Here is a 56,571-nt window from a genome sequence, read left to right on the forward strand (position 1 = left end):
CATGAAGCCCCCCTCGAGATGAGATTTCCCATAGCGTCAAGCTAGTAAGATCCCTGAAAGATGATCAGGTTGATAGGTCAGAGGTGGAAGCGTGGCGACATGTGGAGCTGACTGATACTAATCGATCGAGGACTTAACCAAGTCATTGGTGATACTCGGCAGCACTTCTTCATGCATTATCTAGTTTTGAAGGAATGAATTTTCTTCAAACCAAATAGTCTGGTGGCGATAGCGAGAAGGTCACACCCGTTCCCATACCGAACACGGAAGTTAAGCTTCTCAGCGCCGATGGTAGTTGGGGGCTGTCCCCCTGTGAGAGTAGGACGCTGCCGGGCAAATGAAGAGTACCTGAATAGGTGCTCTTTTTTTATTGGTTTCAAGATCCTTTTTGGTATAAATATCAATATACCTTAAGATACTTCTCTTTTAAGGTGATTCTAAATGATCTTACCTTTATTTTTCAAAGATATCGGTCACTTTCATGGATATATCGGCCAGAATTTTATTTTATCGGTCACTTTTTCGATTTATCGGTCAGATTTCATTTTTATCGGTCACTTTTTCCATATATCGGTCAGTTGGCTCTATGGCGCCACTTTTAAAGCTATATCCAGCTAAGCAGATTAGAAATCCATGTTTACAATACCCCGGTAGATCACTCTAACTTGTGTCAGATGATAGGTGAATTTTAAATGTTGCTAGAAAACTTTAAAAAATAGGATCTCATATACCGTGCCAGAGCCCTTTACAAACAAATCTCCTTATTTACTGCCTCCCTTCTTCAGAGTTACATATGATTCCAAAATTCATCACTATATTCCCGTCCTAAACTATTATTTTTAAAATGCATACAAATTTCCTCTGCACCCAAGCACAAACATGCCAATTCTAAAATATATTGTTATCGACATTAACTCCCATTTTCAGGTTTGAGAAGTCAAAAAATAGGGGAAAATTATTAACACCCGCCAATTGCAAGAAATTACATAAATCATGTATAATTAAAGTCAAATATAGTCAAAGTCAGATAGGGGGAGGCTTGGTGAGAAATATATCCGACATAATTGAGAATTATCTAAAACAGGTTTTAGAAAAGAGCGAGAGGGAAATCGTGGAAATAAAAAGAAGTGAAATTGCTGATAAATTTCAATGTGTGCCCTCTCAGATCAATTATGTTATCAACACCCGCTTTACGATTGAAAAAGGCTATGTCGTGGAGAGTAAGCGGGGCGGCGGAGGCTATATCCGGATTATGAAAGTCCAGTCTTATGACCACGCTGATTTAATCGACCAGTTGATTTCATTAGTGCAGGGCCGAATCGCCCAAAGCAGTGCTGAAAATGTAATCTATCGCCTGGTTGAAGAAGAAATCATTACACATAGGGAAGCTAAAATAATGCTCAGTGTAATTGACCGTTCTGTACTATATATCGATCTGCCTTACCGGGATGAGCTTCGGGCACGGATGTTGAAGGCGATGTTAACTACTTTGAAATATAAATAAGTTTTAGCGAGCTGGAGAGGTGAAGTAATGATTTGTCAGGAGTGTAATCAAAGACCGGCCACGCTGCATTTTACAAAGGTGGTAAATGGTGAGAAAGCAGAGTTTCATCTTTGCGAGAAGTGTGCGCAGGAAAAAGGTGAAATGTTCATGCTTGGCAGCGGTTCCGGTTTTTCAATAAATAATTTGCTGGCAGGCCTGCTGAATATTGAACCTGCGTTTCAGGGATCGAAACAGGATCCTTTCCAGCAGGAAAAGGTTCTGCAGTGTGAACAATGTTCCATGACCTTTCAGCAGTTTATTAAAGTAGGGCGATTTGGATGCGCTCATTGCTATGAGACCTTTATAGACCATCTGAATCCTATTCTTAGAAGGCTGCACAGCGGGAATTCCTCACATAACGGAAAAATTCCTGCAAGAATAGGCGGAACTATTCATTTGCGAAGGAATATCGACGAACTGAAACATAAGTTAAAAGAAATGATTGCCCAAGAAGAGTTTGAAAAAGCGGCAGAATTGAGAGACGAAGTAAGGAAGCTGGAAAAACAGCTGAATGCCAATCATGAGGGAGGGGAATAAGCTTGTCGCTGGAACGTTTTATGAATCAAGCTATTAGCTCCTGGATGAGTGCAGAAGGCCCTGATTCCGATATTGTCTTAAGTTCACGAATCAGGCTCGCGCGCAATATTAAACAATATAAATTCCCTACTTTATTTTCAAACGAAGAAGCAAAAGCGGTTATCCAAAAAGTGAAGAATAGGGTGGAGCATTCTTCTATTTCAAAACTTGGAGATCTGGAGCTCCTATTAATGGATGAACTTCAGCCTCTTCAAAAAAGAGTGCTAATGGAAAAACACTTAATCAGTCCCCATCTTGCTGAGAATTCAACTCATGGTGCCTGCCTTCTTTCAGCAAATGAAGAGGTAAGCATTATGATTAATGAAGAAGACCATATACGGATTCAATGTTTGTTTCCGGGGTTTCAGCTTTTGGAAGCCTTAAGTATGGCAAATGAAATAGATGATTGGCTGGAGGAAGAGGCCGATTATGCTTTTGATGAAAATGTTGGCTTTTTAACAAGCTGCCCGACAAATGTGGGGACTGGACTGAGAGCATCCGTAATGATGCACTTGCCAGGACTTGTGCTTACCCAGCAAATGAACCGGATTATTCCGGCGATTAATCAGCTTGGCCTAGTTGTTAGAGGAATTTACGGTGAAGGCAGCGAAGCATTAGGAAACATATTTCAAGTTTCAAATCAGATCACACTCGGAAAATCAGAAGAGGATATCGTAGAGGATCTGAAAAGTGTTGTCAGCCAGCTAATTTCACAGGAAAGATCAGCAAGGGAAGCATTAGCAAAGACTTCTAACATACAATTAGAAGACAGAGTCTTCCGCTCTTATGGCGTTTTATCCAATTGCAGAATTATTGAATCGAAGGAAGCCGCTCAATGCTTATCCGATGTTCGCCTGGGAATAGATATGCAGTATATAAAAGACATATCAAAAAATATTTTAAATGAGCTGATGATCCTGACACAGCCCGGCTTTTTGCAGCAATATGCAGGCGGGCCGCTTAGGCCTCATGAACGCGATATCCGCAGGGCTTCATTAATCAGGGAAAGACTAAAAATGGAAGATCAAGAGTTGGGAGGATGAAATTATGATGTTCGGACGTTTTACGGAAAGAGCTCAGAAGGTATTAGCTTTAGCACAGGAGGAAGCAATCCGTTTAGGCCACAATAACATCGGGACAGAGCATATCCTGCTTGGACTGGTACGCGAAGGAGAAGGAATAGCCGCAAAAGCCCTCTATGCATTGGGCCTCGGTTCTGAGAAAATCCAAAAAGAGGTTGAAAATCTAATAGGCAGAGGACAGGATGCTTCCCAGACTATCCATTATACACCGCGTGCTAAAAAGGTAATTGAACTTTCCATGGATGAAGCTAGAAAGCTTGGACACTCCTATGTTGGAACCGAGCATATCCTGCTGGGGCTTATCCGGGAAGGAGAAGGTGTTGCAGCAAGGGTCCTCAATAACCTTGGAGTCAGCCTCAATAAGGCACGCCAGCAAGTGCTGCAGCTTTTGGGCAGCAATGAGTCTGGAAACCATCAAGGTGGTTCTGCGGCTAATGCCAATACGCCAACTCTTGATGGATTAGCCCGAGATTTAACGGCTATTGCAAGGGAAGGAAGCTTGGATCCGGTAATCGGGCGCAGCAAAGAAATCCAGCGTGTCATTGAAGTATTAAGCCGCCGTACGAAAAACAACCCGGTTCTTATTGGTGAGCCAGGGGTTGGTAAAACAGCAATTGCAGAGGGATTGGCACAGCAAATCATTAACAATGAAGTGCCGGAAACTCTTCGTGATAAAAGGGTTATGACGCTTGATATGGGTACAGTTGTAGCAGGTACTAAATATCGCGGTGAATTTGAGGACCGCCTGAAAAAGGTGATGGATGAAATCAGGCAGGCGGGTAATATTATTTTATTCATTGATGAGCTTCATACTTTAATAGGTGCCGGCGGAGCTGAAGGTGCCATTGATGCGTCAAATATCTTAAAACCGTCTCTAGCTCGCGGTGAGCTTCAGTGTATTGGAGCAACTACACTTGATGAGTATAGAAAATACATCGAAAAGGATGCGGCGCTTGAAAGGCGTTTCCAGCCGATAACGGTTGATGAACCTACTGCAGAAGAATCCGTACAGATTTTGCAGGGACTGCGTGATCGCTATGAAGCCCACCATCGAGTAACCATTACAGATGAAGCAATTGCGGCAGCTGTAAAGCTTTCAGACCGCTATATCTCAGACCGATTCCTTCCGGATAAAGCGATTGATTTAATAGATGAAGCGGGTTCAAAGGTAAGGCTTCGCTCCTATACAACTCCGCCTAACTTAAAAGAGCTTGAAGTTAAGCTGGAGGACGTCAGAAAAGAAAAAGATGCTGCAGTTCAAAGCCAGGAGTTTGAAAAAGCCGCTTCTTTAAGGGATACAGAGCAGCGCCTGCGTGAGCAGCTTGAAGAAACAAAGAAAACGTGGAAAGAAAAACAAGGCAAGGAGAACAGTGAAGTAACGGTTGAGGATATTGCCAATGTAGTATCGAGCTGGACTGGAATTCCTGTTTCCAAATTGGCACAAACAGAAACAGAAAAGCTTCTAAACCTGGAAGAAATCCTTCATTCCCGTGTAATTGGGCAGGAGGAGGCTGTAAAAGCTATTTCTAAGGCAGTCCGCCGTGCGCGTGCAGGACTTAAAGATCCTAAGCGCCCAATCGGTTCCTTTGTATTCCTAGGTCCAACAGGGGTTGGTAAAACGGAGCTAGCCCGTGCATTGGCAGAAGCGATGTTCGGTGATGAGGATGCCATGATTCGCATCGACATGTCCGAGTACATGGAGAAGCACTCAACATCCCGGTTGGTAGGATCGCCTCCAGGATATGTAGGCTATGAAGAAGGCGGACAGTTAACGGAAAAGGTTCGGAGAAAGCCATACTCAGTTGTTCTTCTGGATGAAATCGAAAAAGCGCATCCTGATGTGTTCAATATCCTATTGCAGGTATTGGAAGACGGAAGATTAACAGATTCAAAAGGAAGAACAGTTGACTTCCGCAATACTGTTCTCATTATGACTTCCAATGTTGGTGCTGAGGCGCTTAAGCGCAACAAATATGTAGGCTTCAATATCCAGGATGGAGAACAGGATTATAAAGATATGAAAGGTAAAGTAATGGAAGAGATGAAGAAATCCTTCCGTCCGGAATTCCTTAACCGTATCGATGAAATTATTGTTTTCCATGCATTGGAGAAAAAGCATCTTCAGGAAATTGTTTCGCTTATGTCTGACACATTAACAAAGCGACTAAAAGAACAGGATATCACGCTGGAATTAACAGATGCGGCCAAAGAGAAAATTTCGGTTGAAGGCTATGATCCGGAGTATGGAGCACGTCCTCTCCGCAGAGCTATTCAAAAGCATATAGAGGACCGTTTATCCGAGGAACTGTTAAAGGGAACAGTCCTAACTGGTCAAAGCGTCGTAATAGATGTAAAGGATGGAGAATTTGTTGTTAAAACCGCTGAAGCCAGCGGAACGCCAAACCTTCAAAAATAAATATTTGACATCCAAAGACTGAACACAGCAAAAAGGTACACGTCCCTGTATACGTGTACCTTTTTGTACTCTTTTAGGCAAAATCATTAAAATGTGATATCGCAGTGTTCAAACGGGTTTATTTGGCAGTTTTATGTTAATTTTAAAGGAGATAAAAAGGATTATTTTATAATTTCATCATGAAAGCATTTTAAGACGCATGAAAAAGGGAATAGGAAAGTAAACCGCAATTCTCTCATTACTGGCTTCTCCGCAAAAGTACGGTGATAACGTTTGAGATTTCCTTTATGGCGACTGAAATGGATGTTCAGAGAAGGAGAAGAAGTATGGCTAAAAGAAAAACAAAGTTTATGTGCCAGGAATGCGGCTATGAATCACCAAAATGGATGGGAAAATGTCCGGGCTGCGGCCAGTGGAATACAATGGTTGAAGAGGTGGAAAAGCCGGCATCAACCAGAAGGGGAGCTTTTGCCCATTCAGAGGGATCGGCTATAATGGCGAAAGCAACGCCAATCACATCAATTGAAACAGTCAGCGAACCGCGTATTTATACGGACTTAAATGAATTGAACCGCGTATTGGGCGGCGGAATTGTCCGTGGTTCTTTAGTTTTAATTGGAGGAGACCCTGGTATCGGAAAATCAACGCTGCTTCTACAGGTTTCGTCACAGCTGGCGAACAAGAAGCATTCAGTTTTATATATATCGGGTGAAGAATCGATGCGCCAGACAAAGCTGCGTGCTGATCGCTTAGGGGTTTCTTCAGAAAGTTTGCTGGTTTATTCGGAAACAAGCCTTGATGAAATCAGCAGAACCATTGGTAGTGTTAACCCTGATTTTGTTATTATCGATTCCATTCAAACGATCTTCCATCCGGAAGTCACATCTGCACCAGGGAGTGTTTCCCAGGTACGGGAATGTACAGCCGAGCTGATGAGGATCGGCAAAACAAAAGGAATCGCCATTTTTATCGTTGGACATGTTACAAAGGAAGGATCGATCGCAGGTCCAAGGATTTTGGAACATATGGTTGATACCGTTTTATACTTTGAAGGCGAACGCCATCATACATACCGTATTTTACGTGCTGTAAAAAACAGGTTTGGATCAACAAACGAAATGGGCATTTTTGAAATGAAGGAAGCCGGTCTAGAGGAAGTCGCGAATCCATCGGAAATTTTCCTTGAGGAACGATCTCAGGGGGCTGCTGGTTCTACTGTCGTGGCCTCAATGGAGGGTACAAGGCCTGTACTGGTTGAAATTCAGGCACTGATTTCTCCAACAAGCTTTGGAAATCCAAGGCGTATGGCTACGGGAATTGATCATAATCGTGTCCCGCTCCTTATGGCCGTTTTAGAAAAAAGAGTGGGAATGCTGCTGCAAAATCAGGATGCATACCTGAAAGTAGCAGGAGGAGTAAAGCTTGATGAACCGGCCATCGATTTGGCCATTGCCGTAAGCATTGCTTCAAGTTTTCGTGATAAACCAACAAAAGCGACAGATTGTATAATTGGAGAAGTAGGGCTGACAGGAGAGGTCCGGAGAGTCTCAAGAATTGAACAGAGAGTACAAGAAGCGGCAAAGCTGGGATTTGAGAGAGTCATTTTGCCTGCGAATAATCTTGGAGGCTGGAGTGCGCCAAAAGGGATTGATTTAATCGGAGTAGGTTCTGTCAGTGAAGCACTAAAGGCTGCGTTAGGGGGATAAATATGGAGACAAAAAAATTGGGCGAAAAAACAATGAGCGAAATCCTTCAATTTATGGCTCCGGGTACGCCTATCAGAGAAGGGATTGATAATGTCCTTCGCGCCAATACTGGCGGCTTGATTGTCTTAGGATCAAAAGAAAAAATGAATAGTATTGTGGATGGGGGCTTTTTGATTAATTGTCCATTCACACCAAGCTATTTGTATGAGTTGGCTAAAATGGATGGAGCTATTATTTTAAATGAAGAAGGAAACAAAATCTTAATTGCCAATGCCCAGCTCGCTCCTGATCCAGGTGTTCCATCTACAGAAACAGGAATGCGGCACCGGACTGCTGAAAGGGTTGCCAGGCAGACGGGCGCTTTAGTGATAGCCATTTCGCAAAGACGCAATGTCATTACATTGTATAAAGGGCCTTCACGTTATGCATTAAGGGATATTGGCGTCATTTTAACGAAGGCGAATGTTGCTGTGCAGACACTTGAAAAATATAAAGTGGTTCTTGAACAGAGTATAGGAAACCTGAGCATTCTGGAATTTGAGGAACTTGTTACATATAGTGATATCCTTCATGTTTTTCATAATATTGAAATGGTCCTGCGCATTAAAAATGAGCTTCTAACTTATTTAAGCGAACTAGGAACAGAGGGAAGGCTTATTCGGCTTCAGATGAATGAACTGTTAACAGAGCTTGAGAGAGAAGCAGAGTGGATTATCAGAGATTATGCCCACTCAAAAGGTATTGATTCCAGAGATACGATTATCAAGCTTCAGGAACTTTCCAAAGGGGAAATGCTTGAAGACTCCGTAATCCTTAAGCTTTTAGGCTATAACGGATATATTCACACCGAGGAATTCAAATGTCCCCGAGGCTACCGGGTGCTGAATAAAGTCCCTCGCCTTCCGCCTATTATTATTGAAAATCTAATAAATCGTTTCGAAGAGTTTCCCAATATTATTGCGGCATCAGTAGAGGCGCTGGATGAAGTGGAAGGAATAGGAGAAGTAAGGGCCAGAAAAATTAAAGAAGGGCTTAAGCTTATAAAAGAGCAGGTTTTTGCGGATCGGCAGCTATAAGAGACCATTGAACTATGTAAATGGTTATGCTAAAATGGTAAGTTATTTATTTGACAGTTTATTACCAATGGTGCTACCCTTAGGTTGTATTAAAGTATAAAATATACAACAAATGGACCTTCATTTTCACGTAGGATTAGTATCCTAAAATAACTTTTAATCAGAAAGATAAAAATCTCTGTATTTGAAGGTTTCAATTTTGGGAATTTGTTTATAATGAGTAAAAGGAGGTGAAGGAATGTTAAAACGTATTGTACAGGCATGCTTCCTTATTATTGGAGTAACGCTTGGTATATTTTTGATTCCTGACTTATTGAAATTAATTAATTTAAACGACATTCCTCTTTTAAATAATCCATATGTGTCCGCCATTTTAGGTGCTATTATTTTTTATCTTATAACTTTTTGGGCGGTTGATCATGTCGTCAATTTTGTGAGATGGGCAGAAGAATCACTCGTAAAAGTACCTATAACTGATATTATATTCGGAAGTGTCGGCCTTGTTTTTGGATTAGTCATTGCTTTTTTAATCGGATATGCACTTAATGCAATTGAGGTTCCTATCCTAAATACAGTAGCCCCGATTGTATTGACATTGCTGTTTGGCTATCTTGGTTTTCAGGTTGGTTTTAAAAAGCGTGATGAACTTTTAACTTTGTTTACAAGCAAGAAAAAGAAAACTGGTGAAGAAGAACCAGAACCGGAAACAGCAGCTAAAAACTCACTTAAAATCCTTGATACTAGCGTTATTATCGACGGGCGTATTGCTGATATCTGCCAAACTGGTTTCCTGGAGGGCACGATTGTTATTCCGCAGTTTGTGCTTGAAGAGCTTCAGCATATTGCTGATTCATCCGATGTATTGAAGCGCAATCGCGGGCGAAGAGGACTGGATATTTTAAACAGAATCCAAAAAGAGCTCTCCATTAACGTTGAGATTTATGAAGGTGACTTTGAAGAGATCCAGGAAGTAGACAGCAAGCTTGTAAAACTAGCGAAAATAACAAACGGTGTCGTTGTAACCAATGACTTTAACTTAAACAAAGTTTGTGAATTGCAAAAAGTGGCTGTCCTGAACATTAATGACCTGGCTAACGCCGTGAAGCCTGTTGTGCTTCCTGGTGAAGAAATGAAGGTACAGGTAATTAAAGATGGCAAGGAACAGAACCAGGGAATTGCTTACCTCGATGATGGCACTATGATCGTCGTTGAAGAGGGCAGGAACTATATTGGAAAACATATCGATGTTCTTGTTACAAGTGTTCTCCAAACATCAGCGGGAAGAATGATCTTTGCAAAACCCAAGCTTTTAGAGAAAGCTTTATAATGTACGCTCAAAAAAGTAGGACAGATTGTGCCGGGGAATGGTTTTCCCCCGCCTTTTTGCCCTACCTTTTTTAGGAGATTGGAGTAAAATTTATGGATTACCAAGTTATCCTTCCAGCAGCCGGCCAGGGGAAAAGAATGGGAGCAGGAAAGAATAAGCTCCTGCTGGTGATCGGTGAGATACCTGTTTTTATACATACTTTAAAAGTCTTTGAGAATGATTCGAAGTGCACCGGCATTTATTTGGCAATAAATCCGCAGGATGAGGAAGAAATGCGGGTTCTCTTAAAAGAGCACAATATTACAAAAGTAATTGCAATGCTTCATGGCGGAGAGGAAAGGCAGCATAGTGTTTATAATGCTGTAAAAGCAGTGGCAGGTGAAGGAATTGTACTGGTCCATGACGCCGCACGACCTTTTATTAGCCAGAATTTGCTGAGGCCACTTGTAAAAATGGCGGAAGAAAAAGGGGCTGCTGTTCTGGCTGTTCCGCTTAAAGACACGGTTAAAAAAGCAGATGGAAATTTGATCACAGAAACGCTTGAACGTTCCTGCCTGTGGGCTGTTCAAACTCCACAGGCTTTTCGTATTTCTGTCTTGCATGAAGCTCATCAGAAAGCGGAAGAGGAGCAATTTTTAGGCACCGATGATGCCAGCCTTGTAGAGCGGATAGGCAAAGAAGTGGTGATTGTCGAGGGAAGTTACGATAATATTAAGCTGACAACACCTGAAGATATATATTTTGCTGAAGCGATTATTAAAAAAAGGAAAAATCAGCAATAGCCTTTTTGCGATATTGCTCTTATTACTACATAGAAAAAGGGGATTAGATTATGTTTCGGATTGGACAAGGTTTTGATGTTCATCAATTTGCTGAAGGGCGACCTTTAATCCTTGGCGGAATAGAGATACCATATGAAAAAGGGCTTCTCGGCCACTCGGATGCGGATGTATTGCTGCATACAGTTGCCGACGCTTGTCTTGGTGCCATTGGTGAAGGTGATATTGGGCGGCATTTCCCTGATACAGATCCTGAATTTAAGGATGCGGATTCAGCAAAATTGCTTGAACATGTATGGGGGATTGTTAAAGAAAAAGGGTATGAGCTAGTGAATGCAGATTGCACGATTATTGCCCAAAAGCCAAAGATGGCTCCCCATATTGGTAAAATACAGGAGCGGATAGCTCAGCTTCTGGAAACCGAAAAAGAAAATATCAATGTGAAAGCAACAACCACCGAGAAGCTTGGTTTTACGGGAAGAGAAGAAGGGATGGCTTCACAGGCTGTTGTTTTACTGAAAAAGAAAGACAACTAGTAAAATTACCTTTCAGAAGAAAATCCAGAGTGTTAAAATATAGCTTATCGCAGACTAACGGGCAGTAAGACCTTGAGGATAAGCGGGGGGAAACTGCCCGTAAAGGCCCGATTGGTTCAACTAGCAATCAGTGGGGGAAGAAAGCAGACTAAAAGCGCGACGTCATGCAACGTCTCGATTAGCACGTCCTGTGCGTCGAAAACCCCCACTAATTGAGTTTCACTTTATTGAGATTTTGAGGAGGCTGTAATTATGTCAAATGAAATCCGCGTCCGCTACGCTCCGAGCCCAACTGGGCACTTACATATCGGAAATGCGAGAACCGCGCTATTCAACTATTTATTTGCAAGAAGCAAAGGCGGGAAATTCATTATCCGCATTGAAGATACAGATAAAAAACGTAATATTGAAGGAGGAGAGGAAAGCCAGCTTCATTATTTAAAATGGCTCGGCATTGATTGGGACGAGAGCATTGACAAAGAAGGAGAATACGGCCCTTACCGCCAGTCTGAACGGAATCACATCTACGAAACGTATTATAAGGAACTGCTTGAAAAAGGCCATGCCTATAAGTGCTATTGCACGGAAGAAGAGCTTGAAGCTGAGCGCGAAGCCCAGTCTGCTAAGGGTGATACACCTGCTTATTCAGGTAAATGCCGTCATTTGACAGCGGAAGAAAGAGCTGCTCTGGAAGCAGAAGGAAGAAAGCCGAGCATCCGCTTCTTAGTGCCAAAAGACAAGGTGTTAAAATTCAATGATATGGTAAAAGGCGAGGTATCATTCGAATCCGATGGCTTTGGCGATTATGTAATCGTCAAAAAGGACGGCACCCCTACTTATAACTTTGCGGTAGCAGTGGATGACCACCTAATGAAAATCTCTCATGTTCTGCGCGGCGATGACCATATCTCCAATACGCCTAAGCAGCAGATGATTTATGAAGCATTGGGCTGGGAAATTCCTAAGTTTGGCCATATGACTTTGATTGTCAATGAAAGCCGGAAAAAACTGAGCAAGCGCGACGAGACGATTATTCAGTTCATTGAACAGTATGAAGAACTGGGCTATCTGCCGGAAGCTCTATTTAACTTTATTGCTTTGCTTGGGTGGTCTCCTGCAGGCGAGGAAGAAATCTTCTCCAAAGAAGAATTTATTGATATCTTCAATGAGAACCGGCTTTCAAAATCTCCTGCCCTTTTCGATAAGCAAAAGCTCGAATGGATGAATAATCAGTACATGAAAAAGCTTGATCAGGATCGGTTAGTATCCATTTCTGCTCCTCACCTGGTGAAGGCAGGGAAGATCAGTGAAAACTGGCAGCAGGAAAACGAAGAGTGGGTTCGCAGCTTAATCGCGCTTTTTCAGGAAAAAATGAGCTTTGGCGCTGAAATCGTAGAGCTGTCAGAACTTTTCTTTACAGAAGAAATAACAGTTGATGAAGAAGCGAAGGAAGTGCTTGCTGAAGAGCAGGTTCCTGAAGTGCTGTCTGCATTCCTGCAGGAAATTGAAACACTTGCAGAATTCAAAGCGGAAGAAATTAAAGCGGCCATGAAAGCTGTACAAAAATCAACAGGCCATAAGGGCAAAAAGCTATTCATGCCAATCCGCTCTGCAACAACCGGACAAACGCATGGACCTGATCTGCCTCAAGCAATTGAGCTTTTAGGAAAAGAAAAAGTAAAAAACCGTTTGATGAGCATTATTGGTTAACATCTTGGAGAAAATGTAATATAGTATAAAGTAAATTCCATAAATGAAAGTGTTGAAGAGGAAAAGTAAGAAAAAGATGCTTTTTAGAGAGAACCATCACCGGCTGAAAGTGGTTTAAGCCTCTCTTTTTTCCGAAGTGCGCCTCTGAGCCCCATATCGAACGGATGAAACGTCCTTCCGCGGAATAATATTTCTCGGGTAGAAAAATGATTTCATGTTTCTCAAGTAGATTTGGGCGGAACTCCTTCCGTTAACAGGTTAAAGTTGAGGCTTCTGAAGTCTAAACAGAGTGGAACCGCGCATCAAAGCGTCTCTGTCCTATTGTGGCAGGGACGCTTTTTTATTTTCTTTTGGCTATGTTAAAGCTCATTGCTGATTTTGGCACCCTGTTGATTGAAGCGGAAGGCGCGGAATTCCAGCGGGAAACGCGAGTCAAAGGGAGACCCTTGCAGGCGTTCACGCCAAGAAGCTCACGGACTGCCCTCGGTTCGCTAAGTGCCTGGAGCGAAAACCAACAGGCAGGTTTAACAGAGCCTTTCTTTAAAAAGGGAAATACAGCCTATTTCCCGGAAAATATTATATGGGGAAAATACTTGGCCTTCTTAGGCCGTATATAAAAAAATAAAAGAGGACCATGTTAGGAGGGGGAAGAACGATGTTTGCAAGAATGAAGGAAGACATTGAAGTGGTATTTGAACAAGACCCGGCAGCAAGAAGCTATTTAGAAGTAATATTAACTTATTCCGGGCTTCATGCGATTTGGTCGCACCGTATTGCCCATGCGCTTTTTAAGCGGAAGTTTTATTTCCTTGCAAGAGTTGTTTCCCAAATCAGCCGCTTTTTCACAGGAATTGAAATCCATCCAGGAGCAAAAATCGGCAGACGGTTTTTTATCGACCATGGCATGGGTGTAGTAATCGGGGAAACGTGTGAGATTGGCGATAACGTAACCGTTTTTCAGGGTGTTACACTAGGCGGCACTGGTAAAGAAAAAGGAAAGCGCCATCCAACTATTCAAGATAACGCGCTTATTGCTACCGGGGCGAAAGTTCTTGGTTCCATTACCATTGGGGAAAATTCAAAAGTAGGTGCAGGCTCTGTTGTCCTCCATGAGGTTCCGCCCAATTCAACTGTAGTCGGCATTCCTGGAAGAGTGAAAATTAGGGATGGCATGAAAGTGAAAAAGGATTTAAACCATACAGATCTTCCAGATCCAATCGCTGATCGTTTCAAGGAAATGGAGAATGAACTGCAAGCTTTAAAAAATGAAGTTGAGACTTTGAGGAAAGAAAGGAGCCATGTTTATGGCCATTCAGATTTATAATACACTTACACGGCAAAAAGAAGAGTTTATTCCCTTAGAAGAGGGAAAAGTGAAAATGTATGTGTGCGGACCAACTGTCTATAACTATATCCATATAGGAAATGCACGTCCGCCAATTGTGTTTGATACAGTAAGGAGATATCTTGAATTTCGTGGTTATGAAGTGCAGTATGTCTCTAATTTTACAGATGTCGATGATAAGCTGATCCGTGTAGCCAATGAGCTTGGAGAGGATGTTCCGAGCATTGCGGAACGCTTCATCAATGCTTATTTTGAGGATGTTTCAGCGCTTGGCTGCAGACGGGCGGATATCCATCCGAGAGTGACCGAAAGCATGGAAATTATTATTGATTTTATCCAGACCTTGATTGACAAAGGCTATGCGTATGAGTCAGAGGGGGATGTGTATTACCATACCCGTAAATTTAATGAGTACGGAAAGCTCTCGCACCAGTCCATTGACGAATTGCGTGTCGGTGCCCGGATTGCAGTCGGCGAAAAGAAACAGGATTCCCTTGATTTTGTTCTTTGGAAAACAGCGAAGGAAGGGGAAATTTCCTGGGATAGCCCGTGGGGGAAAGGAAGGCCTGGCTGGCATATTGAATGCTCTGCCATGGCAAAGAAATACCTGGGGGAAACCATTGATATCCATGCTGGCGGACAGGATTTGGCTTTCCCGCACCATGAAAATGAAATTGCACAGTCAGAAGCATTGACAGGCAAAACATTTGCTCGGTATTGGATGCATAATGGCTATATTAATATAGACAATGAAAAAATGTCTAAATCACTTGGGAATTTCGTATTGGTTCATGACATTATCCAAAAACATGACCCTCAGGTTCTAAGATTCTTTATGCTTTCTGTCCACTACAGACATCCAATCAATTACAGTGATGAGCTGCTTGAGAATACGCGGTCAGGGCTTGAACGAATTAAAACTTCATATCACAATTTGAAACATCGCAAAGAAGCGAGCGTGAACCTGACGGACAACAACCAGGAGTGGATTGATAAAATAACCGCTCTTCATGAACAATTCATTAAAGATATGGATGATGATTTTAACACGGCCAATGCAGTTTCCATTTTGTTTGAGCTATCAAAATTGGCGAATTATTATTTGATGGAGAAGAACACTGCTGTTGAAGTGATTGATTCATTTACGAATGAGTTTGAAACACTATTTGAGGTATTGGGCCTTTCTCTTGAGGAAGCACATGAGGAACTTTTGGATGAGGAAATTGAACAGTTAATCGAACAGCGCCAACAGGCCAGAAAAGAACGCAATTTTGAACTGGCTGACAAGATCCGTGATCAGCTGAAAGAGATGAATATCATCCTTGAAGATACACCGCAGGGAATTAGATGGAAAAGAGGCTAAGCGATGCTTCACTATGATCATAAAATAGATGAAAAACAATTGAATAGTCTTGCGTTGGCGTATATGGGGGATGCAGTTTTTGAAACCTATATACGCCACCATCTGATTCAAAACGGACGGGTCAAGCCACACCTCCTCCACAAGGAGGCAACCTGGTATGTTTCCGCAAAAGCACAGGCCATGATCATACATGAATTAATTGATTTCGATAGTCTGACCGAAGAGGAGCTGGCGGTTGTACGCAGGGGCAGGAATGCGAAATCCGGTTCGGTTCCAAAAAACACCGATGTACAAACGTATAGGTACAGTACGGCATTTGAATCGTTGATCGGATATCTGTTTTTATCCGAAAGAAAAGAGCGGATGGAAGAACTGATTAAAATATCAATTAGATTAGTTGAGGAAAAGAAAGGAGGAGCAGTAAAATGAGCCAGGATTTTATCATTGGGAAAAATCCCGTTATTGAAGCATTAAAGTCAGAGAGGGATATCAATAAGATCTTTATTGCTGAAGGTTCGCAAGGAGGCCAGATGCAGCAGGTAATCGGTTTAGCTAAATCAGCCGGTGTGCTTGTACAGTTTGTCCCTAAGAAGAAAATAGATCAGATGGCAGAAGGAAACCATCAGGGAGTCATTGCCCAGGTTGCTGCGTATCAGTATGCAGAGATCGACGACCTTTTCGCTGCAGCCGAAAAGAAAAAAGAGTCCCCATTCTTTCTATTGCTTGATGAGATTGAAGACCCCCATAATCTCGGATCCATTATGAGGACGGCCGATGCTGTCGGAGCACATGGAATTATTATTCCGAAGCGGAGGGCTGTTGGTCTTACCGCAACTGTGGCAAAAGCATCAACTGGAGCGATTGAGTATATTCCCGTTGTACGTGTTACCAATATGGCAAGAACAATTGATGAATTGAAAGAGAGAGGCGTCTGGATCGCGGGTACGGATGCGAAAGGAAAAGAAGATTATCGCCAATTCGATGGGACGATGCCAATAGGGCTTGTTATCGGAAGTGAAGGCAAAGGCATGGGCCGGCTTATTCGGGATAAATGTGACTTTCTTATCCAATTGCCGATGGCTGGACATGTTACCTCGCTAAATGCATCGGTTGCGGCTGCTCTTCTAATGTATGAGGTTTATCGGAAACGGCATCCTCTTGAGGGATAAAAATGGACATCCTTATTGTTGACGGGTACAACATAATTGGTGCTTGGCCAGAACTCAGGGTGCTGAAAGATAAGGATTTGTCGTCTGCCAGAGACCGCCTGATTGAAAAAATGGCCGAGTACCAGGGATATTCCGGTTATAGAGTCATAGTCGTTTTTGATGCCCACTATGTAAAGGGTACAGAAAAAAAATACAAAAATTCAAAAGTTGAGGTAATTTTTACCAGAAATAATGAAACGGCTGATGAGCGAATTGAAAAATTAGCGATCGATTTAAGCAACATCAAAACCCAAATTCATGTAGCTACTTCAGATTTTACAGAGCAATGGGTCATCTTTGGCCAAGGCGCACTAAGGAAGTCAGCCAGGGAGTTGCTTAATGAAATGAATCTGATCGAAAGCAGCATTGAAAAAAAGGTAAAAAAAATTCAGTCCAAAAAGCCTGTTTCCAAAATCCCCCTAAGTGAAGAAGTGGCAGAAATTTTTGAAAAATGGCGCAGAGGAGGCCAATGAGCGGTTGACGCTTGAAAAAGCCCTGCTGTATAATATTTCTAACCATGCTTGTACGGTCGGGGGGATCCTAGTGAGTGCTGACTTCAAGACAATCGACGAAAATCTAATAGACTTTATCCAGCTTGAGGACGAAGAGTTAGTTGATCTGGTGCATAAAGGAGAAAGTGAGGCATTGGATTATCTGATTCATAAGTATCGTAATTTCGTGCGGGCAAAAGCAAGATCCTATTTTTTAATTGGTGCAGATAAAGAAGACATTGTGCAAGAGGGAATGATTGGTTTATACAAAGCAATACGTGATTTCAAAGAGGACAAGTTGTCCTCCTTTAAAGCATTTGCCGAGTTGTGCATTACCAGGCAGATTATTACGGCCATCAAGACGGCGACACGGCAAAAGCATATTCCGCTGAACTCGTATGTTTCTTTGGACAAGCCTATTTATGATGAGGAATCTGACCGGACCTTAATGGATGTGATTTCAGGGGCGAAGGTTATGGATCCTGAAGAGCTTATCATTAACCAGGAAGAGTTCGATCATATTGAAATAAAAATGTCTGAGCTTCTGAGCGATCTGGAACGAAAAGTGCTTGCCCTATATTTGGACGGGCAGTCTTATCAGGAAATCTCCGAGGAACTCAACCGCCATGTCAAATCAATTGACAATGCCTTGCAGCGAGTAAAAAGGAAGCTGGAAAGATATTTGGAAGTGCGTGAATTTTCTTTATAGACAGAATTTCCCGATCTCCTGCCTTTTTTGCAGTTATTGACATGTTTTAGGGAGCGTGTTAAAGTTTTAAGGGCGTAAAGTGGACATAGTAGGTGGAAAAATGACTAAAAAGGTAACTTTGGCCTGTTCTGCTTGCGGTTCGAGAAACTACTCCACGGCAAGCAAGAATGATTCTAAAAGGCTGGAACTAAAGAAGTTTTGCAGTACATGCAGTACTCATACGATTCATAAAGAAACAAAGTAATTAAGATATAGATTACGAGAGTGTGTTCAAAAGGGCAAAAAGAGCCGAGAAGATCAGGGAAGTGCACCTTTAAGCAGCGGAACGTATGGTATAATACGTGAGCACAAAGGAAAACTTCTCAGATTAAGCATCGCACTCAGAAAAAGTGTTTTCTTTTTCCCGGGACTTTTGAATAACATCTAGAAGAATTGCCCTTTTAATAGCCAGAAAGCTGAATAAATGTTTTTTGCGGACTAGAATATAGTCTAGTTTGAAGCCGTTTACGCTTTTCTGTTAAAGGATATATCTCTTGAAAGTTGGGGGTTACGAAATGCAACGCATCGTGAATTTTTTCCGTGAAGTTGGACGAGAAATGAGAAAGGTCAGCTGGCCTAAGCGCAAAGAACTGACAAACTACACTGTTACGGTTCTTGCTACAGTTACGTTCTTTGCTCTGTTTTTTGCAGTGCTTGACCTGGGTATTTCTGAATTGATTCGTTTTATTCTTGAATAACCCCTGAGTTTCCATGGTATAATGGAGAATAACACAGGAAACATTTGCAAAGCCCGGAAACGGGTTTTTTCATTTGGTCAAAAAGTTATGTTGTAATGGTAAATAATTTGTTTAATACAGGGAGGGAAGGACGACGAGTCCTCTTGAATGGAAAAGAATTGGTATGTTGTTCATACGTACTCAGGCTATGAAAATAAAGTAAAAGCCAACTTGGAGAAACGTGTTGAATCTATGGGTATGCAAGACAAAATCTTTCGCGTGGTGGTTCCGGAAGAAGAAGAAACAGAATTGAAAAACGGCAAAAAGAAAGTAGTAAAGCGCAAGGTTTTCCCTGGTTATGTACTAGTGGAAATTGTTATGACAGATGATTCCTGGTATGTTGTAAGGAATACCCCGGGCGTAACCGGATTTGTCGGCTCTGCAGGTTCAGGCTCAAAGCCAACTCCGCTATTGCCGGAAGAAGTAACAAACATCTTAAAGCATATGGGTGTTGAAGAAAAACGATTCGATATCAACTTTGAAATCGGTGAAACGGTTCAAGTCAAAGAAGGGCCGTTTGCAAACTTTACAGGTACCATTGAAGATATTGATAAAGATAAGGCGAAGATCAAAGTGCTTGTAAACATGTTTGGCCGTGATACTCCGGTAGAACTTGATTTTTCACAGATTGAAAAACTGTAATAAACTGCTAAAATGCTTGATGCATTGGCTGGATAATGCTTTCTCTGTGAAAGTACTTTTATATATCTTTGTAAAAAAACTTGAAATCGTCTTTGAAAAGTGATAATATTTCATAGGTCAGTATGTCTCGACAATGAGGCTGGACATTTGTCAAGTTCTTTATCTTAATATAAAGACTATAAGTTGAGTGGGAGGGAATTTCCCTATTACCACATCACGGACTTTAAGGAGGTGTGTCTCGTGGCTAAAAAAGTAATCAAACTTGTTAAGTTACAAATCCCTGCAGGTAAAGCTAACCCTGCACCACCAGTAGGACCTGCACTAGGTCAAGCGGGTGTTAACATCATGGGATTCTGTAAGGAATTTAACGCTCGTACAGCTGAACAAGCTGGCTTAATCATTCCTGTTGAAATCACGGTTTTTGAAGACCGTTCATTTACATTTATTACGAAAACTCCTCCTGCTGCAGTTCTTCTTAAGAAGGCGGCTGGAATCGAGTCTGGTTCTGGTGAACCAAACCGTAATAAAGTAGCAACAGTCAAGCGTGACAAGGTACGCGAGATTGCTGAAACAAAGATGCCTGACCTAAACGCTGCAAGTGTTGAAGCTGCAATGCGTATGGTTGAAGGTACTGCGCGCAGCATGGGTATCGTTATCGAAGACTAATCCATGCATGTGAAATTATAATGTGTACACTTTGAATGTTGGACAACTGTCCAGCTTCAGAAGTGTTTACGCATTTCTGTTTATGATTGAGGTTGCGACGCTGAATTTGGTTTCACTCGCAACCTTTATTCGTGGGAGGTTATTCCGCTAAAACCACATTCAAGGAGGAAATAAAAAATGGCTAAAAAAGGTAAGAAGTACGTAGAAGCTGCAAAGCTTATCGACTCTTCAAAAGCTTACCCAATCGAAGAAGCGATTGATCTTGCGAAGAAAACTAATTTTGCTAAATTTGATGCAACTGTTGAAGTAGCATTCCGTTTAGGAGTTGACCCTAAGAAAGCTGACCAGCAAATCCGTGGAGCAGTTGTGCTTCCAAACGGAACTGGTAAAACTCAGCGCGTTCTTGTTTTCGCTAAGGGTGAAAAAGCGAAAGAAGCAGAAGCTGCTGGAGCAGATTTCGTAGGCGATTCTGAATACATCAACAAAATCAACCAAGGCTGGTTTGATTTTGATGTAATCGTTGCTACACCTGACATGATGGGTGAAGTTGGTAAACTTGGCCGCGTATTAGGTCCTAAAGGTTTAATGCCTAACCCTAAAACAGGTACAGTTACTTTTGACGTAGAAAAAGCAGTTAACGAAATCAAAGCAGGTAAAGTAGAATACCGCGTTGACAAAGCTGGAAACATCCACGTGCCAATCGGTAAAGTATCATTCGAAAACGAAAAGCTTGTTGAAAACTTCAACACTATTTTCGATACGATGATGAAAGTTAAGCCTGCAGCTGCTAAGGGAACTTACATGAAGAACGTTTCTGTTACTTCTACTATGGGACCTGGCGTAAAAGTAGATCCTTCATCTGTTGCAGTAAAATAAAAAAACAATTGACAACGTAAAATACATGTTGTAATATGTATTTTGTTGTGAAAATATAATAACATTTGTGCCGTAGACAGCAGGTGCTGCAAAGCTTAATTTCCTGCCGAGGTATTACGATAGAAATGCTTGTTTAACTTGCTATTGTATACTTCCTCCATGTCTGCTAAGGTGTGGAGGTTTTTTATTGGACGGTATGAATGTAGAAATTCTACAGGAGGTGTAAGGATGAGCAGCGTTATCGAACAAAAGAAACAAATCGTAGAAGAAATCGCTGATAAATTTAAATCAAGTTTATCAACAGTTGTTGTCGACTACCGCGGTCTTACTGTTGCTGAAGTTACAGAACTTCGTAAACAACTTCGTGAAGCTGGCGTAGAATTCAAAGTATACAAGAATTCAATGACTCGCCGTGCTGCTGAAGCTGCTGAACTATCCGGTTTAAACGATTCTTTAACTGGCCCTAACGCAATCGCGTTCAGCACAGAAGATGTAGTTGCTCCAGCGAAAATCTTAAATGATTTCGCGAAAAAGCATGAAGCACTTGAAATCAAAGCAGGTGTAATCGAAGGGAATATCGCTTCAGTAGAAGATATTAAAGCTCTTGCTGAACTACCATCACGCGAAGGCTTGCTATCTATGCTACTCAGCGTACTTCAGGCACCTATCCGCAATCTTGCTCTTGCTGCAAAAGCTGTTGCAGACCAAAAAGAAGAACAAGGCGCGTAAGTTAATTTTAGCGTTAAACTAATAGATTCAAACCAAATATAAGGAGGAAACATTATCATGACTAAAGAACAAATCATTGAAGCAGTTAAATCTATGACTGTTTTAGAATTAAACGACTTAGTAAAAGCAATCGAAGAAGAATTTGGTGTAACTGCTGCTGCTCCTGTAGCAATGGCTGGTGGAGCTGCTGCTGGCGGTGCTGCTGAAGAACAAACTGAATTTGACGTAATTCTTACTTCTGCAGGCGACCAAAAAATCAAGGTTATCAAAGTTGTTCGTGAAATCACAGGTCTTGGACTTAAAGAAGCGAAAGAACTTGTTGATAACACTCCTAAAGCTCTTAAAGAAGGCGTTTCTAAAGAAGATGCTGAAGAAGTTAAAGCTAAGCTTGAAGAAGTTGGAGCTGGCGTTGAAGTTAAGTAATATAATTGATGAAAAGCCCGCTGCTTAAGTGGGCTTTTTATTTTGAATAAAGATAGATTTTTGCTTTTTAAAAAGCAATCCTTTATAATTCGTTCGAAAACACTTAATGTGGTTCTCCAAAATTCTTCAATTGATATTCTCCTGTGGAGGTGATTTCATGTCCGAACACTACTATTCCCAAACACAAAAAGTCGAAAGCAGCCCTAAAACCTGGAGTTATACCCTGAAGGAACAATCATTCCGCTTTAAAACAGATAATGGCGTTTTTTCAAAAAATGAAGTGGATTTTGGTTCAAGACTATTAATAGAAGCCTTTGAACAGCCGGGAGTCGAGGGAAACATTTTGGATGTTGGCTGCGGATACGGGCCTATCGGGCTGACAGCAGCGAAACTTATGCCGGAACGGACTGTACATATGGTCGATGTAAATGAGAGGGCGCTTGGATTGGCAAAAGAGAATGCCGAGTTAAACGGCATCAAAAATGTGTCAATCTATGAAAGCGACCGCCTTGAAAATACAAAAGGAAATAAGTTCGCTGCAATCCTGACAAACCCGCCGATCAGAGCAGGCAAAAAAGTTGTTCATGATATATTTGAGCAAAGCTTTGAAGCGCTGTTATCCGGAGGGGACCTATGGGTAGTCATCCAGAAAAAGCAGGGAGCACCTTCTGCCATTGACAAAATGACAGAGTTATTTGGCGAAGTTGAGACTGTGGAAAAGAAAAAAGGGTATTTTATTTTAAAAGCAAAAAAAGATTGACTTGACTTTTTTGCTATGTTAGTATTGTAAAATGCCAACATATTATATTTCTATTTATAACTAAATTTGACTAATAGTTGTATAAATTTGGTTTTAATGGGAAAGCTAACAAAATAATAGTCGTATTGTGAAAATGTGGTTTTTGAAGTGAAAACCCTTTTTCTTTTTGTCTTATAAGAATAGGGGTTAGATGAATGTCTGGCTTGCGTTCCCGTTTTTGCGGAATAAGAAAGTCTGACTTTCTTAAGTTGGATAACTGTCTAGCTCCGAGCGCCATCGGCTCGAGGTCTTAAGCCAATCGCTTCTGAAGGCAAAGAACGCCTTCGCCAGCGCTAGTCTTAAGGTTGAGGGCCGCAGGATGCGGGTCATGCAGACGTTGCCACAGGACGTGGCGCTCTTAGTCTGCGCTCTTCCTAGGCGGGCGCTCTCCGCTTTTCTTATAAGATAGTAATAAATTGCTATTAGCACAATAACGCTTGATTTGAGGGGTGAATCAGTTGACAGGTCAACTAGTTCAGTATGGACGACACCGCCAACGTAGAAGTTACGCACGAATCAGTGAAGTTTTAGAATTACCAAATCTAATCGAAATCCAAACCTCTTCTTATCAATGGTTTCTTGATGAGGGTTTACGAGAAATGTTCCATGATATTTCTCCGATTGAAGACTTTACTGGTAATTTGTCGCTTGAATTTATTGATTACAGCCTTGGCGAACCAAAATATTCCGTTGAGGAATCGAAAGAACGAGATGTTACATATTCTGCACCTTTACGTGTGAAAGTGCGTCTTGTAAACAAAGAAACAGGCGAAGTTAAAGACCAGGATGTCTTTATGGGTGACTTCCCGCTTATGACAGAGACAGGTACGTTCGTTATTAATGGAGCGGAACGTGTCATTGTATCCCAGCTTGTACGTTCACCGAGCGTATATTTCAGTGGAAAGCTTGATAAAAACGGGAAAAAAGGGTATACCGCAACCGTAATCCCGAACCGCGGCGCTTGGCTTGAGTATGAAACAGATGCCAAAGACGTCGTATACGTCAGAATAGATCGTACTCGGAAACTGCCCGTTACGGTTCTTTTGCGTGCACTTGGGTTCGGCTCTGATCAAGAGATCATCGATTTGATTGGAGACAACGAGTACATTCGCAACACGCTTGAAAAAGATAATACCGAAAGCACGGATAAGGCTTTACTTGAAATTTATGAACGCCTTCGTCCGGGTGAGCCGCCAACAGTCGAAAATGCGAAGAGCTTGCTTGTTTCAAGATTTTTCGACCCAAAACGCTATGACCTGGCGAATGTCGGCCGATATAAAATCAATAAAAAGCTTCATATTAAAAACCGTTTATTCGGGCAAAGACTGGCTGAAACACTTGTGGATCCGGAAACAGGCGAAATTATTGCGGAAAAAGGTGTTACACTTGACCGCCGTACATTGGACCGCATTATTCCTAATTTAGAGAAAGATATCGGTTTCAAAACAGTTAGCCTTTTAGGCGGAGTAGTAGATGATGATGTATTGCTTCAATCCATCAAGATTTACGCGCCAAACGAAGATGGTGAAAAGGTCATCAATGTGATTGGGAATGCTTATGTTGAAGAAGCAGTGAAGAACATTTCACCTTCAGACATTATTGCTTCAATCAGTTATTTCTTTAATCTTCTTCACTCTGTGGGAGATACAGATGATATTGACCATCTTGGAAACAGACGCCTTCGTTCTGTCGGCGAACTATTGCAAAACCAGTTCCGTATTGGTTTATCCCGTATGGAACGTGTTGTCCGCGAGAGAATGTCTATTCAAGATACAAATACAATTACACCTCAGCAGCTGATTAACATTCGTCCTGTAATTGCTTCAATTAAAGAGTTCTTCGGAAGCTCTCAGTTGTCCCAGTTCATGGACCAAACAAATCCGCTTGCTGAATTAACACATAAACGCCGTCTTTCAGCGTTAGGGCCTGGCGGTTTGACTCGTGAACGTGCAGGTTTTGAAGTGCGTGACGTTCACTACTCCCACTATGGCCGTATGTGTCCGATTGAAACGCCTGAGGGACCAAACATCGGATTGATTAACTCCTTATCTTCATTCGCGAAGGTGAACCGTTTTGGATTCATTGAAACACCTTATCGCCGCATCGATCCTGAGACAGGAAAAGTTACTTCCCGCATCGACTATCTGACAGCTGATGAAGAGGATAACTATGTAGTTGCCCAGGCGAATGCACTTCTTGGCGATGATGGTTCATTCCTTGATGAAGAAGTAGTTGCCCGTTTCAAGGGTGAAAACACGGTTGTAAAACGCGATCGCGTCGATTACATGGATGTATCGCCTAAGCAAGTAGTTTCTGCAGCGACAGCTTGTATTCCTTTCTTGGAAAACGATGACTCCAACCGTGCCTTAATGGGAGCGAACATGCAGCGTCAGGCTGTGCCTTTGATGCAGCCGGAAGCTCCAAGAGTTGGTACTGGTATGGAATATGTATCAGGTAAAGATTCCGGTGCTGCAGTCATCTGTAAACATGAAGGAATTGTTGAGCATGTTGAAGCACGCGAAGTTTGGGTTCGCCGCATACAAAATGTAGACGGACAGGAAGTAAAGGGCGATCTTGATAAATACAGAATGCTTAAGTTTATCCGTTCCAATCAGGGAACCTGCTACAACCAGCGTCCAATTGTTGCAGTCGGAAACCGTGTAACAAAAGGAGAAATCCTTGCTGACGGACCTTCTATGGAGCTTGGGGAATTAGCGCTTGGACGAAACGTCCTTGTAGCCTTTATGACATGGGATGGATATAACTACGAGGATGCGATCATTATGAGTGAGCGCCTCGTAAAAGATGATGTCTATACATCTATCCATATTGAAGAATACGAATCTGAATCCCGGGATACAAAGCTTGGGCCTGAAGAAATCACTCGTGATATCCCTAACGTTGGGGAAGATGCACTCCGCAACCTTGATGAACGCGGAATTATCCGTACTGGCGCGGAAGTAAAAGACGGCGACCTTCTAGTTGGTAAAGTAACTCCTAAAGGGGTAACTGAACTAACTGCTGAAGAAAGGCTTTTACATGCAATCTTTGGTGAAAAGGCACGTGAAGTCCGTGATACGTCCCTCCGTGTGCCACATGGCGGCGGCGGTATAGTGCTGGATGTTAAAGTGTTTAACAGGGAAGACGGTGACGAGCTTCCTCCAGGTGTGAACCAGCTTGTACGTGTATACATCGTTCAAAAGCGTAAAATCTCTGAAGGGGACAAGATGGCCGGACGCCATGGTAACAAGGGTGTTATCTCCCGTATTTTACCGGAAGAAGATATGCCATATTTACCGGACGGCACTCCAGTAGACATCATGTTAAACCCATTAGGGGTTCCGTCACGTATGAACATCGGACAGGTGCTTGAGCTTCACCTTGGTATGGCTGCCAGAGCTCTTGGCATTCATGTAGCTTCCCCTGTATTTGATGGTGCCCGTGAGGAAGATGTTTGGTCAACGATTCAAGAAGCAGGCATGGCCCGTGATGCAAAGACTGTCCTTTATGATGGACGCTCCGGCGAGCCATTTGACAATCGTGTATCAGTAGGCGTCATGTACATGATCAAACTGGCACACATGGTTGATGATAAGCTGCATGCCCGTTCAACAGGGCCATACTCACTTGTTACGCAGCAGCCTCTGGGCGGTAAAGCTCAGTTTGGCGGACAGCGTTTCGGTGAGATGGAAGTATGGGCACTTGAAGCATATGGTGCTGCATATACACTTCAGGAAATCCTGACTGTCAAATCCGATGATGTTGTAGGCCGTGTTAAAACTTACGAATCAATCGTGAAAGGCGAAAATGTTCCTGAGCCGGGCGTACCAGAGTCATTCAAGGTACTAATCAAGGAGCTTCAAAGTTTGGGTATGGACGTTAAGATCCTTTCAGGCGATGAAGAAGAAATTGAAATGCGCGACCTGGAGGACGACGAAGAGGTTCAACAGGCTGAATCACTGACAATTGCACCAGAAACGCAAAACGAAGAGCAAGTAGTTACTAAAGAATAACTTTCATATAAAACTGGAATCCAAAGTTCCTTAATTTCTTTGCGCTTCGCCTTCCGGGCGAAGCTGCAGAGGGATATGTACTGGCAATCATGCTGCTATTGAGCAATAAGGGTAAAACCCGGAGATCAAAAGGGAGGTAGGCCCCTTGCTAGATGTAAACAATTTCGAGTATATGAAGATAGGTCTTGCTTCACCGGATAAGATTCGTTCTTGGTCACACGGTGAGGTCAAAAAACCTGAAACGATTAACTATCGTACATTAAAACCTGAAAAAGACGGTTTGTTCTGCGAACGCATCTTCGGACCAACAAAGGACTGGGAATGTCATTGCGGTAAGTACAAGCGCGTCAGATACAAAGGTGTTGTCTGTGATCGATGCGGCGTTGAAGTAACCCGTGCAAAAGTCCGCCGTGAAAGAATGGGCCACATTGAACTTGCGGCTCCTGTATCCCACATTTGGTACTTTAAAGGTATCCCAAGCCGAATGGGACTTGTACTTGATATGTCACCGCGTGCGCTTGAAGAAGTTATCTATTTCGCTTCTTATGTTGTAACTGATCCAGGCGATACAGCTCTAGAGAAGAAGCAGCTGCTTTCTGAAAAAGAATACCGAGCATATCGTGAAAAATACGGAAACAAGTTCCAGGCATCCATGGGTGCTGAATCCATTAAGAAACTTCTTTCTGATATTGACCTCAACAAAGAAGTAGACGCTCTTAAAGAGGAACTAAAAACTGCACAGGGGCAGCGCCGTACGCGGGCAATTAAGCGCCTTGAAGTTCTTGAGGCTTTCCGTGGTTCTGGGAACGAACCTTCCTGGATGATTCTAGACGTTCTTCCGGTTATTCCTCCGGAGCTGCGTCCGATGGTACAGCTTGATGGCGGACGTTTTGCCACTTCTGACTTAAACGACTTATACCGTCGTGTAATCAACCGGAACAATCGCTTAAAGCGTTTATTGGACCTTGGTGCACCAAGTATTATCGTTCAAAACGAAAAGCGTATGCTTCAGGAAGCTGTTGATGCGTTAATCGATAATGGCCGACGCGGCAGACCGGTTACAGGACCAGGAAACCGTCCGTTAAAGTCCTTGTCACACATGCTAAAGGGTAAGCAAGGCCGTTTCCGCCAAAACTTGCTGGGTAAGCGTGTTGACTACTCTGGCCGTTCTGTTATTGTCGTTGGGCCAAACTTAAAAATGTATCAGTGTGGACTTCCGAAAGAAATGGCATTGGAATTATTTAAGCCATTTGTTATGAAGGAATTAGTGGAAAAGGGTTTAGCCCATAACATCAAGTCTGCAAAACGTAAAATAGAAAGAGTACAGCCGGAAGTTTGGGACGTTCTTGAAAGTGTTATTAAAGAACACCCTGTATTGCTTAACCGTGCACCGACTCTTCACAGACTCGGTATTCAGGCGTTCGAACCTACATTGGTAGAAGGACGCGCCATTCGTCTTCACCCGCTTGTATGTACTGCATATAACGCCGACTTCGATGGTGACCAAATGGCTGTTCACGTACCTTTATCGGCAGAAGCACAGGCTGAAGCACGTTTATTAATGCTTGCAGCACAGAACATTCTTAACCCGAAAGATGGTAAACCAGTTGTTACTCCTTCACAGGACATGGTATTAGGTAACTATTACCTTACTCTTGAAAGAGCTGGCGCTGTTGGCGAAGGCATGATTTTCAATGATACTAGTGAAGCATTGCTGGCCTACCAAAATGGCTATGTTCATTTGCATACTAGAGTAGCTGTCCATGCCGGATCCTTAAATAACCAGACGTTTACTGAAGAACAAAATAAAAAGCTATTATTAACTACGGTTGGTAAGCTTGTTTTCAACGAGATTTTGCCAGAGACATTCCCGTATATCAATGAACCTACAAAGGAAAATCTTGAGATAGAAACTCCTGAAAAGTACTTTGTAGAGCCTGCCACAGATGTGGCTGCTGCCATCAAGGAAATGCCTCTTGTTGATCCGTTTAAGAAAAAGATTCTTGGTAATATCATTGCGGAAGTATTTAAACGTTTTAAAATTACTGAAACATCCAAAATGCTTGACCGCATGAAAAACCTTGGTTTCAGATACTCCACAAAAGCCGGCATCACTGTCGGTGTGGCCGATATCGTGGTATTAGGGGAGAAGCAGGAAATTATCCAGGAAGCACAGGGCAAGGTTGATAATGTAATGAAGCAGTTCAGACGCGGTCTTATTACAGAAGATGAGCGTTATGATCGTGTTATTTCAATCTGGAGTGCAGCGAAGGATAATATTCAGTCCAAGCTGATGAAATCTTTGGATAAATCCAATCCGATATTTATGATGAGTGACTCGGGTGCCCGTGGTAACGCATCTAACTTCACTCAGTTAGCTGGTATGCGCGGGCTGATGGCCAACCCGGCTGGACGTATCATTGAATTACCGATTAAATCAAGTTTCCGTGAAGGTTTAACGGTTCTCGAGTACTTCATTTCTACTCACGGTGCCCGTAAAGGTCTTGCAGATACGGCTCTTAAAACTGCTGACTCAGGTTACCTGACTCGCCGTCTTGTAGACGTTGCGCAGGATGTTATCGTACGTGACGACGACTGCGGAACAGATCGCGGTTTGTTGATTGCTTCCCTTAAAGATGGAACAGAAGTAATCGAAGCACTTGAAGAACGTTTAATCGGCCGTTATGCAAGGAGAAATATTAAACATCCTGAAACCAGCGAAGTGATTGTTGCTGAAAACGGTTTGATCACTGAAGACATCGCCAATGAGATTGTTACAGCAGGCATTGAGAAGGTTTGGATCCGCTCTGCATTTACTTGCAACACTCGCCATGGTGTATGTAAGAAGTGCTACGGCCGCAACCTTGCTACTGGACAAGAGGTTGAAGTTGGTGAAGCTGTAGGTATCATTGCTGCCCAATCCATCGGAGAACCTGGTACACAGTTAACAATGCGTACCTTCCATACCGGTGGTGTTGCCGGAGATGACATCACTCAAGGTTTACCTCGTATCCAGGAAATATTTGAAGCTCGTAACCCTAAGGGTCAAGCTGTTATTTCAGAAATTGATGGTGTTGTGGTCGGCATTAATGAAGGCCGCGACCGCCAGCATGAAATTGTGGTACAAGGTGAAGTTGAATCTAAAACATATACAGCACCTTATACAGCACGCCTAAAAGTCTCTGTTAACGATGAGGTAGTACGCGGTCAGGAATTGACAGAAGGTTCTATTGACCCTAAAGAGTTAATAAAAGTCAGAGATGTTACGGCTGTTCAAGAATACTTGCTGCGTGAAGTTCAAAAAGTATACCGCATGCAGGGGGTTGAAATTGGAGATAAGCATATCGAAGTTATGGTGCGCCAGATGCTTCGCAAAGTGCGTGTAATTGATGCGGCAGAAACAGATGTGCTTCCAGGCACACTGCTTGATGTCCATCAGTTTACAGATGCCAACGAAAAAGCCCTTCTAGCTGGAAAAATGCCTGCAACAGGGCGCCCGGTGCTTCTTGGTATCACAAAAGCATCTCTTGAAACAGACTCCTTCTTATCTGCAGCATCCTTCCAGGAGACGACAAGAGTTCTTACTGATGCAGCGATCAAAGGCAAGCGCGATGAGCTCCTTGGCCTTAAAGAGAATGTAATTATTGGTAAACTTGTCCCTGCCGGAACAGGTATGCAGCGATACAGAAGAGCAGAGCCTTATACAAACGAGGAAACGGCTGAAGATACTGTTACAGTAGAGTAAACTATTTATTGCGGTGCTTGCTTATTTAATAGCAAGTACCGCATTTTAAAGTGAATAAATTAAATAAAAATCATTTTGCTTGTTGACATCGAAAAATGAAGATGGTACTATAGCAAAGGTGCTCCTATTCACCGGATACTTTGGAGGATGTCGTAAATGTCTTATGATAAAGTATTGCAGGCAAAAAGTTTTATTGTAGGAACAAAGCAAACAGTTAAAGCTCTCAAAACTGGAACAATCAAAGAAGTGGTAGTTGCCAGAGACGCTGATGCGAGAGTGACAGCGAAAGTGGTAAGTACAGCGAATGACATGAATGTTCCGATCTTATATGTGGATTCGATGAAAAGGCTCGGAAAAGCATGCGGGATTGAAGTGGGTGCGGCAGCTGTTGCCATAACTCTTTAAAAACTGTTTTTGTAGATTGATATCTGCAAGAACTTTGTTTTTGCATCAAAATGAACCACCTGGATGTGTGGGCTTAAACAAATTCGAAGGGAGGAAAAACAAATGCCTACTATTAATCAATTAGTGCGCAAGCCGCGTCAAACTAAATCTGAGAAGTCTAATTCACCAGCGCTTAACAAAGGTTACAACAGCTTCAAGAAAGCACAAACTAATGTAGCTTCACCTCAAAAGCGTGGTGTATGTACTCGTGTTGGTACAATGACTCCTAAGAAACCGAACTCAGCATTGCGTAAGTATGCACGTGTTCGTTTAACAAATGGTATCGAGGTTAATGCTTACATTCCTGGTATCGGACACAACTTGCAAGAGCACAGTGTAGTGTTAATCCGTGGAGGCCGTGTAAAAGACTTACCGGGTGTGCGTTACCACATCGTGCGCGGCGCTTTAGATACTGCTGGTGTTAATAACCGTATGCAAGGCCGTTCAAAATACGGTGCTAAGCGTCCAAAAGCAGCTAAAAAATAATTCTATTAAATAGATAAACATCATTGAAAGGAGGAAAAATCCATGCCACGTAAAGGTCCTGTAGCAAAAAGAGACGTATTGCCGGATCCGATTTACAACTCAAAGCTAGTTAGCCGCTTAATCAACAAAATGATGGTTGACGGTAAAAGAGGTAAATCACAAGCTATTCTATATTCTGCATTTGACATCATTAGTGAACGTACTGGCAAAGAGCCAATGGAAGTATTTGATCAGGCGCTTAAAAACATCATGCCTGTACTTGAAGTAAGAGCACGCCGTGTAGGTGGAGCAAACTACCAAGTACCAGTTGAGGTGCGTCCAGATCGCCGTACTACTCTTGGTCTTCGCTGGTTAGTAAACTATGCGCGTCTTCGCGGTGAGAAAACAATGGAAGAGCGTTTAGCTAACGAAATTCTAGATGCAGCTAACAACACTGGTTCATCTGTTAAAAAGCGTGAAGATACACACAAAATGGCAGAAGCAAACAAAGCGTTTGCTCACTACCGCTGGTAAGATATATAGCTTAATCAAAATAACACTCATACTAGGAAGGAGAAAGACCCAATGGCTAGAGAGTTCTCCTTAGAAAATACTCGTAATATCGGTATCATGGCTCACATTGATGCCGGTAAAACAACTACAACTGAGCGTGTACTTTACTACACTGGCCGTATCCACAAAATCGGTGAAACACACGAAGGTGCTTCACAGATGGACTGGATGGAGCAGGAGCAGGAGCGTGGAATTACGATCACTTCTGCTGCTACTACAGCACAGTGGAAAGGCCACCGCGTAAACATCATTGACACACCAGGACACGTAGACTTCACAGTTGAGGTTGAACGTTCCCTGCGTGTACTTGATGGTGCGGTAGCTGTACTTGATGCGCAATCAGGAGTTGAGCCTCAAACTGAAACAGTTTGGCGCCAGGCTACTACTTACGGAGTGCCACGCGTGGTATTCGTTAACAAAATGGACAAAATCGGTGCTGACTTCTTGTACTCATTGAAGACTCTTCATGATCGTTTGCAAGCAAATGCAGCAGCAATTCAATTACCTATCGGTGCTGAAGATCAATTCGAAGGCATCATTGACCTAATTGAAATGAAAGCAACATTCTACGGTAACGACCTAGGTACTGATATCGAAGAACGTGAAATTCCAGAAGAATACATGGATCAAGCTGAAGAGTACCGTGAAAAGCTAATTGAAGCGGTAGCTGAACTTGATGAAGAATTAATGGAGAAATATCTTGGCGGTGAGGAAATCACTAACGAAGAGCTAAAAGCGGCTATTCGTCAAGGTACAGTAAACGTTGAATTCTATCCTGTAATCTGTGGTTCTGCTTTCAAAAACAAAGGTGTTCAAAAAATGCTTGATGCAGTAATCGAATATCTTCCATCTCCATTAGATGTGCCAGCTATCAAAGGTACACTACCTGATTCGGAAGAAGAAGTTACTCGTCCTTCAAGTGATGATGCACCATTCTCAGCTCTAGCGTTTAAAGTTATGACCGACCCTTATGTTGGTAAACTAACATTCTTCCGTGTATACTCTGGTACATTGAACTCAGGTTCATATGTACAAAACTCTACTAAAGGAAAGCGTGAGCGTGTAGGACGTATCCTGCAAATGCATGCTAACTCCCGTGAAGAGATTTCAACAGTATATGCTGGAGATATCGCAGCAGCTGTAGGTCTAAAAGATACAAGTACTGGTGATACTCTATGTGATGAAAAGAGTCTTGTTATTCTTGAGTCTATGGAATTCCCAGAACCAGTTATCTCATTATCTATCGAGCCTAAATCTAAGGCTGACCAAGATAAAATGACTACTGCTCTACAAAAACTTCAAGAGGAAGACCCTACATTCCGTGCGCATACTGACCAGGAAACTGGACAAGTTATCATCGCTGGAATGGGTGAACTTCACCTTGATATCCTGGTTGACCGTATGAGACGTGAATTTAAAGTGGAAGCAAACGTAGGTGCACCTCAGGTTGCATACCGTGAAACTTTCCGTGCTTCAGCGCAAGTTGAAGGTAAATTCGCACGTCAATCAGGTGGACGCGGACAATTCGGTCATGTATGGATCGAATTTGCGCCAAATGAAGAAGGTAAAGGATTCGAATTCGAAAACGCAATTGTCGGTGGTGTTGTTCCACGTGAATACATTCCGGCTGTTCAAGCAGGTCTTGAAGATGCGCTTGATAGAGGAATACTTGCTGGATTCCCATTAGTAGATATCAAAGCAAAACTATTTGATGGTTCTTACCATGATGTTGACTCTTCTGAAATGGCGTTTAAAATTGCTGCTTCTATGGCACTTAAAAATGCTGCGTCAAAATGTAATCCTGTAATTCTTGAGCCGGTTATGAAAGTTGAAGTAGTAATCCCTGAAGAATACATGGGTGATATTATGGGTGATGTTACATCACGCCGTGGACGTGTAGAAGGTATGGAAGCACGCGGTAATGCACAAGTAGTTCGTGCAATGGTTCCACTTTCAGAAATGTTTGGTTACGCAACTTCATTGCGTTCTAATACGCAAGGCCGCGGTACATTCTCAATGCACTTCGACCACTATGAAGAAGTGCCAAAATCAATTTCTGAAGAAATCATTAAAAAAAATAAAGGTGAATAATTGATTTTACCTTTTTAATCAAGTATAACTACTATTGTAGGCAAAAAGTGCTGTGGATAGGGCAACCTCTCCACAGCAACAAAATACTTAACTTTTATAATCTAAAGGAGGATTTTTCAAAATGGCAAAAGCTAAATTTGACCGTTCAAAACCCCATGTTAACATCGGTACTATCGGACACGTTGACCATGGTAAAACTACTTTAACTGCAGCTATCACAACTGTTCTTTCTAAGAAGGGCGGCGGTGAAGCACGCGGATACGATCAAATCGACGCGGCTCCAGAAGAGCGCGAGCGTGGAATCACAATCTCAACTGCACACGTTGAGTACGAAACTGATAACCGTCACTATGCACACGTTGACTGCCCAGGTCACGCTGACTATGTTAAAAACATGATCACTGGTGCTGCACAAATGGACGGCGGAATCTTAGTTGTTTCTGCTGCTGACGGCCCAATGCCACAAACACGTGAGCACATCCTTCTATCTCGCCAGGTAGGTGTACCTTACCTTGTTGTATTCATGAACAAGTGTGACATGGTTGACGATGAAGAACTTCTTGAGTTAGTAGAAATGGAAGTACGTGACCTTCTTTCTGAGTACGACTTCCCAGGCGATGATATCCCTGTAATCAAAGGTTCTGCACTTAAAGCTCTTGAAGGAGAAGCTGAGTGGGAAGCTAAAATCGAAGAACTTATGGCTGCTGTTGACGAGTACATCCCAACTCCAACTCGTGACACTGACAAGCCATTCATGATGCCAGTTGAGGACGTATTCTCAATCACTGGCCGTGGAACAGTTGCTACAGGACGTGTTGAGCGTGGACAAGTTAAAGTTGGTGACGTAATCGAAATCATCGGTTTAACTGAAGAGCCAAAATCAACTACTGTAACTGGCGTTGAAATGTTCCGTAAGCTTCTTGACTATGCTGAAGCTGGAGACAACATTGGTGCTCTTCTTCGTGGTGTTGCACGTGAAGAAATCCAACGTGGACAAGTACTTGCTAAGCCAGGTTCAATCACTCCACACACTAAGTTCAGAGCAGAAGTATACGTTTTATCAAAAGAAGAAGGTGGACGTCATACTCCATTCTTCACAAACTACCGTCCCCAGTTCTACTTCCGTACAACTGACGTAACTGGTATTTGTAATCTTCCTGAAGGCGTAGAAATGGTTATGCCTGGAGATAACATTGAAATGACTGTAGAACTAATTGCTCCAATCGCTATTGAAGAAGGTACTAAATTCTCTATCCGTGAGGGTGGACGTACTGTTGGCGCTGGCGTAGTTGCTACAATCCAAGAATAATTATAAGAACAGATGGGTGACGACCCATCTGTTTTTTGTTTTTTGACAGGCTAATTGGATTAGCGAAAATCTTGAAAATGAGTCTCTATTATATGTACACGGTGCTGATGTTTTATATATTAAACAAAAATTTTGTGGATCAAATTGAATTTGGAATTCATTAGAGCAAGGTGTAACGTAGAAGGAAAGTCTACAATATAGAAGATATATTTATTTATGTAAAAATATTATTCCTCTAGAAAATGACAGAGATCATACAAAATGGATCTGATTGTGGTGAATAGTGCCTGTTAGATGAGAAAACCAGCAACAAATGGAACTAATCGTGTTGAATAGTGCCTGTTAGATCAGCAAACCAGTAACAAATGGAAATATCGTGAAGAATAGTGCCTTTCGATAGAGAAAGCCAGCAGCCATTGGAATTATCGGAAAGAATAGGTCATTCTAAAGACAAATCATTAAACGCAGAATCAGATTAGCCTAAACAGTACTGTCGACTAAATCTGCGATTATTGTTCGCAGAAAGGTGTGGCAATGAATTGAATTAGTTAACGATTTAAATTCATCAAATAAGCTCCTAGCTAATAAAACCAAACCCAAACATTTAAAAACTCTATACAACGCAACATTCGCTTAAAAAATAAAGATTCTTAAACCGAGTTTCTTCTATATAATAACCGCACTATAATTCCCCCTTGAACCTTACTTCAATGCCTAAATGAAATATTTTGACTTCTTCCATTCCTATTGAAAACTCACGAGATTGTCGTTATAATAGTAAAAGTGTGCGAAACATAAAGAAATAACATATTCTTGTTGCATTTCATTTATTGTTTCTGTATAATAGACAATGTTGGTCTTTGACTGCGATGATGTGAAAGGTTGCTGACACACCCGGCCGCTTTGCCATGGCGAGTGTGTGGGAAATTTTCACGGAGAATGTCTATATTAAAATAGGCGAAAAGGAGGGAAAATAATGGCAAAACAAAAAATTCGTATTCGTTTAAAAGCGTATGATCACAGAATCCTTGATCAATCTGCTGAAAAGATTGTTGAGACTGCAAAACGTTCTGGTGCGGCTGTATCTGGTCCGATTCCATTACCAACTGAGAAGTCAATTTACACAATTCTTCGTGCGGTTCATAAGTATAAAGATTCTCGTGAGCAGTTCGAAATGCGTACGCACAAACGTCTTATCGACATCGTTAACCCAACACCACAAACGGTTGATTCATTAATGCGTTTAGACCTGCCGTCTGGTGTAGATATCGAAATCAAACTTTAATAATAAATAACAACAAACTTAGGAGGTGTGACTGAAATGACCAAAGGAATCTTAGGAAGAAAGATTGGTATGACTCAAGTATTTGCTGAAAACGGAGATCTTATCCCGGTAACAGTTGTTGAGGCAGCTGCGAACGTTGTTCTTCAAAAGAAATCAGTTGAAACTGATGGATACGAAGCAATCCAAGTCGGATTTGAAGACAAACGCGACAAGCTATCCAACAAGCCTGAAAAAGGACATGTTGCTAAAGCAAACACTGCTCCTAAGCGCTTCGTTCGTGAATTCCGCGGAGCTGATTTAGGACAATATGAAGTTGGTCAAGAAGTCAAAGTTGATATATTCGCTGAAGGCGAAACTGTTGATGTAACAGGAATCTCAAAGGGTAAAGGTTTCCAAGGTGCAATCAAGCGCCACGGACAATCTCGCGGACCAATGGCTCACGGTTCTCGTTACCACCGTCGCCCTGGTTCAATGGGTCCTGTAGCTCCAAACCGTGTATTTAAAGGTAAGTTATTGCCTGGACGTATGGGTGGAGAGCAAATCACTGTACAAAACCTTGAAATCGTAAAAGTTGATGTTGAACGCAACTTGTTATTGATCAAAGGTAACGTACCTGGTGCTAAAAAAGCATTACTAAAAATCAGAAGTGCGGTAAAAGCATAATAATTAAACCGGAAAGGAGGAAAACAGAATGCCGAAAGTAGCATTGTTTAACCAAAGCGGATCTAAAGTTGGTGATATCGAACTTAATGATGCGATCTTTGGTGTTGAGCCTAACCAGCACGTATTATTCGAAGCGGTTGTTATGCAAAGAGCTTCATTACGTCAAGGGACTCATAAAACTAAAATTCGTTCTGAAGTAGCGGGCGGAGGACGCAAGCCATGGCGCCAAAAAGGCACAGGCCGTGCTCGTCAAGGTTCCATCCGTTCACCACAATGGCGCGGAGGCGGTACTGTATTTGGTCCTGTACCACGCAGCTACAGCTACAAATTACCTAAAAAGGTTCGCCGTTTGGCAATCAAATCTGCATTATCTTCTAAAGTATTAGAAGAAAACATCCTAGTATTAGAAGGCCTTGCTTTCGAAACTCCTAAAACAAAAGACTTCAAAGGTGTATTAAATGGTCTTTCTGTTGATTCAAAAGCACTTATCGTTACTGCTGACCTAGAGGAAAACGTGGCATTATCTGCTCGTAACATCCCTGGTGTAACAGTTGTATCTGCTTCTGGAATCACTGTTTTAGATGTTTTAAACCATGATAAGCTAATCATGACAAAAGCAGCGGTTGAAAAAGTAGAGGAGGTGCTTGCATAATGGATGCACGCGAAATCATTAAGCGCCCCGTTATCACTGAACGTTCTACTGATATTATGGCTGATAAAAAATACACGTTTGAAGTTGACGTTAGAGCTAACAAAACTCAAGTTAAAGATGCTGTAGAACAAATCTTCGGCGTGAAAGTTGAGAAAGTTAACATCATGAACTATAAAGGCAAGTTCAAGCGTATGGGCAAATTTGGCGGTTACACAAACAAACGCCGTAAAGCGATTGTAAAATTAACTGCTGATAGCCAAGAAATCGAATTATTTGAAGCTTAATACTTTAACTAGAAGAGGAGGGAAACGAAATGGCGATTAAAAAGTATAAACCTACCTCTAATGGTCGTCGCGGCATGACGGTTTCTGATTTCGCAGAAATCACGACTAATCAACCGGAAAAGTCTTTACTTGCTCCTTTAAAGAGAAAAGGCGGCCGTAACAACCAAGGTAAGTTGACAGTTCGTCATCAAGGCGGCGGTCATAAACGTCAATATCGTTTAATCGATTTTAAACGTAACAAAGATGGCATTCCAGGACGCGTTGCCACAATCGAATATGATCCAAACCGCTCTGCAAATATTGCATTAGTAAACTATGTGGATGGAGAAAAGCGTTACATCCTTGCACCTAAGAATTTAGAGGTGGGCATGGAAATAATGTCTGGTCCAGAAGCTGACATCAAAGTGGGTAATGCACTTCCACTTATCAACATTCCAGTGGGTACTGTAATCCACAACATCGAATTGAAGCCTGGTAAAGGCGGACAATTAGTACGTTCTGCAGGTACTTCTGCACAGGTTCTTGGTAAAGAGGGCAAATACGTACTAGTTCGTTTGAACTCTGGTGAGGTTCGCATGATTCTTGCTGAGTGCCGCGCTACTGTTGGTCAGGTCGGCAACGAGCAGCACGAGCTTATTAACATTGGTAAAGCAGGACGTTCACGCTGGTTAGGCAAGCGCCCAACTGTACGTGGTTCTGTAATGAACCCTAACGATCACCCACACGGTGGTGGTGAAGGACGTGCGCCAATCGGACGTAAGTCTCCAATGACTCCTTGGGGCAAGCCAACACTTGGTTACAAGACACGCAAGAAGAACAACAAATCGGATAAATTTATCGTACGTCGTCGTAAAAAATAACGGGATTGTACTACGGTTCCACATAAGAACCGTAGAGCAATCACGAAGGGAGGTTCAATCATGGGTCGCAGCTTAAAAAAAGGACCTTTTGTTGATGAACATTTAATGACAAAGATCGAAAAGCTAAACGAAACTGAAAGCAAGCAAGTTACAAAAACTTGGTCTCGCCGTTCTACGATCTTCCCACAATTCATCGGACACACAATCGCAGTTTATGATGGTCGTAAACATGTGCCTGTATACATCACTGAAGACATGGTAGGCCACAAGCTTGGAGAATTTGCTCCAACTCGTGCGTATAAAGGCCATGGCAATGATGATAAGAAAACAAGACGTTAATGAGAGGAGGGCATTCTAATGCAAGCTAAAGCTGTTGCAAGAACAGTTCGTATTGCTCCTCGTAAAGCTCGTTTAGTCGTAGATTTAATTCGAGGAAAGCAAGTAGGCGAAGCAGTGGCGATTTTAAATCTTACACCTAAAGCTGCTTCTCCAATCGTAGAGAAAGTATTAAAATCTGCACTGGCTAACGCTGAGCATAACTACGAAATGGACGTTAACAATTTAGTAGTTGCTCAAGCATTCGTAGACGAAGGACCGACTTTAAAACGTTTCCGTCCTCGCGCTATGGGCCGTGCAAGCCAAATTAACAAACGTACTAGTCATATTACTATCGTTTTATCAGAAAAGAAGGAGGGATAATCAGTGGGTCAAAAAGTAAATCCAGTCGGTTTGCGTGTCGGAGTCATCCGTGATTGGGAGTCAAAATGGTACGCAGGCAAAGACTATGCTGATCTTTTACACGAAGACCTTAAGGTTCGTGAGTACATCACAAAGCGTCTAAGCGATGCTTCTGTTTCTAAAGTAGAAATCGAACGTGCTGCTAACCGCCTGAACATCACAATCCACACTGCGAAGCCAGGAATGGTTATCGGTAAAGGTGGTACTGAGGTTGAAGCACTTCGTAAATCTCTTAACTCATTAACTGGCAAGCGTGTTCATATCAACATTCTTGAAATTAAAAGAGCAGATATCGATGCGAAATTGGTAGCGGAAAACATTGCTCGTCAATTAGAAAACCGCGTATCTTTCCGTCGTGCTCAAAAACAAACTATTCAACGTGCAATGCGCGCTGGCGCTAAGGGTATCAAAACAATGGTATCTGGTCGTTTAGGCGGTGCTGATATCGCTCGTTCAGAATCATACAGCGAAGGAACAGTTCCACTTCATACTCTTCGTGCTGATATCGATTATGCTACAGCTGAAGCTGATACAACTTACGGTAAATTGGGCGTAAAAGTATGGATCTATCGTGGAGAGGTCCTTCCTACGAAGAAGAAAACTGGGGAAGGAGGCAAATAATATGTTATTGCCAAAACGCGTAAAATATCGTCGTGTACACCGCGGAAAAATGCGTGGTCAATCAAAAGGCGGCACTGAAGTAAACTTCGGTGAATACGGTCTTCAAGCACTTGAGGCTTCTTGGATCACTAACCGTCAAATTGAATCTGCACGTATTGCAATGACTCGTTACATGAAACGTGGCGGTAAAGTTTGGATTCAAATTTTCCCGCATAAGCCTTACACTGCAAAGCCTCTAGAAGTCCGCATGGGTTCTGGTAAAGGTGCTCCAGAAGGTTGGGTAGCAGTAGTTAAGCCTGGAAAAGTAATGTTTGAAATTGCTGGTGTATCTGAAGAGATCGCTCGTGAAGCATTACGCCTTGCATCACACAAACTTCCTGTTAAGTGCAAGTTTGTAAAACGAGAAGAAATTGGTGGTGAATCAAATGAAAGCTAATGAAATTCGTGACCTTACCACTGCCGAAATAGAACAAAAAGTAAAATCATTAAAAGAAGAGCTTTTCAACCTTCGCTTTCAATTGGCGACTGGACAACTTGAAAATACAGCTCGCATTCGTGAAGTACGCAAAGCGATTGCCCGCATGAAAACTGTTATTCGTGAAAGAGAAATCGGCTTTAGCAAGTGATATTGAGAGGAGGTTCGCACAATGAGTGAACGCAACCAACGCAAAGTTTACACTGGACGCGTAGTTTCTGACAAAATGGATAAGACAGTTACAGTCCTTGTAGAAACTTACAAAAAGCATCCATTATACGGTAAACGCGTTAAGTACTCTAAAAAGTTTAAGGCTCATGATGAGCAAAACGAGGCAAAAATTGGCGATATCGTTCGTATTATGGAAACTCGTCCACTATCTGCGACTAAACGCTTCCGTCTTGTAGAAGTAGTTGAAAAAGCAGTAATTATCTAATTGTACGGAATAAGCTTTATCCCGAAGGGAGGTTACACACATGATTCAACAAGAATCACGTTTAAAAGTTGCTGACAACTCTGGTGCTCGTGAGGTACTTACAATTAAAGTTCTTGGTGGCTCTGGCCGCAAAACTGCTAATATCGGCGATGTAATCGTTTGTACAGTGAAACAAGCAACACCAGGTGGCGTTGTTAAAAAAGGTGATGTTGTTAAAGCAGTAGTAGTTCGAACAAAGAGCGGTGTACGCCGTAATGACGGTACTTACATTCGTTTCGATGAAAACGCATGTGTAATTATTCGTGATGACAAAGGCCCGCGCGGAACTCGTATCTTCGGACCTGTTGCTCGTGAACTACGCGACAACAACTTCATGAAAATTGTATCTTTAGCTCCAGAAGTATTATAAAAACAAATCAAATTGCCTTTAAGGAGGTGCGCACAGATGCATGTGAAAAAAGGTGACAAAGTTATGGTCATCTCTGGTAAGGATAAAGGCAAAACGGGCGTTATTCTTGCAGCGTTCCCTAAACAAAGTCGAGTACTTGTTGAAGGTGTGAACATTGTTAAGAAACACTCAAAGCCTTCACAGATGAATCCGCAAGGCGGAATTATCAGCCAAGAGGCACCTGTTCATGTATCAAACGTTATGCCTGTCGATCCTAAGTCTGGTGAACCAACTCGTGTAGGCTATAAAACGGTTGATGGCAAAAAAATACGTGTAGCAACAAAATCCGGTGAAGTTCTAGATAAATAGTTTAAAGAAGAAGGGAGGTACAATGAATGAACCGCCTAAAAGAAAAACAAGTAAAAGAAATTACTCCTGCTCTAATGGGCAAGTTTAACTATAAATCAGTTATGCAAGTACCTAAGCTTGATAAAATCGTTATCAACATGGGTGTTGGTGACGCTGTTCAAAACGCAAAAGCACTAGATAAAGCAGTTGAGGAATTAACGTTGATCACTGGTCAAAAGCCGGTTATCACTCGCGCTAAGAAATCAATCGCTGGCTTCCGTCTTCGTGAAGGTATGCCAATCGGTGCAAAAGTTACTCTTCGTGGAGAGCGCATGTATGAATTCTTTGATAAGTTAGTATCTGTATCTCTTCCACGTGTACGTGACTTCCGCGGTATTTCCAAGAAGTCATTTGACGGCCGTGGTAACTATACTCTAGGTGTCAAAGAACAGTTGATCTTCCCTGAGATTGATTACGATAAAGTAAGCAAAGTTCGTGGTATGGATATCGTTATCGTAACTACAGCTAACACTGATGAAGAAGCTCGTGAACTTTTAACTCAATTTGGAATGCCATTCCAAAAGTAATCGCTAAATAGAGGGAGGCGAAAACGTGGCTAAAAAGTCAATGATTGCGAAGCAAAAACGCACGCCTAAACATAAGGTACAAGAATACACACGCTGCGAACGTTGCGGACGTCCACATTCTGTATACCGTAAATTTAAGCTTTGTCGTATTTGTTTCCGTGAATTAGCATATAAAGGACAAATTCCTGGCGTGAAAAAAGCTAGCTGGTAAACCCCAAGTATGGGAAGGAGGTAAAAACAATGGTCATGACAGATCCAATTGCAGACTTGCTAACTCGCATCCGTAATGCGAATATGGTTCGTCACGAAAAATTAGAAGTTCCTGCTTCTAATATCAAAAAGGAAATTGCTGATATCTTAAAGCGTGAAGGTTTTGTGCGTGATGTTGAGCTTATCGAAGACAACAAGCAAGGTATCATCCGCATTTTCTTGAAATACGGTTCAAACAACGAACGCGTTATCACTGGTCTTAAGCGTATCAGTAAGCCTGGTCTTCGCGTATATGCAAAGGCTGATGAAGTACCTCGCGTACTTAACGGTCTTGGAATCGCACTAGTTTCTACTTCTCAAGGAGTTCTTACTGACAAAGAAGCTCGCGCTAAACAAGTCGGCGGAGAAGTTTTAGGATACGTTTGGTAATAGAGTTTTTCATGAATGGAGGTGCAATTAAATGTCTCGTATAGGTAAAAAACCAATCGAAATTCCATCTGGTGTTACTGTTACTTTTGACAAGAACACTGTAACTGTAAAGGGTCCTAAAGGTGAGCTTTCACGTTCATTCAACCCTGATATCGAAATCAAAGTGGAAGAAAACGTAATTAACGTTTCCCGTCCATCTGATGCAAAAGAACACCGCGCATTGCACGGAACAACTCGCGCACTTCTTGCTAACATGGTTGAGGGCGTATCCAAAGGATTTGAAAGAGGACTTGAGCTTATCGGTGTCGGTTACCGTGCTCAAAAACAAGGTAAAAAACTTGTTTTAAACGTTGGTTACTCTCATCCTGTTGAAATTGAGCCTGAAGAAGGTCTTGAAATCGAAGTACCATCTAACACAAAGGTAATTGTTAGAGGTACTAACAAAGAGCGTGTTGGTGCATTAGCTGCCAACATCCGTGAAGTTCGTCCTCCAGAGCCTTACAAAGGTAAAGGTATCCGTTATGAAGGCGAATATGTTCGTCGTAAAGAAGGTAAAACAGGTAAGTAATGCCGCATAGGTAAACGAAAGGAGTGACCGAAATGATTACGAAGGCTGATAAAAATGCAGTTCGTAAGAAAAGACATGCTCGTGTGCGTGCGAAGCTTTCTGGAACTGCGGCTCGTCCTCGTTTAAATGTGTATCGTTCAAACAAACACATTTATGCTCAACTTATTGATGATGTAAACGGAGTTACTGTAGCAAGTGCTTCTACATTAGATAAAGAGGTAAACCTTGATGCTACTGGCAACGTTGATGCAGCAGTTAAGGTTGGAGAATTAGTTGCAAAACGTGCAGTCGAAAAAGGCGTTAAAGCTATCGTTTTCGATCGTGGTGGCTATCTATATCATGGACGTGTTCAAGCATTAGCAGATGCAGCACGTGAAAATGGTTTAGAATTTTAATAGACAAAGGAGGGACACAAAAAGATGCGTCGTATTGATCCAAACAAACTTGAACTTGAAGAGCGTGTAGTTACGGTTAATCGTGTAGCAAAGGTTGTTAAAGGTGGACGTCGTTTTCGTTTCTCTGCTCTTGTAGTAGTAGGTGACAAAAACGGTCACGTTGGCTTTGGTACAGGTAAAGCACAGGAAGTTCCTGAAGCGATCCGCAAAGCAATTGAAGATGCTAAGAAAAACTTAGTCGAAGTGCCTATGGTTGGAACTACAATTCCTCACCAGGTAATCGGACATTTCGGTGCTGGAGAAATCCTTCTTAAGCCTGCTTCTGAAGGTACTGGAGTAATCGCCGGCGGTCCAGTTCGTGCGGTTCTAGAATTAGCTGGTGTTGGTGATATCTTATCTAAATCTCTAGGTACAAACACACCAATCAACATGGTTCGCGCCACTTTGAACGGTTTAACACAATTAAAACGTGCTGAGGACGTAGCGAAATTACGTGGTAAATCAGTAGAAGAACTGTTAGGATAAGGAGGGATATCAAATGGCGAATAAACTAGAAGTTACCCTCACTCGCAGCGTGATTGGTCGCCCGCAAGACCAGCGCGAAACAGTTAAGGCTCTTGGCTTACGTAAAATGCACCAGACAGTTGAGCATCAAGATAATCCTGCTATCCGCGGAATGATCAATAAAGTTGCTCACCTTGTTGTGGTAAAAGAAAAATAATTCTATTCTTCTACAAATAAGGAGGTGCCAACATGAAACTTCATGAATTAAAGCCTGCAGAAGGTTCTCGTCAAGAACGCAAACGCAAAGGCCGTGGTATCGGTTCCGGTAACGGTAAAACTGCTGGTAAGGGTCATAAAGGTCAAAACGCTCGTTCTGGCGGCGGTGTCCGTCCTGGATTCGAGGGTGGTCAAACACCTTTATTCCAACGCTTGCCTAAGCGCGGTTTCACTAATATCAACCGTAAAGAATACGCGGTTGTGAACCTTGATGCTCTAAACCGTTTCGAAGACGGAGCAGAAGTAACTCCTGAGCTTCTTATCGAAACTGGTGTAGTAAGCAATGAAAAAGCAGGAATCAAGATTCTTGCAAAAGGCAAAGTTGAGAAAAAGCTTACAGTTAAAGCTCATAAATTCTCCTCTGCTGCAAAGGAAGCTATTGAAGCTGCCGGCGGTCAAACTGAGGTGATTTAATGTTTCAGACAATCTCCAATTTTATGCGCGTGGGTGATATAAGACGAAAGATTATTTTCACCCTTTTAATGCTGATCGTATTTCGCATCGGTACATTTATCCCTGTACCGGGCGTAAATGCTGATCTTTTAAAAGCCCAGGATGAACTTAATGTATTCGGTGTCCTGAATACATTCGGCGGCGGGGCGCTCCTTAACTTCTCGATCCTTGCTATGGGGATCATGCCGTATATTACTGCTTCCATCATCGTGCAGCTATTGCAGATGGATGTAGTTCCTAAGTTTACGGAATGGTCTAAGCAAGGTGAGGTTGGACGCCGTAAGTTAGCTCAGTTTACCCGCTATTTTACTATCGTGCTTGGTTTTATCCAGGCTCTCGGTATGTCTTATGGGTTTAATAACCTTGCAGGCGGAATGCTGATTGAGAATCCGGGAATAGGATCATATTTGTTAATTGCTGTAGTATTGACTGCCGGAACTGCATTTTTAATGTGGCTGGGTGAGCAAATTACTTCAAAAGGCGTTGGCAATGGAATCTCCATCATTATCTTTGCTGGTATCGTAGCTGGTATACCTTCAACGGTTAACCAGATCTATGCACAGCAGTTTGAAAATGCAGGTGAACAGCTATTCCTTCGCATTGTGACAGTAGTGCTTATCTTAATCGCAGTTGTTGCTATTGTGGTGGGTACAATCTTTATCCAACAAGCATTAAGAAAAATTCCTATTCAATACGCTAAGCGTGTGACTGCAGGAAAAAATTCTGCTGGCGGACAATCAACGCATCTTCCGTTAAAAGTTAATGCAGCTGGTGTAATTCCAGTAATCTTTGCCATTTCATTTATCATTACTCCAAGAACCATCGCTGGTTTCTTTGAGCAAAATGATGTTACGTTATGGATTCAAAGAATATTTGACTATACGACTCCAATCGGAATGGTCATTTATAGTGCATTAATTATTGCATTTACTTATTTCTATGCTTTCATTCAAGTGAATCCGGAGCAAGTTGCGGAGAACCTGAAGAAGCAGGGCGGTTATATTCCGGGCATTCGTCCAGGAAATAATACGCAGGAATATTTAACTCGCGTCTTATACCGTTTAACTTTTGTTGGTGCGCTGTTCCTAACAGTTATTTCAATTCTGCCGGTATTCTTCATTAATATCGCTGGATTGCCTGAATCTGCACAAATCGGGGGCACAAGCCTGCTAATCGTTGTCGGTGTTGCACTTGAAACAATGAAGCAGCTTGAAGCACAGCTAGTTAAGCGTCATTATAAAGGTTTCATAAAATAATTTGGTTGAAGGGGACAGCGTGTTCCCTAAAACCATTTAGAGACTAGGGGGAAATTGACGTGAATTTAGTATTAATGGGGCTCCCTGGTGCCGGTAAAGGTACACAAGCTGAGAAGATCGTCCAAAAATACGGCATCCCTCATATCTCTACTGGAGATATGTTCCGTGCGGCTATTAAAGACGAAACGGAACTAGGCCTTAAAGCAAAATCATTCATGGATAAAGGCGAACTTGTACCTGATGAAGTTACAATCGGCATAGTCCGTGAACGTTTAAGCAAGGATGATTGCGAAAAAGGCTTTTTGCTTGATGGCTTCCCAAGAACGGTAGCCCAAGCTGATGCCCTGGAGGACATCCTTTCTGATTTGAATAAAAAAATAGATTATGTCATTAATATTGATGTTGATCAGAGCATTCTAATGGAACGTCTTACCGGACGCCGCATCTGTAAGGAATGCGGAGCTACTTATCATCTAGTATTCAATCCTCCAGCGAAAGACGGAGAGTGCGATCGCTGCGGCGGAGAGCTGTACCAGCGTGCTGATGATAACGAAGCTACTGTTCAGAATAGACTTGACGTTAATATTAAACAAACAAAACCGTTGCTTAATTTCTACGAAACGAAAGGATATCTGCGCAATATTGATGGTCAGCAAGATATTAATAAAGTATTTTCTGATCTTGATGCTTTGCTCGGGGGCTTACAATGATCATTTGCAAAACCCCGCGTGAAATTGAGATAATGCGTGAGGCCGGCAGGATCGTAGCACTTACACACGAGGAACTGAAGAAACATATTGAACCTGGAATCACGACCCGGGAGTTAGATGAAATTGCTGACAAGTTTATTCGTAAACACGATGCAATCCCATCTTTCAAAGGGTATAATGGTTTCCGCGGCAGCATATGTGCCTCAGTTAACGATGAACTTGTTCATGGCATTCCTGGTGATAGAGTTTTAAATAACGGTGATATAATCAGCATTGATATTGGTGCTAAATATAACGGTTATCATGGTGACTCAGCCTGGACTTATGCGGTAGGCAAAATTGATGATGATGCCCAGCGTCTTATGGATGTGACGGAGGAATCATTATATAAAGGCCTGGCAGAAGCAAAACCGGGTGAGCGCTTGTCGAACATCTCCCATGCTATCCAAACGTATGCGGAATCTAATGGCTTTTCCATTGTGCGCGAGTATGTTGGCCATGGTGTAGGGCAAGACTTACATGAGGATCCCCAAATTCCTCATTATGGACCGCCCAACAGAGGGCCGCGTTTAAAGCCGGGTATGGTACTTGCTATTGAACCGATGGTGAATGCAGGAAGTCGTTATGTGAAAACGTTAGCCGACAATTGGACTGTTGTGACGGTTGACGGGAAAATGTGTGCACACTTTGAGCATACAATAGCGATCACTGAATCCGGTTATGAAATATTAACAAAAGCCTAAGGTGCAGGTGATTCCATTGGTTGATTCTGATTCGAATCCGCAGCCTGGTCAAATTGTTTTGATCAAACGCGGGCGCGATGCTGGTCAATATGCTATAATTATAAGGTTGATGGATGAAAGGTTTGTTTTTCTAGCTGACGGTGACAAGAAGAAATTCGATCGCCCAAAGAAAAAGAACATTCAGCATCTGCAATTGCTTAATTATATCTCTCCAGAAGTTCAGAGCAGTCTCAAAGAGACCGGCCGTGTAACAAACGGAAAGTTGCGCTTTGCTCTTGCAAAGTATGTAAATGAATTCGTATATGATATGAAGAAGGGAGAATCGTTCAATGGCGAAAGACGATGTAATTGAAATAGAAGGCACAGTTATTGATACTTTGCCAAATGCAATGTTTAAGGTAGAATTAGAAAATGGTCATACAGTGCTGGCTCATGTTTCCGGTAAAATCCGAATGCACTTCATTCGTATCTTACCAGGAGATAAAGTAACAGTTGAGCTATCTCCATATGATTTAACACGTGGCAGAATCACTTATCGTTTTAAATAATCATTGCACTCCGTACTATTAAGGAGGTTAGGATAATGAAAGTAAGACCATCAGTTAAACCAATCTGCGAAAAGTGTAAAGTTATCCGCAGACGTGGAAAAGTAATGGTTATCTGTGAAAACCCTAAACATAAACAAAAACAAGGCTAAAATGAAGGAGGTGCGCTAACGAATGGCACGTATTGCTGGTGTAGATATTCCACGTGAAAAGCGTGTAGTAATCTCATTAACTTATATCTTTGGTATTGGTAAATCTACAGCTCAGAAGATCCTAGCTGAAGCTGGTGTTTCTGAAGACACTCGTGTTCGTGATTTAACGGAAGACGAATTAAACAAAATCCGTGACATCATTGACAAATTAAAAGTTGAAGGTGACCTTCGCCGTGAGGTTTCACTTAACATCAAGCGTTTAATGGAGATCGGAAGCTATCGCGGTCTACGTCATCGCCGTGGTTTACCGGTTCGCGGACAAAACACTAAAAACAACGCACGTACACGCAAAGGTCCTCGTAAGACTGTAGCGAACAAGAAGAAATAATCGGTAAAGGAGGTACTATAAATGGCTCGTAAAACTAATACACGTAAACGTCGTGTGAAAAAGAATATTGAACAAGGTATTGCACATATCCGTTCTACTTTCAATAACACAATCGTAACTATTACTGATGTTCATGGAAATGCTGTTTCCTGGTCAAGTGCCGGAGCTCTTGGATTTAGAGGTTCTCGTAAATCTACTCCATTCGCAGCTCAAATGGCAGCTGAAACTGCAGCTAAAACTTCTCAGGAACATGGTATGAAAACCCTTGAAGTAACTGTTAAAGGACCTGGTGCAGGACGTGAAGCTGCTATCCGTGCTCTTCAAGCTGCCGGTCTTGAGGTTACTGCAATCAGAGACGTAACTCCTGTTCCACATAACGGATGTCGTCCACCAAAACGCCGCCGTGTATAATTTTTCTGTATAGATTTTGTATCCTTGTCTATAATGGGATATGATACTAATTTTTTAGCTCATACAGAACAATTATTCCAGTTGTTGTGCACAAAACGGGAACGTATACATGGGGGAATTTCGGTTAGAGATTGCTAGCCGGGGTTTCGACGTTTTGAAGGAGGGTATATTTTGATGATCGAAATAGAAAAACCAAAAATCGAAACGGTTGAGATCAGCGATGATGCCAAGTACGGCAAGTTCGTCGTAGAGCCACTTGAGCGTGGGTATGGTACAACTTTGGGTAACTCCTTACGTCGTATCCTTTTATCCTCACTCCCAGGTGCCGCTGTCACATCGATCCAAATTGATGGGGTACTTCATGAGTTCTCAACAATTGAAGGCGTCGTAGAAGATGTAACATCTATCATTTTAAACATTAAAAAACTAGCACTTAAAATCTACTCTGATGAAGAAAAGACATTGGAAATAGATGTACAGGGTGAAGGTGTAGTAAAAGCAGCTGACGTAACTCATGACAGTGATGTTGAAATCCTTAATCCGGACCTTCATATCGCTACTCTTGGTTCAAATGCCCACTTGCGCATGCGCTTAACTGCGAAGCGTGGACGCGGTTATACACCAGCTGACCAAAACAAGAGAGAAGATCAGCCAATTGGTGTGATTCCGATCGATTCCATCTACACTCCAGTAGCTCGTGTTTCTTATCAGGTAGAGAATACACGTGTAGGGCAAATGACTAACTATGATAAGTTAACATTCGATGTTTGGACTGACGGAAGTACGGGTCCTCAAGATGCGGTTGCACTTGGAGCGAAGATCTTAACTGAGCATTTGAATATCTTTGTCGGATTAACGGATGAAGCTCAAAATGCCGAAATCATGGTTGAAAAAGAAGAAGATCAAAAAGAGAAAGTACTTGAGATGACAATTGAAGAACTGGATCTTTCTGTACGTTCTTACAACTGTTTAAAGCGTGCTGGCATCAATACTGTTCAGGAATTAGCCAATAAGACTGAAGAGGATATGATGAAGGTTCGGAACTTGGGCAGAAAGTCTCTTGAGGAAGTAAAACATAAATTAGAAGATCTTGGACTGGGCTTACGCAAAGACGATTGATTAGTTAACACTATTTAATTATGATTTATGTTTGCTTTCAGCAGATTGAATAACTTCAACAAAGGAGGGAAACTTTCATGGGATACAGAAAGTTAGGACGCACTAGTGCACAACGTAAAGCTATGCTGCGTGACTTAGCAACAGATCTAATCATCAATGAGCGCATCGAAACAACTGAAGCTCGTGCGAAAGAACTTCGTTCAGTTGTTGAGAAAATGATCACTCTTGGAAAGCGTGGCGATTTGCATGCTCGTCGTCAAGCATCAGCTTTTGTACGCAATGAGGTAGCAAACGCTGAAACTAACCAAGATGCAGTTCAAAAACTATTCAGCGACATCGCAACTCGTTATGAAGAGCGCCAAGGCGGATACACTCGTATTATGAAGCTTGGACCTCGTCGTGGAGACGCTGCGCCAATGGTAATTATCGAGTTAGTATAATTTTAAGGAAAAGGGCGCGGGACAGTTTAATCAGAAACTTGTTCTTTGCCCTTTTTCTATAAGGTGGATACCTTCCTTAATTTGTAAGGCATCCCTTAACCAAGCCAAAAACGAGCGTTATGATGAGCATGTACATCTTTTCAGCAGGAATTGAGGACTCTTTAGACTGCCTTGCAAAAGGCTTCCCGTTTCCTGGTACACTGTCTCGTCTAGCTCATGCACCTCTTCCGGATTCTAAGATTTCACTGACAGGTTTTCTGTCTGACGGAAAGAGGTGCAGGCTTTTTTAATAGCAAGAACCACCATACTGCTTTAGTATGAGCTTTTAATAGGGAGGCATAATAGGCATCCAATAAGCTTAGATAGCAGAAATCCAGCTTTTCTTGTATACTACAAGTGTGGAGAATGGTTTCATTCAACGCTTGCTATCCAGTTAAATAACCTATTATCGAACTATTAAAGCTCGCCAAAAATGGCGGGTTTTTTATTAGGCGTAAAATATAAGTACTTTAGTCGGCAAATAATGCTGTGATGAGCAGAGTTAAAAAAGAGAGAAGCAGAGTTGAGAGGAGGATTTGAGATGAAAGAGCCATTAGTTGAATTAGAGAATATCTCGTTTAAATACGATAGTGAGGCCGGATTTGCCCTTCGAAATGTTTCTTTTACTATTTTTAAGGGAGAATGGCTAGCTATTGTAGGCCATAACGGTTCAGGAAAGTCGACGCTTGCTAAGCTGCTGAATGGCTTGCATTTTCCTCTTGAAGGGAATATTACAGTAGCCGGAATCCAATTGGCAGAGGATACGGTATGGGAGACCAGAAAGAAGATTGGCATGGTTTTTCAGAATCCGGATAACCAGTTTGTTGGAACTACAGTTCAGGATGATGTGGCTTTTGGTTTAGAAAACCATGGAATTGAAAGAAATGACATGGTGCAAAGAGTTATTCAATCATTAGAGAAAGTCAAGATGGCACAATTTCTTGATCAAGAGCCGCACCATCTTTCCGGAGGCCAGAAGCAAAGGGTAGCGATAGCCGGCGTCATTGCCCTAAGACCGGATATTATCATCCTTGATGAGTCTACCTCCATGCTGGATCCAAGAGGGCGTGAAGAGGTACTGGAAACAGTTAGAGAGCTAAAGCAGGATTATAATATGACGGTTATCTCGATAACTCATGACTTAGAGGAAGCCGCAAAGGCGGACCGAATTCTTGTCATGAACAAAGGACAGCTTTACCGAGAGGGAACACCTGAGGAAATCTTTCAAATGGATGACGAGCTAGTTAAGCTTGGTTTGGATATTCCTTTTCCTGTTAAGCTTAGCAAAATGTTAAGAGAAAAAGGGTTGCCCTTATCCAGGCATTACTTATCAGAAGAAGAGTTGGTGGAAGAGTTATGGACATCTCACTCCAGGATGTAGAATACCGTTACCAGGTTAATACGCCATTTGAACGCCTTGCGATAAAAGATGTATCCATCGATATTCCTTCCGGCACCTTCCTGGCTGTCATTGGGCATACCGGGTCTGGAAAGTCTACTGTTCTCCAGCATTTGAATGCGCTGCTGAAGCCGACAGAAGGCAAGGTGATTATTGGGGATCGATTCATTACCGCAGATAAAAAACAGAAAAACCTGAAGGAAGTCCGCCAAAAGGTCGGAATCGTATTTCAGTTTCCGGAGCATCAGCTGTTTGAGGAAACGGTTGAAAAAGATATATGCTTTGGCCCGATGAATTTCGGAATTTCTGAAGGAGAAGCCAAAAAAAGGGCGCGTGCTGCAATCCAGCAAGTTGGACTTCCAGAAGAAATCCTGTACAAGTCTCCGTTTGATCTATCAGGGGGCCAAATGAGGCGTGTGGCCATTGCCGGCGTGCTTGCTATGGAACCAGATGTTATCGTACTGGACGAGCCTACTGCAGGACTTGATCCGCGAGGCAGAAAAGAGATTATGGATATGTTCTATAGCTTGCATCAAACCAGAGGGCTATCAACCGTACTGGTAACGCATAGCATGGAAGATGCCTCCCGTTACGCTGACCAGATTGTCATTATGCATAACGGAGAGGTGTATGAGAAGGGAACACCTAAAGAAATCTTTTCCTCACCTGAGGGCTTGCTTAAGCTTGGCCTTGATGTCCCTGAGGTTGTCCGTTTTCAGCAAAAATTTGAAAAGTCATTCAATACCCGTTTCTCTAAGACTTGTTTAACAATGGAAGAGCTGACCGAAGAAGTAGCATCATTAGTGAAAAGGGGTGTGCCGAAATGATGGAGAAAATGATTTTTGGGCGCTACGTTCCCGCCGATTCTGTCATTCATCGGATGGATCCCCGCTCAAAGCTGATGCTTATCTTCTTATTTGTATGCATCGTGTTTCTCGCCAATAATTTGCTAACTTATGGTTTATTAACGGTTTATACCTTTTTTATGATCGCTTTGTCAAAAGTGCCGTTCAGGTTTATTTATACGGGCTTGAAGCCAGTACTTCTGCTTGTTATTTTTACTTTATTCCTGCACTTATTTTTAACGAAAGAGGGAGAAGTCCTGTTCCAGTTTGGGTGGCTAACCATTTACGAAGAAGGGTTAAGGCAGGGTATCTTTATTTCATTGCGCTTTTTCCTGCTGATTCTAATGACTTCCATTCTGACATTAACTACGACACCGATTGAAATAACAGACGGCCTTGAAAGTTTGCTTGCTCCTTTGAATAAGATTAAGTTTCCGGTTCATGAGCTGGCTCTAATGATGTCTATTTCTCTTCGGTTTATCCCAACCCTCATGCAGGAAACGGACAAGATTATGAAGGCACAGACAGCAAGGGGAGTTGATTTTGCGAGCGGCCCTATTAAAGACCGGGTTAAAGCCATAATTCCGCTGCTGATCCCTTTGTTTGTCAGTTCTTTTAAAAGGGCAGAGGAGCTTGCTGTGGCGATGGAGGCACGAGGGTACAGAGGCGGGGAAGGAAGAACGAAATACAGGCAGCTTAGCTGGGGTCTAAAGGATACAGGAATGCTTGCTCTGCTTGCAGCATTGACCCTTGTGTTATTTCTGCTGCGGACGTAATGGAGCTGAATTATGCCAAGATTTAAATGTATCGTTACTTATGATGGCACCCTTTTTGCCGGCTATCAGGTTCAGCCGAATAAGCGGACCGTACAGGGAGAGCTGGAGAGGGCATTGAAGAAGATTCATAAGGGAGAAGACATAAGGGTCACAGCCTCTGGAAGAACCGATGCTGGCGTCCATGCAAGAGGCCAGGTGATTCATTTTGATTCGCCACTAAATATTCCTCTTGAAAAATGGGAGATTGCCCTGAATTCGCTGTTGCCGGATGATGTGGCGGTTATAGGGGCTGCCAGAGCTGCTGAGGACTTCCATGTCCGCTTTGATGCCAAAGGAAAGGAATACCGGTACCTTGTGCATTTATCGTCCAGGAGGGATCCTTTTAAACGCCACTATGCTTATCAATTTCCTTATGCTTTAAATATTGATTCTATAAAAAAAGCAGCAGCGGGCTTAGTAGGGACACATGATTTTACAAGCTTTTGTTCAGCAAAGACGGAAGTGGAAGACAAGGTAAGGGAAATCCAGGAGATAGAGGTATTGGAAGAAGGAGACATGCTGATCTTTCGTTTTAAAGGCACTGGTTTTTTATACAATATGGTCCGTATACTCACCGGCACTCTTTTGGAGGTTGGGTCCGGGGAAAGAGACGCGGATTCCATGCCTGCCATTATCGAGGAGAAAAACAGATCTGCTGCAGGGAAAACAGCACCACCTCAGGGTTTATATTTATGGAAAGTTTTTTATTAAAATATTGGAAAATAACAGCGGGGAACCACGGGGCCGCGTTGTAAAGCCAAATCTTTTAAAAAAAAGATCTTAAAACAACTAAACCAGGTGTAACATTCCCTTGACATTGGACTGTCAAAGTTATAATATAGCATATGGTATTATTATTAAAACCACGATAAGCCCCGGAACTTATTGTGTCGAATATATTAAACCAAAATGATTAATGATGGATTTATTAGGAGGGAAACTGATGCGTACAACGTTTATGGCGAATTCAAATAATATCGAACGTAAATGGTACGTGGTTGATGCTGAAGGCAAAACTCTAGGTCGTCTTGCTAGTGAAGTAGCATCAATCTTACGTGGTAAACATAAACCAACTTATACACCACATGTAGATACTGGTGATCATGTTATTCTTATCAATGTTTCAAAAATCGAACTTACTGGGAAAAAGCTTACTGACAAGATCTACTACCGTCACAGCATGCACCCAGGCGGTCTTAAAACAAGAACTGCTCTTGAAATGCGTACAAACTACCCTGAGAGAATGTTAGAGCTTGCTATCAAAGGCATGCTTCCAAAGAACTCTCTTGGCCGTCAAATGTTCAAGAAATTACACGTATATGCTGGTAGCGAACATCCGCACCAAGCACAACAACCTGAAGTTTACGAACTTCGTGGATAATTTTTAGGGAGGTTATTAACTTGGCACAGGTTCAATATATTGGTACTGGTCGTCGTAAGAGCTCCGTTGCACGTGTTCGTTTAGTTCCAGGCGACGGTAAAATCATCATCAATGGTCGTGAAATCACAGATTACATTCCTTTTGCAGCTTTACGTGAAGTTGTAAAACAACCGCTTGTAGCTACTGAAACTCTTAACAGCTACGACATTCTTGTAAATGTAAACGGCGGTGGATACACTGGTCAAGCTGGCGCAATCCGCCACGGTATCGCTCGTGCATTGCTTCAAGCTGACCCAGAATTCCGTCCAACATTAAAGCGCGCAGGACTATTAACTCGTGACGCACGTATGAAAGAGCGTAAGAAATACGGTCTTAAAGGTGCTCGTCGTGCTCCTCAGTTCTCAAAGCGTTAATTTTCAACGGCTCAAAGGCTCTCAACCGTTTTGGTTGGGGGTCTTTTTATATTTCTATAAAAGGTTTTATTTCTGTTTTATTTTGAACCGCGGGCGATAGCTTAATGTATATCAAATTAAAGCGTTGAAAAAGTATGTACCTCAGCAACCTCAAAAAGAACCGTTCCGGACTAGGGAGATCGGTTCTTTTTGAGGTTTTAACTATAGAAATCCACAGTCCAAATAAATGGGTAAAAGTAACGAAATTTGCAGCATTAACACAGCCAGCGGCAAAACAAGAATAGCGTATCATTTTACAAATGGACCAACTATTATAGGTACCGTT

The 56,571-nt window shown here is 42.3% G+C and carries 68 protein-coding genes, 2 rRNA genes and 2 other annotated features; all 70 genes read left to right on the plus strand.

Features of this window, described 5'->3' with window-relative positions; translation table 11 throughout:
* A 23S ribosomal RNA gene (locus tag DFO73_RS25650) occupies positions 1-141 on the plus strand; the annotation flags it as partial.
* Positions 142-218: 77 nt separating this feature from the next.
* Positions 219-335, plus strand: a 5S ribosomal RNA gene (gene rrf, locus DFO73_RS25655).
* Between the two features lie 707 nt (positions 336-1,042).
* Positions 1,043-1,504, plus strand: coding sequence for a CtsR family transcriptional regulator (locus tag DFO73_RS25660; protein ID WP_110067519.1), 462 nt, complete (start codon positions 1,043-1,045; stop codon positions 1,502-1,504).
* Between the two features lie 27 nt (positions 1,505-1,531).
* Positions 1,532-2,080, plus strand: coding sequence for a UvrB/UvrC motif-containing protein (locus tag DFO73_RS25665; RefSeq protein WP_110067520.1), 549 nt, complete (start codon positions 1,532-1,534; stop codon positions 2,078-2,080).
* Between the two features lie 2 nt (positions 2,081-2,082).
* The gene (locus DFO73_RS25670) at positions 2,083-3,162 is read left to right on the plus strand and encodes a protein arginine kinase (protein WP_110067521.1); all 1,080 of its coding nucleotides are present in this window, start codon (positions 2,083-2,085) and stop codon (positions 3,160-3,162) included.
* Between the two features lie 4 nt (positions 3,163-3,166).
* The gene (gene clpC, locus DFO73_RS25675) at positions 3,167-5,617 is read left to right on the plus strand and encodes an ATP-dependent protease ATP-binding subunit ClpC (RefSeq protein WP_110067522.1); all 2,451 of its coding nucleotides are present in this window, start codon (positions 3,167-3,169) and stop codon (positions 5,615-5,617) included.
* A gap of 326 nt (positions 5,618-5,943) precedes the next feature.
* Positions 5,944-7,323: a DNA repair protein RadA gene (radA, locus tag DFO73_RS25680; protein ID WP_110067523.1), complete on the plus strand. Its 1,380-nt coding sequence runs from the start codon at positions 5,944-5,946 to the stop codon at positions 7,321-7,323.
* Positions 7,324-7,325: 2 nt separating this feature from the next.
* Positions 7,326-8,399: a DNA integrity scanning diadenylate cyclase DisA gene (gene disA, locus DFO73_RS25685; protein ID WP_110067524.1), complete on the plus strand. Its 1,074-nt coding sequence runs from the start codon at positions 7,326-7,328 to the stop codon at positions 8,397-8,399.
* A gap of 238 nt (positions 8,400-8,637) precedes the next feature.
* On the plus strand, positions 8,638-9,726 hold the full coding sequence (locus tag DFO73_RS25690) for a PIN/TRAM domain-containing protein (RefSeq protein WP_110067525.1): 1,089 nt from the start codon (positions 8,638-8,640) through the stop codon (positions 9,724-9,726).
* Positions 9,727-9,818: 92 nt separating this feature from the next.
* Positions 9,819-10,508 carry a 2-C-methyl-D-erythritol 4-phosphate cytidylyltransferase gene (gene ispD / locus DFO73_RS25695; protein WP_110067526.1) on the plus strand — a complete coding sequence of 230 codons (690 nt, stop codon included), beginning with the start codon at positions 9,819-9,821 and terminating at the stop codon, positions 10,506-10,508.
* A gap of 50 nt (positions 10,509-10,558) precedes the next feature.
* Positions 10,559-11,041 carry a 2-C-methyl-D-erythritol 2,4-cyclodiphosphate synthase gene (gene ispF / locus DFO73_RS25700; protein WP_110067527.1) on the plus strand — a complete coding sequence of 161 codons (483 nt, stop codon included), beginning with the start codon at positions 10,559-10,561 and terminating at the stop codon, positions 11,039-11,041.
* Between the two features lie 252 nt (positions 11,042-11,293).
* Entirely contained in the window at positions 11,294-12,751 is a 1,458-nt protein-coding gene (gene gltX / locus DFO73_RS25705; RefSeq protein WP_110067528.1) for a glutamate--tRNA ligase, read from the plus strand.
* 43 nt (positions 12,752-12,794) lie between these two features.
* Positions 12,795-13,069 (plus strand) — a binding site (T-box leader).
* Between the two features lie 337 nt (positions 13,070-13,406).
* Positions 13,407-14,075: a serine O-acetyltransferase gene (gene cysE / locus DFO73_RS25715; protein ID WP_110067530.1), complete on the plus strand. Its 669-nt coding sequence runs from the start codon at positions 13,407-13,409 to the stop codon at positions 14,073-14,075.
* On the plus strand, positions 14,056-15,459 hold the full coding sequence (cysS, locus tag DFO73_RS25720) for a cysteine--tRNA ligase (protein WP_110067531.1): 1,404 nt from the start codon (positions 14,056-14,058) through the stop codon (positions 15,457-15,459). Before cysE ends, cysS begins: the two co-directional genes overlap by 20 nt.
* 3 nt (positions 15,460-15,462) lie before the next feature.
* The gene (locus DFO73_RS25725; protein ID WP_110067532.1) at positions 15,463-15,888 is read left to right on the plus strand and encodes a Mini-ribonuclease 3; all 426 of its coding nucleotides are present in this window, start codon (positions 15,463-15,465) and stop codon (positions 15,886-15,888) included.
* Positions 15,885-16,628, plus strand: a complete 744-nt coding sequence (gene rlmB, locus DFO73_RS25730; protein WP_110067533.1) for a 23S rRNA (guanosine(2251)-2'-O)-methyltransferase RlmB — start codon at positions 15,885-15,887, stop codon at positions 16,626-16,628. Before DFO73_RS25725 ends, rlmB begins: the two co-directional genes overlap by 4 nt.
* A 2-nt stretch (positions 16,629-16,630) precedes the next feature.
* A complete protein-coding gene (locus tag DFO73_RS25735) occupies positions 16,631-17,140 on the plus strand; it encodes an NYN domain-containing protein (protein ID WP_110067534.1) in 510 nt (169 codons plus the stop codon).
* Between the two features lie 4 nt (positions 17,141-17,144).
* Complete coding sequence (gene sigH, locus DFO73_RS25740; RefSeq protein ID WP_181396140.1) at positions 17,145-17,867, plus strand: RNA polymerase sporulation sigma factor SigH; 723 nt, start codon at positions 17,145-17,147, stop codon at positions 17,865-17,867.
* Between the two features lie 100 nt (positions 17,868-17,967).
* Positions 17,968-18,111, plus strand: coding sequence for a 50S ribosomal protein L33 (gene rpmG, locus DFO73_RS25745; protein ID WP_110067535.1), 144 nt, complete (start codon positions 17,968-17,970; stop codon positions 18,109-18,111).
* A gap of 310 nt (positions 18,112-18,421) precedes the next feature.
* Positions 18,422-18,604, plus strand: a complete 183-nt coding sequence (secE, locus tag DFO73_RS25750; RefSeq protein ID WP_110067536.1) for a preprotein translocase subunit SecE — start codon at positions 18,422-18,424, stop codon at positions 18,602-18,604.
* Between the two features lie 147 nt (positions 18,605-18,751).
* On the plus strand, positions 18,752-19,285 hold the full coding sequence (nusG, locus tag DFO73_RS25755) for a transcription termination/antitermination protein NusG (protein WP_110067537.1): 534 nt from the start codon (positions 18,752-18,754) through the stop codon (positions 19,283-19,285).
* A 240-nt stretch (positions 19,286-19,525) separates the two neighbouring features.
* The gene (gene rplK / locus DFO73_RS25760; RefSeq protein ID WP_009336545.1) at positions 19,526-19,951 is read left to right on the plus strand and encodes a 50S ribosomal protein L11; all 426 of its coding nucleotides are present in this window, start codon (positions 19,526-19,528) and stop codon (positions 19,949-19,951) included.
* A gap of 177 nt (positions 19,952-20,128) precedes the next feature.
* The gene (gene rplA, locus DFO73_RS25765) at positions 20,129-20,827 is read left to right on the plus strand and encodes a 50S ribosomal protein L1 (RefSeq protein ID WP_110067538.1); all 699 of its coding nucleotides are present in this window, start codon (positions 20,129-20,131) and stop codon (positions 20,825-20,827) included.
* 52 nt (positions 20,828-20,879) lie between these two features.
* Positions 20,880-21,022 (plus strand) — a sequence feature (ribosomal protein L10 leader region).
* Positions 21,023-21,055: 33 nt separating this feature from the next.
* The gene (gene rplJ, locus DFO73_RS25770) at positions 21,056-21,556 is read left to right on the plus strand and encodes a 50S ribosomal protein L10 (protein WP_110067539.1); all 501 of its coding nucleotides are present in this window, start codon (positions 21,056-21,058) and stop codon (positions 21,554-21,556) included.
* 57 nt (positions 21,557-21,613) lie between these two features.
* Positions 21,614-21,979 (plus strand): 50S ribosomal protein L7/L12, encoded by a 366-nt coding sequence (gene rplL, locus DFO73_RS25775; RefSeq protein WP_110067540.1) that lies wholly within the window; start codon positions 21,614-21,616, stop codon positions 21,977-21,979.
* 157 nt (positions 21,980-22,136) lie between these two features.
* Positions 22,137-22,739 (plus strand): class I SAM-dependent methyltransferase, encoded by a 603-nt coding sequence (locus DFO73_RS25780; RefSeq protein ID WP_110067541.1) that lies wholly within the window; start codon positions 22,137-22,139, stop codon positions 22,737-22,739.
* A 497-nt stretch (positions 22,740-23,236) separates the two neighbouring features.
* A complete protein-coding gene (gene rpoB / locus DFO73_RS25785) occupies positions 23,237-26,791 on the plus strand; it encodes a DNA-directed RNA polymerase subunit beta (RefSeq protein ID WP_110067542.1) in 3,555 nt (1,184 codons plus the stop codon).
* Between the two features lie 145 nt (positions 26,792-26,936).
* Entirely contained in the window at positions 26,937-30,536 is a 3,600-nt protein-coding gene (gene rpoC, locus DFO73_RS25790) for a DNA-directed RNA polymerase subunit beta' (protein WP_110067543.1), read from the plus strand.
* Between the two features lie 156 nt (positions 30,537-30,692).
* Entirely contained in the window at positions 30,693-30,941 is a 249-nt protein-coding gene (locus tag DFO73_RS25795) for a 50S ribosomal protein L7ae-like protein (RefSeq protein ID WP_110067544.1), read from the plus strand.
* A gap of 102 nt (positions 30,942-31,043) precedes the next feature.
* The gene (gene rpsL, locus DFO73_RS25800) at positions 31,044-31,466 is read left to right on the plus strand and encodes a 30S ribosomal protein S12 (protein ID WP_009336562.1); all 423 of its coding nucleotides are present in this window, start codon (positions 31,044-31,046) and stop codon (positions 31,464-31,466) included.
* 42 nt (positions 31,467-31,508) lie between these two features.
* Positions 31,509-31,979: a 30S ribosomal protein S7 gene (rpsG, locus tag DFO73_RS25805; protein ID WP_110067545.1), complete on the plus strand. Its 471-nt coding sequence runs from the start codon at positions 31,509-31,511 to the stop codon at positions 31,977-31,979.
* Positions 31,980-32,030: 51 nt separating this feature from the next.
* Positions 32,031-34,109 (plus strand): elongation factor G, encoded by a 2,079-nt coding sequence (gene fusA, locus DFO73_RS25810; RefSeq protein WP_110067546.1) that lies wholly within the window; start codon positions 32,031-32,033, stop codon positions 34,107-34,109.
* 121 nt (positions 34,110-34,230) lie between these two features.
* Positions 34,231-35,418, plus strand: coding sequence for an elongation factor Tu (gene tuf / locus DFO73_RS25815; protein ID WP_110067547.1), 1,188 nt, complete (start codon positions 34,231-34,233; stop codon positions 35,416-35,418).
* A gap of 976 nt (positions 35,419-36,394) precedes the next feature.
* Entirely contained in the window at positions 36,395-36,703 is a 309-nt protein-coding gene (gene rpsJ / locus DFO73_RS25820; protein WP_009336571.1) for a 30S ribosomal protein S10, read from the plus strand.
* A gap of 36 nt (positions 36,704-36,739) precedes the next feature.
* Entirely contained in the window at positions 36,740-37,366 is a 627-nt protein-coding gene (gene rplC, locus DFO73_RS25825; RefSeq protein WP_110067548.1) for a 50S ribosomal protein L3, read from the plus strand.
* 28 nt (positions 37,367-37,394) lie between these two features.
* On the plus strand, positions 37,395-38,018 hold the full coding sequence (rplD, locus tag DFO73_RS25830) for a 50S ribosomal protein L4 (RefSeq protein WP_110067549.1): 624 nt from the start codon (positions 37,395-37,397) through the stop codon (positions 38,016-38,018).
* Positions 38,018-38,302, plus strand: a complete 285-nt coding sequence (rplW, locus tag DFO73_RS25835; RefSeq protein ID WP_034262861.1) for a 50S ribosomal protein L23 — start codon at positions 38,018-38,020, stop codon at positions 38,300-38,302. Before rplD ends, rplW begins: the two co-directional genes overlap by 1 nt.
* 29 nt (positions 38,303-38,331) lie before the next feature.
* Positions 38,332-39,162 (plus strand): 50S ribosomal protein L2, encoded by an 831-nt coding sequence (gene rplB / locus DFO73_RS25840; protein ID WP_110067550.1) that lies wholly within the window; start codon positions 38,332-38,334, stop codon positions 39,160-39,162.
* A gap of 60 nt (positions 39,163-39,222) precedes the next feature.
* On the plus strand, positions 39,223-39,501 hold the full coding sequence (rpsS, locus tag DFO73_RS25845; protein ID WP_009336580.1) for a 30S ribosomal protein S19: 279 nt from the start codon (positions 39,223-39,225) through the stop codon (positions 39,499-39,501).
* An 18-nt stretch (positions 39,502-39,519) separates the two neighbouring features.
* The gene (gene rplV / locus DFO73_RS25850; RefSeq protein ID WP_009336582.1) at positions 39,520-39,861 is read left to right on the plus strand and encodes a 50S ribosomal protein L22; all 342 of its coding nucleotides are present in this window, start codon (positions 39,520-39,522) and stop codon (positions 39,859-39,861) included.
* A 3-nt stretch (positions 39,862-39,864) separates the two neighbouring features.
* Positions 39,865-40,521, plus strand: coding sequence for a 30S ribosomal protein S3 (gene rpsC, locus DFO73_RS25855; RefSeq protein ID WP_009336585.1), 657 nt, complete (start codon positions 39,865-39,867; stop codon positions 40,519-40,521).
* Position 40,522: 1 nt separating this feature from the next.
* The gene (rplP, locus tag DFO73_RS25860; RefSeq protein WP_009336587.1) at positions 40,523-40,957 is read left to right on the plus strand and encodes a 50S ribosomal protein L16; all 435 of its coding nucleotides are present in this window, start codon (positions 40,523-40,525) and stop codon (positions 40,955-40,957) included.
* The gene (gene rpmC, locus DFO73_RS25865) at positions 40,947-41,147 is read left to right on the plus strand and encodes a 50S ribosomal protein L29 (protein ID WP_009336588.1); all 201 of its coding nucleotides are present in this window, start codon (positions 40,947-40,949) and stop codon (positions 41,145-41,147) included. Before rplP ends, rpmC begins: the two co-directional genes overlap by 11 nt.
* Before the next feature lie 21 nt (positions 41,148-41,168).
* Entirely contained in the window at positions 41,169-41,432 is a 264-nt protein-coding gene (gene rpsQ / locus DFO73_RS25870) for a 30S ribosomal protein S17 (RefSeq protein WP_110067551.1), read from the plus strand.
* Between the two features lie 40 nt (positions 41,433-41,472).
* Positions 41,473-41,841 carry a 50S ribosomal protein L14 gene (rplN, locus tag DFO73_RS25875; RefSeq protein ID WP_066441555.1) on the plus strand — a complete coding sequence of 123 codons (369 nt, stop codon included), beginning with the start codon at positions 41,473-41,475 and terminating at the stop codon, positions 41,839-41,841.
* Positions 41,842-41,877: 36 nt separating this feature from the next.
* Positions 41,878-42,189 carry a 50S ribosomal protein L24 gene (gene rplX / locus DFO73_RS25880; protein WP_110067552.1) on the plus strand — a complete coding sequence of 104 codons (312 nt, stop codon included), beginning with the start codon at positions 41,878-41,880 and terminating at the stop codon, positions 42,187-42,189.
* Between the two features lie 26 nt (positions 42,190-42,215).
* Positions 42,216-42,755 (plus strand): 50S ribosomal protein L5, encoded by a 540-nt coding sequence (gene rplE / locus DFO73_RS25885; RefSeq protein ID WP_110067553.1) that lies wholly within the window; start codon positions 42,216-42,218, stop codon positions 42,753-42,755.
* Between the two features lie 25 nt (positions 42,756-42,780).
* Positions 42,781-42,966, plus strand: coding sequence for a 30S ribosomal protein S14 (gene rpsN / locus DFO73_RS25890; protein WP_009336593.1), 186 nt, complete (start codon positions 42,781-42,783; stop codon positions 42,964-42,966).
* A 29-nt stretch (positions 42,967-42,995) separates the two neighbouring features.
* The gene (rpsH, locus tag DFO73_RS25895) at positions 42,996-43,394 is read left to right on the plus strand and encodes a 30S ribosomal protein S8 (RefSeq protein ID WP_110067554.1); all 399 of its coding nucleotides are present in this window, start codon (positions 42,996-42,998) and stop codon (positions 43,392-43,394) included.
* A 31-nt stretch (positions 43,395-43,425) separates the two neighbouring features.
* A complete protein-coding gene (gene rplF / locus DFO73_RS25900) occupies positions 43,426-43,962 on the plus strand; it encodes a 50S ribosomal protein L6 (RefSeq protein WP_110067555.1) in 537 nt (178 codons plus the stop codon).
* Between the two features lie 32 nt (positions 43,963-43,994).
* A complete protein-coding gene (gene rplR, locus DFO73_RS25905; protein ID WP_110067556.1) occupies positions 43,995-44,357 on the plus strand; it encodes a 50S ribosomal protein L18 in 363 nt (120 codons plus the stop codon).
* Between the two features lie 24 nt (positions 44,358-44,381).
* Entirely contained in the window at positions 44,382-44,882 is a 501-nt protein-coding gene (rpsE, locus tag DFO73_RS25910) for a 30S ribosomal protein S5 (protein ID WP_009336597.1), read from the plus strand.
* Positions 44,883-44,895: 13 nt separating this feature from the next.
* Entirely contained in the window at positions 44,896-45,078 is a 183-nt protein-coding gene (rpmD, locus tag DFO73_RS25915; protein ID WP_009336598.1) for a 50S ribosomal protein L30, read from the plus strand.
* A 32-nt stretch (positions 45,079-45,110) separates the two neighbouring features.
* Positions 45,111-45,551, plus strand: coding sequence for a 50S ribosomal protein L15 (rplO, locus tag DFO73_RS25920; RefSeq protein ID WP_009336599.1), 441 nt, complete (start codon positions 45,111-45,113; stop codon positions 45,549-45,551).
* Positions 45,551-46,846 (plus strand): preprotein translocase subunit SecY, encoded by a 1,296-nt coding sequence (gene secY, locus DFO73_RS25925; RefSeq protein ID WP_110067557.1) that lies wholly within the window; start codon positions 45,551-45,553, stop codon positions 46,844-46,846. The genes rplO and secY overlap by 1 nt, the downstream gene beginning before the upstream one ends.
* Before the next feature lie 59 nt (positions 46,847-46,905).
* On the plus strand, positions 46,906-47,556 hold the full coding sequence (locus DFO73_RS25930) for an adenylate kinase (RefSeq protein WP_110067558.1): 651 nt from the start codon (positions 46,906-46,908) through the stop codon (positions 47,554-47,556).
* Positions 47,553-48,299 (plus strand): type I methionyl aminopeptidase, encoded by a 747-nt coding sequence (gene map / locus DFO73_RS25935; protein ID WP_110067559.1) that lies wholly within the window; start codon positions 47,553-47,555, stop codon positions 48,297-48,299. Before DFO73_RS25930 ends, map begins: the two co-directional genes overlap by 4 nt.
* Positions 48,300-48,315: 16 nt before the next feature.
* On the plus strand, positions 48,316-48,651 hold the full coding sequence (locus tag DFO73_RS25940) for a KOW domain-containing RNA-binding protein (protein WP_110067560.1): 336 nt from the start codon (positions 48,316-48,318) through the stop codon (positions 48,649-48,651).
* Positions 48,629-48,847, plus strand: a complete 219-nt coding sequence (infA, locus tag DFO73_RS25945; RefSeq protein WP_066192222.1) for a translation initiation factor IF-1 — start codon at positions 48,629-48,631, stop codon at positions 48,845-48,847. The genes DFO73_RS25940 and infA overlap by 23 nt, the downstream gene beginning before the upstream one ends.
* A gap of 35 nt (positions 48,848-48,882) precedes the next feature.
* Positions 48,883-48,996: a 50S ribosomal protein L36 gene (gene rpmJ, locus DFO73_RS25950; protein ID WP_000868344.1), complete on the plus strand. Its 114-nt coding sequence runs from the start codon at positions 48,883-48,885 to the stop codon at positions 48,994-48,996.
* Positions 48,997-49,018: 22 nt separating this feature from the next.
* On the plus strand, positions 49,019-49,384 hold the full coding sequence (gene rpsM, locus DFO73_RS25955; protein ID WP_110067561.1) for a 30S ribosomal protein S13: 366 nt from the start codon (positions 49,019-49,021) through the stop codon (positions 49,382-49,384).
* A 21-nt stretch (positions 49,385-49,405) separates the two neighbouring features.
* Entirely contained in the window at positions 49,406-49,795 is a 390-nt protein-coding gene (gene rpsK, locus DFO73_RS25960; protein WP_110067562.1) for a 30S ribosomal protein S11, read from the plus strand.
* Between the two features lie 174 nt (positions 49,796-49,969).
* Complete coding sequence (locus DFO73_RS25965) at positions 49,970-50,914, plus strand: DNA-directed RNA polymerase subunit alpha (protein ID WP_026583683.1); 945 nt, start codon at positions 49,970-49,972, stop codon at positions 50,912-50,914.
* 77 nt (positions 50,915-50,991) lie between these two features.
* Positions 50,992-51,354, plus strand: a complete 363-nt coding sequence (gene rplQ, locus DFO73_RS25970; protein WP_110067563.1) for a 50S ribosomal protein L17 — start codon at positions 50,992-50,994, stop codon at positions 51,352-51,354.
* 580 nt (positions 51,355-51,934) lie between these two features.
* Entirely contained in the window at positions 51,935-52,774 is an 840-nt protein-coding gene (locus tag DFO73_RS25975; protein WP_110067564.1) for an energy-coupling factor ABC transporter ATP-binding protein, read from the plus strand.
* On the plus strand, positions 52,750-53,619 hold the full coding sequence (locus tag DFO73_RS25980; RefSeq protein WP_110067565.1) for an energy-coupling factor ABC transporter ATP-binding protein: 870 nt from the start codon (positions 52,750-52,752) through the stop codon (positions 53,617-53,619). The genes DFO73_RS25975 and DFO73_RS25980 overlap by 25 nt, the downstream gene beginning before the upstream one ends.
* Positions 53,616-54,413, plus strand: coding sequence for an energy-coupling factor transporter transmembrane component T family protein (locus DFO73_RS25985; RefSeq protein ID WP_110067566.1), 798 nt, complete (start codon positions 53,616-53,618; stop codon positions 54,411-54,413). Before DFO73_RS25980 ends, DFO73_RS25985 begins: the two co-directional genes overlap by 4 nt.
* Before the next feature lie 12 nt (positions 54,414-54,425).
* A complete protein-coding gene (gene truA, locus DFO73_RS25990; RefSeq protein WP_110067567.1) occupies positions 54,426-55,163 on the plus strand; it encodes a tRNA pseudouridine(38-40) synthase TruA in 738 nt (245 codons plus the stop codon).
* Between the two features lie 232 nt (positions 55,164-55,395).
* Positions 55,396-55,833, plus strand: coding sequence for a 50S ribosomal protein L13 (gene rplM / locus DFO73_RS25995; RefSeq protein ID WP_110067568.1), 438 nt, complete (start codon positions 55,396-55,398; stop codon positions 55,831-55,833).
* Positions 55,834-55,853: 20 nt separating this feature from the next.
* Positions 55,854-56,246, plus strand: a complete 393-nt coding sequence (rpsI, locus tag DFO73_RS26000) for a 30S ribosomal protein S9 (protein WP_026583690.1) — start codon at positions 55,854-55,856, stop codon at positions 56,244-56,246.
* Positions 56,247-56,571 lie beyond the last annotated feature (325 nt).

The sequence above is a fragment of the Cytobacillus oceanisediminis genome (assembly GCF_003182355.1).
Classification (GTDB): domain Bacteria; phylum Bacillota; class Bacilli; order Bacillales; family Cytobacillaceae; genus Cytobacillus; species Cytobacillus oceanisediminis_A.

Excerpts from the sequence above, each read along its gene's own strand:
- rplN (WP_066441555.1), top strand. The coding sequence starts at position 41,473 with ATGATTCAACAAGAATCACGTTTAAAAGTTGCTGACAACTCTGGTGCT.
- rplF (WP_110067555.1), top strand. The coding sequence starts at position 43,426 with ATGTCTCGTATAGGTAAAAAACCAATCGAAATTCCATCTGGTGTTACT.
- DFO73_RS25965 (WP_026583683.1), top strand. The coding sequence starts at position 49,970 with ATGATCGAAATAGAAAAACCAAAAATCGAAACGGTTGAGATCAGCGAT.
- DFO73_RS25980 (WP_110067565.1), top strand. The coding sequence starts at position 52,750 with ATGGACATCTCACTCCAGGATGTAGAATACCGTTACCAGGTTAATACG.
- ispD (WP_110067526.1), top strand. The coding sequence starts at position 9,819 with ATGGATTACCAAGTTATCCTTCCAGCAGCCGGCCAGGGGAAAAGAATG.
- rpsJ (WP_009336571.1), top strand. The coding sequence starts at position 36,395 with ATGGCAAAACAAAAAATTCGTATTCGTTTAAAAGCGTATGATCACAGA.
- rplQ (WP_110067563.1), top strand. The coding sequence starts at position 50,992 with ATGGGATACAGAAAGTTAGGACGCACTAGTGCACAACGTAAAGCTATG.
- rplW (WP_034262861.1), top strand. The coding sequence starts at position 38,018 with ATGGATGCACGCGAAATCATTAAGCGCCCCGTTATCACTGAACGTTCT.
- DFO73_RS25985 (WP_110067566.1), top strand. The coding sequence starts at position 53,616 with ATGATGGAGAAAATGATTTTTGGGCGCTACGTTCCCGCCGATTCTGTC.
- rpsM (WP_110067561.1), top strand. The coding sequence starts at position 49,019 with ATGGCACGTATTGCTGGTGTAGATATTCCACGTGAAAAGCGTGTAGTA.
- rplX (WP_110067552.1), top strand. The coding sequence starts at position 41,878 with ATGCATGTGAAAAAAGGTGACAAAGTTATGGTCATCTCTGGTAAGGAT.
- radA (WP_110067523.1), top strand. The coding sequence starts at position 5,944 with ATGGCTAAAAGAAAAACAAAGTTTATGTGCCAGGAATGCGGCTATGAA.
- rpsE (WP_009336597.1), top strand. The coding sequence starts at position 44,382 with ATGCGTCGTATTGATCCAAACAAACTTGAACTTGAAGAGCGTGTAGTT.
- rplE (WP_110067553.1), top strand. The coding sequence starts at position 42,216 with ATGAACCGCCTAAAAGAAAAACAAGTAAAAGAAATTACTCCTGCTCTA.
- DFO73_RS25690 (WP_110067525.1), top strand. The coding sequence starts at position 8,638 with ATGTTAAAACGTATTGTACAGGCATGCTTCCTTATTATTGGAGTAACG.
- ispF (WP_110067527.1), top strand. The coding sequence starts at position 10,559 with ATGTTTCGGATTGGACAAGGTTTTGATGTTCATCAATTTGCTGAAGGG.
- rplV (WP_009336582.1), top strand. The coding sequence starts at position 39,520 with ATGCAAGCTAAAGCTGTTGCAAGAACAGTTCGTATTGCTCCTCGTAAA.
- rpsQ (WP_110067551.1), top strand. The coding sequence starts at position 41,169 with ATGAGTGAACGCAACCAACGCAAAGTTTACACTGGACGCGTAGTTTCT.
- infA (WP_066192222.1), top strand. The coding sequence starts at position 48,629 with ATGGCGAAAGACGATGTAATTGAAATAGAAGGCACAGTTATTGATACT.
- rpmC (WP_009336588.1), top strand. The coding sequence starts at position 40,947 with ATGAAAGCTAATGAAATTCGTGACCTTACCACTGCCGAAATAGAACAA.
- rplC (WP_110067548.1), top strand. The coding sequence starts at position 36,740 with ATGACCAAAGGAATCTTAGGAAGAAAGATTGGTATGACTCAAGTATTT.
- rplP (WP_009336587.1), top strand. The coding sequence starts at position 40,523 with ATGTTATTGCCAAAACGCGTAAAATATCGTCGTGTACACCGCGGAAAA.
- rplJ (WP_110067539.1), top strand. The coding sequence starts at position 21,056 with ATGAGCAGCGTTATCGAACAAAAGAAACAAATCGTAGAAGAAATCGCT.
- rlmB (WP_110067533.1), top strand. The coding sequence starts at position 15,885 with ATGAGCCAGGATTTTATCATTGGGAAAAATCCCGTTATTGAAGCATTA.
- DFO73_RS25975 (WP_110067564.1), top strand. The coding sequence starts at position 51,935 with ATGAAAGAGCCATTAGTTGAATTAGAGAATATCTCGTTTAAATACGAT.
- rplD (WP_110067549.1), top strand. The coding sequence starts at position 37,395 with ATGCCGAAAGTAGCATTGTTTAACCAAAGCGGATCTAAAGTTGGTGAT.
- DFO73_RS25795 (WP_110067544.1), top strand. The coding sequence starts at position 30,693 with ATGTCTTATGATAAAGTATTGCAGGCAAAAAGTTTTATTGTAGGAACA.
- rplM (WP_110067568.1), top strand. The coding sequence starts at position 55,396 with ATGCGTACAACGTTTATGGCGAATTCAAATAATATCGAACGTAAATGG.
- rplO (WP_009336599.1), top strand. The coding sequence starts at position 45,111 with ATGAAACTTCATGAATTAAAGCCTGCAGAAGGTTCTCGTCAAGAACGC.
- rpmD (WP_009336598.1), top strand. The coding sequence starts at position 44,896 with ATGGCGAATAAACTAGAAGTTACCCTCACTCGCAGCGTGATTGGTCGC.
- rpsL (WP_009336562.1), top strand. The coding sequence starts at position 31,044 with ATGCCTACTATTAATCAATTAGTGCGCAAGCCGCGTCAAACTAAATCT.
- fusA (WP_110067546.1), top strand. The coding sequence starts at position 32,031 with ATGGCTAGAGAGTTCTCCTTAGAAAATACTCGTAATATCGGTATCATG.
- secE (WP_110067536.1), top strand. The coding sequence starts at position 18,422 with ATGCAACGCATCGTGAATTTTTTCCGTGAAGTTGGACGAGAAATGAGA.
- truA (WP_110067567.1), top strand. The coding sequence starts at position 54,426 with ATGCCAAGATTTAAATGTATCGTTACTTATGATGGCACCCTTTTTGCC.
- rpsH (WP_110067554.1), top strand. The coding sequence starts at position 42,996 with ATGGTCATGACAGATCCAATTGCAGACTTGCTAACTCGCATCCGTAAT.
- disA (WP_110067524.1), top strand. The coding sequence starts at position 7,326 with ATGGAGACAAAAAAATTGGGCGAAAAAACAATGAGCGAAATCCTTCAA.
- rpmJ (WP_000868344.1), top strand. The coding sequence starts at position 48,883 with ATGAAAGTAAGACCATCAGTTAAACCAATCTGCGAAAAGTGTAAAGTT.
- cysS (WP_110067531.1), top strand. The coding sequence starts at position 14,056 with ATGGCCATTCAGATTTATAATACACTTACACGGCAAAAAGAAGAGTTT.
- clpC (WP_110067522.1), top strand. The coding sequence starts at position 3,167 with ATGATGTTCGGACGTTTTACGGAAAGAGCTCAGAAGGTATTAGCTTTA.
- gltX (WP_110067528.1), top strand. The coding sequence starts at position 11,294 with ATGTCAAATGAAATCCGCGTCCGCTACGCTCCGAGCCCAACTGGGCAC.
- map (WP_110067559.1), top strand. The coding sequence starts at position 47,553 with ATGATCATTTGCAAAACCCCGCGTGAAATTGAGATAATGCGTGAGGCC.
- rpsS (WP_009336580.1), top strand. The coding sequence starts at position 39,223 with ATGGGTCGCAGCTTAAAAAAAGGACCTTTTGTTGATGAACATTTAATG.
- DFO73_RS25735 (WP_110067534.1), top strand. The coding sequence starts at position 16,631 with ATGGACATCCTTATTGTTGACGGGTACAACATAATTGGTGCTTGGCCA.
- rplA (WP_110067538.1), top strand. The coding sequence starts at position 20,129 with ATGGCTAAAAAAGGTAAGAAGTACGTAGAAGCTGCAAAGCTTATCGAC.
- DFO73_RS25780 (WP_110067541.1), top strand. The coding sequence starts at position 22,137 with ATGTCCGAACACTACTATTCCCAAACACAAAAAGTCGAAAGCAGCCCT.
- rplR (WP_110067556.1), top strand. The coding sequence starts at position 43,995 with ATGATTACGAAGGCTGATAAAAATGCAGTTCGTAAGAAAAGACATGCT.
- tuf (WP_110067547.1), top strand. The coding sequence starts at position 34,231 with ATGGCAAAAGCTAAATTTGACCGTTCAAAACCCCATGTTAACATCGGT.
- cysE (WP_110067530.1), top strand. The coding sequence starts at position 13,407 with ATGTTTGCAAGAATGAAGGAAGACATTGAAGTGGTATTTGAACAAGAC.
- rpsG (WP_110067545.1), top strand. The coding sequence starts at position 31,509 with ATGCCACGTAAAGGTCCTGTAGCAAAAAGAGACGTATTGCCGGATCCG.
- rplL (WP_110067540.1), top strand. The coding sequence starts at position 21,614 with ATGACTAAAGAACAAATCATTGAAGCAGTTAAATCTATGACTGTTTTA.
- secY (WP_110067557.1), top strand. The coding sequence starts at position 45,551 with ATGTTTCAGACAATCTCCAATTTTATGCGCGTGGGTGATATAAGACGA.
- rpsK (WP_110067562.1), top strand. The coding sequence starts at position 49,406 with ATGGCTCGTAAAACTAATACACGTAAACGTCGTGTGAAAAAGAATATT.
- DFO73_RS25725 (WP_110067532.1), top strand. The coding sequence starts at position 15,463 with ATGCTTCACTATGATCATAAAATAGATGAAAAACAATTGAATAGTCTT.
- DFO73_RS25665 (WP_110067520.1), top strand. The coding sequence starts at position 1,532 with ATGATTTGTCAGGAGTGTAATCAAAGACCGGCCACGCTGCATTTTACA.
- rpmG (WP_110067535.1), top strand. The coding sequence starts at position 17,968 with ATGACTAAAAAGGTAACTTTGGCCTGTTCTGCTTGCGGTTCGAGAAAC.
- rplB (WP_110067550.1), top strand. The coding sequence starts at position 38,332 with ATGGCGATTAAAAAGTATAAACCTACCTCTAATGGTCGTCGCGGCATG.
- nusG (WP_110067537.1), top strand. The coding sequence starts at position 18,752 with ATGGAAAAGAATTGGTATGTTGTTCATACGTACTCAGGCTATGAAAAT.